This window comes from Arthrobacter celericrescens (assembly GCF_003614925.1).
Lineage (GTDB): Bacteria > Actinomycetota > Actinomycetes > Actinomycetales > Micrococcaceae > Arthrobacter > Arthrobacter celericrescens.
Map to the genome: position 1 here is coordinate 1 of NZ_QYLP01000091.1, position 52,899 is coordinate 52,899.

General features: G+C 67.7%; 48 protein-coding genes. 34 read left to right on the top strand and 14 right to left on the bottom strand.

What is annotated here, in order from left to right; all coding sequences use genetic code 11:
- Nucleotides 1-303 precede the first annotated feature (303 nt).
- Nucleotides 304-975, bottom strand: a complete 672-nt coding sequence (locus D3654_RS16095; protein WP_120522477.1) for a nucleotide exchange factor GrpE — start codon at nucleotides 973-975, stop codon at nucleotides 304-306.
- Between the two features lie 2 nt (nucleotides 976-977).
- The gene (gene dnaK / locus D3654_RS16100; protein WP_120522478.1) at nucleotides 978-2,837 is read right to left on the bottom strand and encodes a molecular chaperone DnaK; all 1,860 of its coding nucleotides are present in this window, start codon (nucleotides 2,835-2,837) and stop codon (nucleotides 978-980) included.
- Nucleotides 2,838-3,264: 427 nt separating this feature from the next.
- On the opposite strand from dnaK, the gene D3654_RS16105 reads away from it, so the two are divergent.
- Nucleotides 3,265-3,837 carry a hypothetical protein gene (locus tag D3654_RS16105; RefSeq protein ID WP_120522479.1) on the top strand — a complete coding sequence of 191 codons (573 nt, stop codon included), beginning with the start codon at nucleotides 3,265-3,267 and terminating at the stop codon, nucleotides 3,835-3,837.
- A gap of 5 nt (nucleotides 3,838-3,842) precedes the next feature.
- Here D3654_RS16105 and D3654_RS16110 read toward each other — a convergent pair whose 3' ends face one another.
- The 3 genes from D3654_RS16110 to D3654_RS16120 are packed head-to-tail and all read right to left on the bottom strand — an operon-like array spanning nucleotide 3,843 to nucleotide 6,394.
- Entirely contained in the window at nucleotides 3,843-4,820 is a 978-nt protein-coding gene (locus D3654_RS16110) for a DUF817 domain-containing protein (RefSeq protein ID WP_120522480.1), read from the bottom strand.
- On the bottom strand, nucleotides 4,813-5,649 hold the full coding sequence (locus D3654_RS16115; protein WP_120522481.1) for an oxygenase MpaB family protein: 837 nt from the start codon (nucleotides 5,647-5,649) through the stop codon (nucleotides 4,813-4,815). Before D3654_RS16115 ends, D3654_RS16110 begins: the two co-directional genes overlap by 8 nt.
- Nucleotides 5,650-5,665: 16 nt before the next feature.
- Nucleotides 5,666-6,394, bottom strand: coding sequence for a TetR/AcrR family transcriptional regulator (locus tag D3654_RS16120; protein ID WP_120522482.1), 729 nt, complete (start codon nucleotides 6,392-6,394; stop codon nucleotides 5,666-5,668).
- A 146-nt stretch (nucleotides 6,395-6,540) separates the two neighbouring features.
- Between D3654_RS16120 and D3654_RS16125 the strand changes: the two genes are divergently transcribed.
- From D3654_RS16125 to D3654_RS16195, 14 genes are all read left to right on the top strand, one after another.
- Nucleotides 6,541-7,473 carry an NAD-dependent epimerase/dehydratase family protein gene (locus D3654_RS16125; protein WP_120522483.1) on the top strand — a complete coding sequence of 311 codons (933 nt, stop codon included), beginning with the start codon at nucleotides 6,541-6,543 and terminating at the stop codon, nucleotides 7,471-7,473.
- 139 nt (nucleotides 7,474-7,612) lie between these two features.
- Complete coding sequence (locus D3654_RS16130) at nucleotides 7,613-8,302, top strand: hypothetical protein (protein ID WP_120522484.1); 690 nt, start codon at nucleotides 7,613-7,615, stop codon at nucleotides 8,300-8,302.
- 12 nt (nucleotides 8,303-8,314) lie between these two features.
- Nucleotides 8,315-9,604, top strand: coding sequence for a phage tail sheath family protein (locus tag D3654_RS16135; protein ID WP_120522485.1), 1,290 nt, complete (start codon nucleotides 8,315-8,317; stop codon nucleotides 9,602-9,604).
- 1 nt (nucleotide 9,605) lies between these two features.
- Nucleotides 9,606-10,097 (top strand): phage tail protein, encoded by a 492-nt coding sequence (locus D3654_RS16140; RefSeq protein WP_115787060.1) that lies wholly within the window; start codon nucleotides 9,606-9,608, stop codon nucleotides 10,095-10,097.
- Between the two features lie 1,148 nt (nucleotides 10,098-11,245).
- Complete coding sequence (locus D3654_RS16150) at nucleotides 11,246-12,004, top strand: CIS tube protein (protein WP_120522487.1); 759 nt, start codon at nucleotides 11,246-11,248, stop codon at nucleotides 12,002-12,004.
- Between the two features lie 13 nt (nucleotides 12,005-12,017).
- Nucleotides 12,018-13,556 (top strand): phage baseplate assembly protein V, encoded by a 1,539-nt coding sequence (locus D3654_RS16155; RefSeq protein ID WP_120522488.1) that lies wholly within the window; start codon nucleotides 12,018-12,020, stop codon nucleotides 13,554-13,556.
- Between the two features lie 7 nt (nucleotides 13,557-13,563).
- Nucleotides 13,564-13,902 carry a hypothetical protein gene (locus D3654_RS16160; protein WP_120522518.1) on the top strand — a complete coding sequence of 113 codons (339 nt, stop codon included), beginning with the start codon at nucleotides 13,564-13,566 and terminating at the stop codon, nucleotides 13,900-13,902.
- A 43-nt stretch (nucleotides 13,903-13,945) separates the two neighbouring features.
- A complete protein-coding gene (locus D3654_RS16165; protein ID WP_120522489.1) occupies nucleotides 13,946-14,398 on the top strand; it encodes a GPW/gp25 family protein in 453 nt (150 codons plus the stop codon).
- Entirely contained in the window at nucleotides 14,395-17,037 is a 2,643-nt protein-coding gene (locus D3654_RS16170; RefSeq protein WP_120522490.1) for a baseplate J/gp47 family protein, read from the top strand. The genes D3654_RS16165 and D3654_RS16170 overlap by 4 nt, the downstream gene beginning before the upstream one ends.
- Complete coding sequence (locus D3654_RS16175; protein WP_120522491.1) at nucleotides 17,027-17,566, top strand: phage tail protein; 540 nt, start codon at nucleotides 17,027-17,029, stop codon at nucleotides 17,564-17,566. The genes D3654_RS16170 and D3654_RS16175 overlap by 11 nt, the downstream gene beginning before the upstream one ends.
- Nucleotides 17,563-18,033, top strand: coding sequence for a hypothetical protein (locus D3654_RS16180; RefSeq protein ID WP_120522492.1), 471 nt, complete (start codon nucleotides 17,563-17,565; stop codon nucleotides 18,031-18,033). The genes D3654_RS16175 and D3654_RS16180 overlap by 4 nt, the downstream gene beginning before the upstream one ends.
- A 1-nt stretch (nucleotide 18,034) precedes the next feature.
- On the top strand, nucleotides 18,035-18,952 hold the full coding sequence (locus D3654_RS16185) for a PASTA domain-containing protein (RefSeq protein ID WP_120522493.1): 918 nt from the start codon (nucleotides 18,035-18,037) through the stop codon (nucleotides 18,950-18,952).
- Nucleotides 18,953-18,967: 15 nt separating this feature from the next.
- On the top strand, nucleotides 18,968-19,891 hold the full coding sequence (locus D3654_RS16190) for a PASTA domain-containing protein (protein ID WP_120522494.1): 924 nt from the start codon (nucleotides 18,968-18,970) through the stop codon (nucleotides 19,889-19,891).
- A 57-nt stretch (nucleotides 19,892-19,948) separates the two neighbouring features.
- Nucleotides 19,949-21,169 (top strand): pyridoxal phosphate-dependent aminotransferase, encoded by a 1,221-nt coding sequence (locus D3654_RS16195; protein WP_120522495.1) that lies wholly within the window; start codon nucleotides 19,949-19,951, stop codon nucleotides 21,167-21,169.
- A gap of 89 nt (nucleotides 21,170-21,258) precedes the next feature.
- Here the strand turns inward: D3654_RS16195 and D3654_RS16200 are convergent, their stop codons facing one another.
- From D3654_RS16200 to D3654_RS16210, 3 genes are all read right to left on the bottom strand, one after another.
- Nucleotides 21,259-22,764, bottom strand: a complete 1,506-nt coding sequence (locus D3654_RS16200) for an amino acid permease (RefSeq protein WP_245413280.1) — start codon at nucleotides 22,762-22,764, stop codon at nucleotides 21,259-21,261.
- Nucleotides 22,765-22,865: 101 nt separating this feature from the next.
- Entirely contained in the window at nucleotides 22,866-24,164 is a 1,299-nt protein-coding gene (locus tag D3654_RS16205) for an aminotransferase family protein (RefSeq protein WP_205571835.1), read from the bottom strand.
- Nucleotides 24,165-24,335: 171 nt separating this feature from the next.
- Nucleotides 24,336-25,175 carry a hypothetical protein gene (locus D3654_RS16210; protein ID WP_120522497.1) on the bottom strand — a complete coding sequence of 280 codons (840 nt, stop codon included), beginning with the start codon at nucleotides 25,173-25,175 and terminating at the stop codon, nucleotides 24,336-24,338.
- A 495-nt stretch (nucleotides 25,176-25,670) separates the two neighbouring features.
- On the opposite strand from D3654_RS16210, the gene D3654_RS16215 reads away from it, so the two are divergent.
- Nucleotides 25,671-27,083, top strand: coding sequence for an MFS transporter (locus D3654_RS16215; protein WP_120522498.1), 1,413 nt, complete (start codon nucleotides 25,671-25,673; stop codon nucleotides 27,081-27,083).
- 235 nt (nucleotides 27,084-27,318) lie between these two features.
- On the opposite strand, the gene D3654_RS16220 is transcribed toward D3654_RS16215, so the two are convergent.
- The 3 genes from D3654_RS16220 to D3654_RS16230 form a co-directional block, all read right to left on the bottom strand.
- A complete protein-coding gene (locus D3654_RS16220) occupies nucleotides 27,319-28,539 on the bottom strand; it encodes a hypothetical protein (protein ID WP_162943765.1) in 1,221 nt (406 codons plus the stop codon).
- A gap of 195 nt (nucleotides 28,540-28,734) precedes the next feature.
- Nucleotides 28,735-30,105 carry an APC family permease gene (locus D3654_RS16225; RefSeq protein WP_245413281.1) on the bottom strand — a complete coding sequence of 457 codons (1,371 nt, stop codon included), beginning with the start codon at nucleotides 30,103-30,105 and terminating at the stop codon, nucleotides 28,735-28,737.
- A 65-nt stretch (nucleotides 30,106-30,170) separates the two neighbouring features.
- Nucleotides 30,171-31,841, bottom strand: a complete 1,671-nt coding sequence (locus tag D3654_RS16230) for an amidohydrolase (protein WP_120522501.1) — start codon at nucleotides 31,839-31,841, stop codon at nucleotides 30,171-30,173.
- A gap of 86 nt (nucleotides 31,842-31,927) precedes the next feature.
- On the opposite strand from D3654_RS16230, the gene D3654_RS16235 reads away from it, so the two are divergent.
- Nucleotides 31,928-32,578 carry a TetR/AcrR family transcriptional regulator gene (locus D3654_RS16235; protein WP_120522502.1) on the top strand — a complete coding sequence of 217 codons (651 nt, stop codon included), beginning with the start codon at nucleotides 31,928-31,930 and terminating at the stop codon, nucleotides 32,576-32,578.
- A 16-nt stretch (nucleotides 32,579-32,594) separates the two neighbouring features.
- On the opposite strand, the gene D3654_RS16240 is transcribed toward D3654_RS16235, so the two are convergent.
- Nucleotides 32,595-34,751: an MMPL family transporter gene (locus D3654_RS16240; protein WP_245413282.1), complete on the bottom strand. Its 2,157-nt coding sequence runs from the start codon at nucleotides 34,749-34,751 to the stop codon at nucleotides 32,595-32,597.
- A gap of 223 nt (nucleotides 34,752-34,974) precedes the next feature.
- Here D3654_RS16240 and D3654_RS16245 point away from each other — a divergent pair, with 223 nt between their 5' ends.
- The 13 genes from D3654_RS16245 (at nucleotide 34,975) to D3654_RS16305 (ending at nucleotide 47,037) form a co-directional block, all read left to right on the top strand.
- Entirely contained in the window at nucleotides 34,975-35,532 is a 558-nt protein-coding gene (locus tag D3654_RS16245; RefSeq protein WP_120522504.1) for a MarR family winged helix-turn-helix transcriptional regulator, read from the top strand.
- A gap of 41 nt (nucleotides 35,533-35,573) precedes the next feature.
- A complete protein-coding gene (locus tag D3654_RS16250; RefSeq protein ID WP_120522505.1) occupies nucleotides 35,574-36,389 on the top strand; it encodes a methyltransferase domain-containing protein in 816 nt (271 codons plus the stop codon).
- A 126-nt stretch (nucleotides 36,390-36,515) separates the two neighbouring features.
- Complete coding sequence (locus tag D3654_RS16255; protein ID WP_120522506.1) at nucleotides 36,516-36,875, top strand: YciI family protein; 360 nt, start codon at nucleotides 36,516-36,518, stop codon at nucleotides 36,873-36,875.
- A gap of 3 nt (nucleotides 36,876-36,878) precedes the next feature.
- Nucleotides 36,879-38,135 (top strand): RNA polymerase sigma factor, encoded by a 1,257-nt coding sequence (locus D3654_RS16260; protein WP_245413283.1) that lies wholly within the window; start codon nucleotides 36,879-36,881, stop codon nucleotides 38,133-38,135.
- A gap of 276 nt (nucleotides 38,136-38,411) precedes the next feature.
- Nucleotides 38,412-38,750, top strand: coding sequence for a type II toxin-antitoxin system Phd/YefM family antitoxin (locus D3654_RS16265; protein ID WP_245413284.1), 339 nt, complete (start codon nucleotides 38,412-38,414; stop codon nucleotides 38,748-38,750).
- Entirely contained in the window at nucleotides 38,711-39,109 is a 399-nt protein-coding gene (locus tag D3654_RS16270) for a type II toxin-antitoxin system VapC family toxin (RefSeq protein ID WP_120522507.1), read from the top strand. The genes D3654_RS16265 and D3654_RS16270 overlap by 40 nt, the downstream gene beginning before the upstream one ends.
- An 87-nt stretch (nucleotides 39,110-39,196) precedes the next feature.
- Complete coding sequence (locus D3654_RS16275; protein ID WP_120522508.1) at nucleotides 39,197-39,820, top strand: LysE family transporter; 624 nt, start codon at nucleotides 39,197-39,199, stop codon at nucleotides 39,818-39,820.
- 45 nt (nucleotides 39,821-39,865) lie between these two features.
- A complete protein-coding gene (locus D3654_RS16280; RefSeq protein WP_245413285.1) occupies nucleotides 39,866-41,089 on the top strand; it encodes an MFS transporter in 1,224 nt (407 codons plus the stop codon).
- Between the two features lie 76 nt (nucleotides 41,090-41,165).
- The gene (locus D3654_RS16285; RefSeq protein ID WP_120522510.1) at nucleotides 41,166-42,089 is read left to right on the top strand and encodes an ABC transporter ATP-binding protein; all 924 of its coding nucleotides are present in this window, start codon (nucleotides 41,166-41,168) and stop codon (nucleotides 42,087-42,089) included.
- Entirely contained in the window at nucleotides 42,086-43,753 is a 1,668-nt protein-coding gene (locus tag D3654_RS16290; RefSeq protein WP_120522511.1) for an ABC transporter permease, read from the top strand. The genes D3654_RS16285 and D3654_RS16290 overlap by 4 nt, the downstream gene beginning before the upstream one ends.
- A 116-nt stretch (nucleotides 43,754-43,869) precedes the next feature.
- Nucleotides 43,870-44,418: a low molecular weight protein-tyrosine-phosphatase gene (locus D3654_RS16295; protein WP_120522522.1), complete on the top strand. Its 549-nt coding sequence runs from the start codon at nucleotides 43,870-43,872 to the stop codon at nucleotides 44,416-44,418.
- Complete coding sequence (gene pabB / locus D3654_RS16300) at nucleotides 44,415-46,502, top strand: aminodeoxychorismate synthase component I (protein WP_120522512.1); 2,088 nt, start codon at nucleotides 44,415-44,417, stop codon at nucleotides 46,500-46,502. Before D3654_RS16295 ends, pabB begins: the two co-directional genes overlap by 4 nt.
- Before the next feature lie 85 nt (nucleotides 46,503-46,587).
- A complete protein-coding gene (locus tag D3654_RS16305) occupies nucleotides 46,588-47,037 on the top strand; it encodes a hypothetical protein (protein WP_120522513.1) in 450 nt (149 codons plus the stop codon).
- A gap of 27 nt (nucleotides 47,038-47,064) precedes the next feature.
- Here D3654_RS16305 and cls read toward each other — a convergent pair whose 3' ends face one another.
- Entirely contained in the window at nucleotides 47,065-48,537 is a 1,473-nt protein-coding gene (cls, locus tag D3654_RS16310) for a cardiolipin synthase (protein ID WP_120522514.1), read from the bottom strand.
- A 125-nt stretch (nucleotides 48,538-48,662) separates the two neighbouring features.
- Between cls and D3654_RS16315 the strand changes: the two genes are divergently transcribed.
- The 4 genes from D3654_RS16315 (at nucleotide 48,663) to D3654_RS16330 (ending at nucleotide 52,616) form a co-directional block, all read left to right on the top strand.
- Nucleotides 48,663-49,619, top strand: a complete 957-nt coding sequence (locus D3654_RS16315) for an aminodeoxychorismate lyase (protein WP_120522515.1) — start codon at nucleotides 48,663-48,665, stop codon at nucleotides 49,617-49,619.
- A 354-nt stretch (nucleotides 49,620-49,973) separates the two neighbouring features.
- Nucleotides 49,974-51,641, top strand: coding sequence for a GMC oxidoreductase (locus tag D3654_RS16320; protein ID WP_205571836.1), 1,668 nt, complete (start codon nucleotides 49,974-49,976; stop codon nucleotides 51,639-51,641).
- Nucleotides 51,638-52,045 carry a PAS domain-containing protein gene (locus D3654_RS16325; RefSeq protein WP_115787006.1) on the top strand — a complete coding sequence of 136 codons (408 nt, stop codon included), beginning with the start codon at nucleotides 51,638-51,640 and terminating at the stop codon, nucleotides 52,043-52,045. Before D3654_RS16320 ends, D3654_RS16325 begins: the two co-directional genes overlap by 4 nt.
- Nucleotides 52,038-52,616 carry a cupin domain-containing protein gene (locus tag D3654_RS16330; protein WP_120522517.1) on the top strand — a complete coding sequence of 193 codons (579 nt, stop codon included), beginning with the start codon at nucleotides 52,038-52,040 and terminating at the stop codon, nucleotides 52,614-52,616. The genes D3654_RS16325 and D3654_RS16330 overlap by 8 nt, the downstream gene beginning before the upstream one ends.
- 126 nt (nucleotides 52,617-52,742) lie before the next feature.
- Here D3654_RS16330 and D3654_RS20855 read toward each other — a convergent pair whose 3' ends face one another.
- Nucleotides 52,743-52,898, bottom strand: coding sequence for an FG-GAP repeat domain-containing protein (locus tag D3654_RS20855; RefSeq protein ID WP_280960126.1), 156 nt, complete (start codon nucleotides 52,896-52,898; stop codon nucleotides 52,743-52,745).
- Between the last annotated feature and the right edge of the window lies 1 nt (nucleotide 52,899).

The following is a 52,899-nucleotide window of genomic DNA, read 5'->3' on the forward strand; positions in this document are numbered from 1 at the left end:
TGGGCGGCTCGGTCCTTGCGGACCCGAGCCGCCCACGCTTCGGCAGGCCCGATGCCACTCCCGGGGCCTATGCTCTGCTTCGCGCTTGCTGTCGGCTCACCTTAGGCGGATCCCGCTTGGCGAGCCAAACGCTTGAACCGTAGCGGATGAGGGGGGCCCATACGCTGCTTCGCGCTTGCGGTCGGCTCACCCTAGGTGGGCTGCCCTGAGCGCGAAGCCGGATATAGGGCGGCGGTGTGGAGGGCACCGCGAAGCGGGCACCGCCCTATATCCGGCGAAGCGCTTGGTGAGGCAGGCCGAACCTTACGCCGGCACCGACACAATCACCTGGGCTGCACGCAGGACCCGCTCCTTGGAGCGGTAGCCCGAGCGCAGCACCTGGCTGACAGTGTCCACTTCGATGTCCTGGCCCGGCTGCTGGATGAGGGCCTCGTGGATGGTGGGGTCGAACTCCACGCCGGTGGCGTCGATCCGTTCCAGTCCGTAGGTCTTCAGCGAGTTCTCCAGCTTGGCGGCGATCGCGGCGAAGGGGCCGTCCTCGAGGTCGCCGTGCTGGCGGGCGGCGTCGATGTCGTCCAACACCGGGAGCAGGGAGTTCAGGACGCCGATGACGGCCATTTCTCCTGCGACGGCACGGTCGCGCTCGACGCGCTTGCGGTAGTTGACGTACTCGGCCTGGAGGCGGAGGAGGTCGTTGCGCAGTTCCGTGGCTTCGGCCGCGGCCGAGGCACCGGAGGCTACCGACTCTTCAGCCGGAACCTCGACGCCGTTGAGGATCTCCTCAGCCTGGGACAGCGCATCACCCTCGGCACCGGCGGTGCCTTCGGCACCCGCCGGGGTGCGGGCGTCGGGGGCTGCTTCCTGGTGCGGGTGCCGGGCGGCACCGGTCTCCGGGTCAACCTTGCGGTTGTCCCGGATGACCGGCTTGCCCTGCTCCGAATCCGAGTGCTCTGATTCGTTGCCGTGGTGGGGCATGGTTACTTCTTCTCGTCTTCGTCGATGATCTCGGCGTCGACGATGTCCTCGTCGTCGGCCTTCTTGTCACCGGCCGGAGCTGCACCCTCGGCGCCTTCGGCACCGGCGGCGGAGGCCTGCGAGTAGATGGCCTCGCCCAGCTTGGTCTGGGACTGCTGCAGCTTCTCGAACGCCGTCTTGACGGCGGCGTCGTCGGTGCCTTCGAGCGCCTTCTTGAGGGCATCGACGTCGGCCTTGACCTCGGTCTTGACCTCTTCCGGCAGCTTGTCGTCGTTTTCCGACAGCAGCTTCTCGATCGAGTAGGCGAGCTGCTCGGCGGAGTTGCGGGTGTCCGTGGCTTCGCGGCGGGCCTTGTCCTCGGCAGCGTGTGCCTCGGCATCGGCGACCATGCGCTCGATGTCTTCCTTGGACAGTGCGGTGCCACCGGTGATGGTCATGGACTGTTCCTTGCCGGTGCCCTTGTCCTTGGCGGAGACGTGCACGATGCCGTTGGCGTCGATGTCGAAGGTGACCTCGATCTGCGGGACGCCGCGGGGAGCCGGGGCGATGCCGGTCAGTTCGAAGGTGCCCAGCGGCTTGTTGTCGCGGGTGAACTCGCGCTCACCCTGGAAGACCTGGATGGCCACGGACGGCTGGTTGTCGTCAGCGGTGGTGAAGGTTTCCGAACGCTTCGTGGGGATGGCCGTGTTGCGCTCGATCAGGTGCGTCATGACGCCGCCCTTGGTTTCGATGCCGAGGGAAAGCGGTGTGACGTCGATCAGGAGCACGTCCTTGCGCTCGCCCTTCAGGACACCGGCCTGCAGCGCTGCGCCAACGGCAACAACTTCGTCCGGGTTGACGCCCTTGTTGGGCTCCTTGCCGCCGGCCAGTTCCTTGACGAGCTCGGAGACGGCGGGCATACGGGTGGAGCCACCGACCAGCACGATGTGGTCGATGTCCGAAACCTTGATGCCGGCTTCGGCGATGACGTCGTGGAACGGCTTCTTGGTGCGGTCAAGCAGGTCCTTGGTGAGGTCCTGGAACTTGGCGCGGGTCAGCTGCTCGTCCAGGTGGACCGGGCCGTCGGGGGTGACGGAGAGGTACTGGAGCGAGATGTTGGTGCTGGTGGAGGAAGAGAGTTCCTTCTTGGCCTGCTCTGCGGCTTCGCGGAGGCGCTGGAGGGCGATCTTGTCCTTGGAGAGGTCGATGCCCTTGATCTTGAGCTGGCTGAGCAGCCATTCGACAACGCGGTTGTCCCAGTCGTCGCCGCCGAGGCGGTTGTCGCCGGCGGTGGCGCGGACCTGGATGGTGGAGAAGCCGTCTTCGTCCTTGCCGACTTCCAGCAGGGAGACGTCGAAGGTGCCGCCGCCGAGGTCGAAGACGAGGATGAGCTCGTCTTCCTTGCCCTTGTCCAGGCCGTAGGCGAGGGCGGCCGCGGTGGGCTCGTTGACGATGCGGAGCACGTTCATGCCGGCGATCTCGCCGGCTTCCTTGGTGGCCTGGCGCTCGGCGTCGTTGAAGTAGGCCGGAACGGTGATCACGGCGTCGGTGACCTTCTCACCGAGGTAGCTCTCGGCGTCGTTCTTCAGCTTCATGAGGATACGCGCGGAGATTTCCTGCGGCGTGTACTTCTTGTCGTCGATGTTGACCGACCAGTCGGTGCCCATGTGGCGCTTGACCGAGGCAATGGTGCGATCGATGTTGTTGACGGCCTGGCGCTTGGCGATTTCGCCCACCAGGACTTCGCCGGACTTGGAGAAGGCAACGACGGACGGCGTGGTGCGGCCGCCTTCGGCGTTGGCGATAACGGTGGGCTCGCCACCTTCGAGAACAGAGACAACGGAGTTAGTGGTTCCGAGGTCAATACCTACTGCACGCGACATGTATTGCTTCCTTTCACTGCTTTCGATGCCGATGTTCGAGATTCCACCCGGGCGTGCATCCTTGCGGATCAGAGCCAGGGACCACTCAACATTCGGCGAGTTGAGCGTTCTGCACTCAACTGTACTCCTGAGCCGATTTAAGTCAATCCAAAGTTGAGCCTAGTTCGCTCAACTTCGGGTTCGGGTGTGGATTTGGTCCGGATTTGGCCCCGGAATGGCGCGGTTCCAGGGGCGTTTCGGGGCGGTTTCGCCGTGGGAGAACGGGAACGACGGCGGCGGGCGGCTTGGGCGTTTGGGCGCCGGCGTCGGCTTCCCCGGGCGGCCGCCTAAGCTCGGAGTCGCGGGAGCGCTGCGGGCTCGCTGGAACGTTCCGGCGAGCCGGCAGGGTTGCAGCGACTTCGGGCCCCTACGGTGGCACACTGGCGCCATGGAGTTCACGGGTTTCCTGCCGCCGGACGAATTCTGGGCGACATATGAAAACCACGAGCAGCAGATTCGCGGCAGCTTTGGCGGCCTGCCGCTGTTCCGTCTTGCCAATCGGCCCGGCGCGGCAATGATGGGCTTCTGGCAGTTTGATGGGAGTGAAGGCAGTGTGGCCTACGAAGCCGTATTTCCGGAGAATTCGGAAGGCTCCGGTTCCCAGCTGGAAGTCATCACGACAACCAGGAATCCGCTCGAACTTGCGGAGCTCCGCTGGATCACGGCGTCGGGCGCGCCTCGATCGCGGGAAGAACTTCTTGAGCGACAGGACGCCTTTGCATCCCAACCGTACACGGCCATCAGCGTCGCAATCGACGGCCTCGCCAGGACGTTCAGGCTTTGGCGCAGTGCGGATTCCTGGCTTGCCGCCGCGGACCACGGCGGTTTCGGCATCGCCATGGTGGCGCAGGGACCGGGCAGGCCGACGCCGGAGAGCCTGGCACTGGAAACCGTGGCCGACATCGAACCGTTGCTGGCCGCCCGCCGGGCTTGGCTCCGAAAAGCCCGCGGCGAAGACTAGGGCCGTCAGGGGCGCCGGCGCGACGTCCCGCCCTCCAGCGACGCCCCGCCCTCCGATGAGTCCCCGCCCTCCAGCGAAGCACCGTCCTCGACGGAGGCCCCACGCATTGGGTCCGGCGACGGCGCCTCCTCCGCAGCCTCCGGCGGAACGGGCTTGTAGACCCAGGCCACGAGCACTACGGAGATGATCATCAGCAGGAACCAGGAGAGCAGCTTGTCCGGGGAGACCAGGTGCCAGCCGTTCACTTGGCTCGGGTAGAGCCACGCGTGGGACCACGTGGCGATGTTCTCGGCGATCCAGATGAACAGCGCCACCAGCAGGAACGCCACCAGCAGCGGCATCCGGAAGCTGCGCCGGAACACCCGGAAGTGCATTACGCAGCGCCCGAACACCACCGCGACGGCGGCAAGCAGGACCCAGCGGAAGTCGAAAAAGTAGTGGTGCGAGAAGAAGTTCACGTAGATGCCCAGGGCCACGATCGCGGTGATCCAGCGCCGGGGATAGCGGGCGAAACGGAGGTCGAAGAGCCGGTAGACCCGCACCATATACGACCCCACCGACGCGTACATGAACCCGCTGAACAACGGCACCGCGCCGACCCGCAGGACGCCCTCGGCCTCGTAACTCCAGGACCCGACGTCGGTCTTGAACAGTTCCATGACCGTGCCCACCAAGTGAAACAGCACGATCACCCTGAGCTCGCGCAGCGTCTCCAGCCTGGTGGCGACCATGAGGATCTGGATCACGACGGCGGCGATGGTCAGGAAGTCGTTCCTGGCGAGGGCGGCGTCAGCCGGGTACCAGAGCCTCGCCCCGAAAATCACCGCCAGCAGCAGCGCGCCGAAGATACAAGCCCACGCCTGTTTCAAGCCGAAGACGAGGAACTCCGCGAACTTCCAGCGCAGGCCGCCGGCGGGCGCGCGCTCCAGGAAGCGGTGCGCCCGCTCGTCCAGGAACTGTTCGACGGCGGTCAGGTTACGCATCCGCGGCCTTCCGCACCGGCGGACGGGCAGAGCCGCGCCCGGCATGCGGCCGCACCCCGGACACATCGATCCGGCCGAGGTAGTAGTCCCTCGGCAAGTGCCGGATCCGCCGCGGAAGCCTCGGATACACCACGACGAGCACCCGCATCACGCCGTCAAAGCTCCGCTGCTGTCGCCGCCCCCAGGGCAGTCCGTATGCGGCGCGGATTGACTCAGTCAGCAGCCCGGCGGTGAGCAGCCGCACCAGGGGCATGACCACGCGCAGCCACGCCGGTCCCACGGCGGGGTTCAGCAACTCCCGCGCCACCCGAACCGCTTCGGGTGCGGGGGCCAGCCCCGCGAGGCGCTCATTCCAGTAGCCGGCGAAGGCCGCCCGGTCCGCAGGCCAGAGGTCCGCCGGGAGCTGCAGGGCCGTCCCGATCCGCGCATACTCGCGGTAAACGCGGTCCGCCGCTTCGCCGTCGAGCGTTCCGTACACCCGCTCGTAAACGCTCACGGCGGTGTTGTAGAGGGTGGCGACCACCCAGAGCTGGGATGCGGGGTCGAAGGCGTTGTAGCCGGGAGAGGCACCTTCGGACGTTCCGCGGACCGGCGCGTGGGCACGGTTGACGGCGCGGCGCACCGCCGTCAACTGCTCCTCGGAACCGTAGATGACGGCGTAGACGTAGCCCATGGTGGCCGCGAGCCGGTCAAGGGGACGCTCGGCGAAGTTGCTGTGTTCGGCGACGCCCCGCCCTACCGCCGGATCGGCGACCTGCAGGAGGATGGCCGAACCGGCTCCGGCGAGCAGCACGGCTTCCGCCCCGATGTCTGCCAAGCCGCGAACCATGCAGACACCCTACTCCTCACACCAAGCCGATGATCCCCGCGAGCAAGCCGAGCTGGTGGGCGAACAGTTCATCCCGGGCCGCGAAGGTGTCCGCGCCGTACTGGCCGAACACCTCGAAGCTGACGGCTCCGAACAAGGACGTCCAGATCAGCACGCCGCGCGTCACCAGGTCCTCCGGCACCTCGAGGCCGAGTCCGGTGCGGATGGCGGCGAGGTCGCGGGCAAGCTTTTCAGGAACGACGACGGCGGGTCCGGCCGGGGCGGCCAGCGCACCGGCCCGGTGGGCGGCGTCGAAATTGCGGACCAGGCGGTACACCACCCGGGTGCCGGGCACGATCGTCTGCTCCCCCGGCGCCTTGTATCCGGGGACCGGGCTGCCGAACAGCAGCGCGTAGCAGGCGGGTTCGCGCAGCGCCCAGCCTCGGACAGCGTGCCCCAGGGCGTGGAAGCGGCCAGCGAAATCATCCTCAGGGAGGGCATCGACGGCGGCATCCACGGCGTCGCCGAGCTCGTTGTAGGCGTCCACCAGCAGCAGGGTGAGGAGTTCGTCGCGGTTCTCGACGTAGCGGTACACCGCGGAGGACACGACGCCGAGATCCCGCGCCACAGCGCGCAGCGACAGCGCCGCGGCACCGTGGAGGGCGAGGTGCTGCCGGCCGATCCGGACGATGTCGGCGATGGTTTGCGCCCGGGCGCGCTCCCGCGGCGTGGGGGCCTTGGCCTGGGGTCTCGTGGCGGACGGCATGCCCCCAGCATGCCACAAAAGAGAGCGGCGTCAACAAAAGAGAGCATTGCTCTTGACTTAAAGGTGGCCGAGGTTCATTCTGGATCAGAGAGAGCAGTGCTCTCAGAAATCACGAGCCAGCCAGATCAGCACCAGGGAGCCCCGCCATGACCACCACCTATGCAGTCACCGGAGCCGGCCCCGTCGGCTCGACAATTGCGGCCATGCTCGCGGAGCAGGGCCACCAGGTCCGGTTGCTCACCCGCTCCGGCTCGGGCCCGGAGCATCCGCTGATCGAGCGGCGGAGGGCCGACGTTTCGGACCCTGCCCAACTGGCGGATGCTTTCGACGGCGCCGCAGCCGTCTTCCATTGCATCCACGGCTCCTCCTACACGGCGAAAGCCTGGGAGGACGAGCTCCCCCGCGCCGAGCGGACGGTGCTGGACGCCGCCGCGGGGGCTGGCGCCGTCGTCGTCTTCCCGGAGAGCCTGTACTCGTACAGCGAGCCGGACAAAACCATGCGGGAGGAAAGCCCGCGCGAGGCGACCGGTGGGAAACGCGGCGTGCGCACCGCGCTGCTCAAGGCCCGGCGGGCCCACGCGGCGGACACCGTGAGCGTGGTGGCCGGGGATTTCTTCGGCCCGCGTGTCCGCATCTCGCACGCCGGAGACCGCATGGTTCCGGTGCTGCTGAAGGGGAAGTCGCTGCAGGTGATCGGGCGCGCGGACCAGCCGCATTCCTTTACGTACGTGCCGGACCTGGCGGCGGCGATGGTCAAGGCCGCGCAGACGCCGGAGCTGTGGAACACTGTGCTGCACGCACCGACCGGCCCGGCGGTAACCCAGCAGGAACTCGCGACGGCGTTCAACACTGCAGCGGGCCTGCCCGCGGTGAAGCTCGGCACGATCCCGGGGTGGCTGCTGAAGATCCTGGGCCTGGCGTCCACACCCATGCGCGAGCTCGCCGAAACGCTGTACCAGTTCGAGCGGCCGTTCGTGATGGACTCGTCGGCCAGCCAGGCGCGGCTGGGCCTGGCGCCGACGCCGCTGCCGGAAGCCGCCGCGGCCACGGTGGCGTGGTGGCGGCAGCAGGAGGCGTGAGGTGTCGCCCGATAACCCGCTCCTCGACTATTTTCAAACGAATGGATTTACCGGCAAAACCTCGTGACTGAGGGGCCGTTGCGGGAGTAACCTAAGCTCAACCGCTGTACTGGACCACCTTGTCGACTGGGGTGTCACCGTGGGTGTTGTGCAAGCTTCGTTGACCGAACTGCTGGGGCTGCTGTCGAATGCCGCTTCGCCTGTGCCGGTTCACCTCGAGGACGACGGCGAACCATCCTCTCCCGGCGCCCCTCCGGATGCGCCTCCCGATGCCCCAGCCGACGCGGCGGTGACCGTCCGTCCCGTCGCCCTGAACCGCGTGGGCCGCTCCCGCAGGAACGGCCCGTTGCTGGACCTGGAACTCAAGGTGGCCATCGAGGCACGGGGCCCGGACTGCCTCACCACGATGGAAAAACTGCTGCTCGCGGTGGAACGCCACAGCCAGTACTCCGTGGTTTCCACCGGGGAGTTCGAACCCGGCGAATACAGTGCCAGCATCCGTGAAGGACTGGGGTTTCTGGTCCGCGTCCCGGTATCACTGGCCTTCGAGGAACCAGCCGGCCCGCCCGTCCTGGAACCGCTCATCGCCGAAACCACGGTGGCGCGGCGGATCCACGGCCGGCTCGTGGACATCCACAACAAAGGCATCCCCAACGCCTACATCCGCGCGCATTCGTCCGCCACCGCCGTCGTCAGCGACGCCACCGGCCACTTCGAGGTCCTGGCCTCGGCCGACGAACTCCAGCACTTTGCCGTGGCGGTCCGCGGCACGGAACGTGAAATGTCAGCCAGCACAAGCAGCCTGCCGGTGACCATCCGGTGGGAGTAAAGGAAGCGCGCCATGGTGAATTATCAGGCACCTGGAGTGTATGTGCAGGAAGTGCCCAGCGGTGCCCGCTCCATCGGGCAGGTCAGCACCAGCATCGCCGGATTCGTGGGGGTCGCCCCGGATCCGCTGGCGCACCTGGATGAGGCACGCGTCCTGGACAACTGGACCCAGTTCGTGGACCAGTATGTCGGGAAGGCCACGCAGGGAACGCCGTTGTCCAACGCGGTTTTCGGGTTCTTCGCCAATGGCGGTGGCCGCTGCTATGTGGTCAACATCGGCACCGGCGGAAGCCTCACCGGCACGGCCAGGAAACCCACGGGCCTGACCCTCTTCGAAGCGATCGACGACATTTCCATGGTGGCCGCCCCCGGCTACGCCAACGCCGACGCCTATGCGGCCCTGCAGGCCCACGTGGAGCATCCGCTGCGGCAGGACCGCATGGCGATCCTGGACACCGTGGAGAAAGTGGACGACGTCGGAGCGCTCACCCGGGCGGCGACCTCCGGTGTGCCGGACGCCCCGGAGCCCGACAAGCCCGAGCCTGAGCCGGACAAGCCCGACAAGCCTGAGGACGCGAAACCGGAACCCGCAAAGCCCGGGCCCGGCGCGGGAGCCACAGGCGAGGAAGCGATCGGCGCACCCCAGTCCCCCGGCGGGTACACCGCCTTGTACTTCCCGTGGATCGTGATGACGGACCCGGTGTCCGGCAAGAAGGTGACCCAGCCGCCGTCGGGCCATATGGCAGGGATCTGGGCGCGGGTGGACGGCAGCCGCGGGGTCCACAAGGCGCCGGCCAACGAACCCATCCAGGGCGCGCTGGATCTGGTGCGGCGCGTCAGCCGCGGCGAGCAGGAAGTCCTCAACCCGGCCGGCGTGAACTGCATCCGCTACTTCCCGGGCGAAGGCATCCGGGTGTGGGGCGCGCGGACAAAGGCGCCCGAGGCCAGCGAGTACCGCTACATCAACGTGCGTCGGCTGACCAACATGATCAAGGAATCGGTGGCGGACGGCACCCGGTGGGTGGTCTTTGAACCCAATGACCACACCCTGTGGAAGTCGATCCGGCGGGACATCGGCGCGTTCCTGACCAACGTGTGGCGTGACGGCGCTCTGTTGGGCACCACCCCGCAGCAGGCGTTCTTCGTCAAGTGCGACGAGGAAACCAACCCACCGGAAGTCCGCGATGCCGGCCAGGTGGTCACCCTGATCGGGATCGCGCCCGTGAAACCGGCGGAGTTCGTGATCTTCAAACTCATGCAGTCGGCCGAAGCCACCAGCGAGACAGAAAGCGCAGGAGCCTGAGATGAGCGTGCAGCCAAGTACCCCGGCCCCGGCCGCGCAGCCCGGCAACGTGGTGGACCCGTACCGCGCGTACAACTTCAAACTGGTCATCCAAGGGGTGGTGCAGGGGCATTTCACCAAGGTGGAGGGCCTGGGCATGAAGATCGACCGCATCCTGTACCGATCCGGCGGCGAAAACAGCACGGTGCGGGTCATTCCGGGGCAGGTCGAATACACGCCGGTGACCCTCAAGTATGGGCTCACGGATTCCACGGAAATGCTGCAGTGGCTCTTCAAGGCGGCCAACGGCCAGGTGGAGCGTCGGAACGTGTCCATCGCCATGCTCAATGATTCCGGCTCGGCCGAGGTGCGGCGCTGGAACCTGCTGGGCGCCTGGCTGTGCGAGTGGTTCGGTGCGCCGCTGGACGCCCTGGGCAAGGACCTGGCCATCGAATCCGTGACCATCGCCTACGACCGCCTGGAACTCGACGATGCCCGCGCGCCCGTGGCCTGACGGCATGCTTGCCTGGCGGCGGGGGCTGGCCTCACGGCTGCGCGGAATGGCGGAGCGGCTCGAGCCCGGGGGCCCTGCAACGCGGGGCCCCTCGCCGGCTGCCCCTTCCGGAACAGGGGGGCCGACGGCGAGGTCGACGCCGTCCCGCGGCTTCGACCTCTCCGGCGCGCCCGAGCATTGGGTCCGCTTGCTGCGCGACGCCGGGCTTGCGCCTGCGGGGGATGGCTCGGCTGCGGATGCGCCAATTGTCGATGTGCCCGCCGTCGATGCACCAACAGTCGATGCACCAACCGTCCGGGGGCACTTTGGACTGTCCCGGCTACGGAAATTCAGGCTGCGGCCAGCAACGGCGCGGATGCCCTTTGCCTCGTCTGAGCCAAAGGGCCCCACGACGGCCGGGCTCCGCCTAGACGCCGCAACCCAGGCCACAGAACCGCCGTCCGCGGCCTTCGACTCCTCCGATCCCGTGACACCCCCACAACGCGGCGACAACGCGGTGCCCACGCTGCGCCTCCGGCCGGAGCGTGTGGGCTCAACGCAATCCGCCCCCGTCCGAACAACTCCTCCGCAGCCCACCCCGGCGCTGATGACCCACGCCCAGCCGACCCATGCCGAGCCGACCCACATCCAACAGCCCACCCCGGGGACTCCCGCCCCCACAGACCAAACCACCGAACCACGCGATGCCCCTCACGTTGTGAGGCCTGCTCTACGTCTTTTGGCGCGCTCAAAGAACGTAGAGCAGGCCTCACAGAGCGGTAACCGGGGAATCGCCCCAGGACCGCAACTAACAGCCCCGCAAGAAGCAACCCCTCAACAGGCAGCCCCGGCCGCGCCGATGCCCCCGGGCCCGGTGAATCCCCAGGCACCGAACCAAGTCCCAGCCAAGCCGGACCATGGACGCCCAACCCCGCCCGCCGCCGTCGTGCTCCCGCACACCCCGGAATCCCACGCCCCGAAACCGGAACCAAGCCCCCCGCACGCCAGCACCCCCCAACACCCCGCACCCAAGGCCCCGCTCACCGGGACCTGGCCCAAACTCGCCCCGAAACCAAGCCCGCAAACCACCACCCAAAGCAGCAGCGAACACCTCGAGCACGCCCTGGCCCGGGCGGCGCGGCTGAACCACGAACGGTCGGCGGTGTGACATGGAAAGGGTCGCATTCCTCATTGAAGACACCGGCGAGCACCTGGGCTGCCTGCTCAACCCGGAAACCGTGGTGATGCAGCGCAGCGCCGGCGTGGAGCCGCGGAGGAGCGCGGGCGGGAAACTCACCGGCAGCGGCCTCGCGGACGATCCCCTGCTCTTCACCGGCGGCGGGCACACGGAGCTTCGCCTGGATTTGCTGTTCGACGTCGATCTCGCACCGGCGTCGCTCAATGTCCAGGACGTCCGGCAGATGACCCGGCCCATCTGGGCGCTCGCGGAGAACTCGGCGGAGGTGGAGCGGCAGCGCCGGCCGCCGTCGGTCCGTTTCGTCTGGGGCCGGGCGTGGAATGTACCGGGGATCGTCACGGAGGTCGCGGAGCGCTTCGACCGCTTCGCCCCGGACGGCTCGCCCCTTCGTTCCTGGATGCGCCTGGTGTTCGTGCGGGTGGGCCAGAGTGCGGACGAGGAAGGCGGCGAGAACTACGAACTCGCCCAGCGCCTGCCTCCGGTGGACCTGACGGCACCGCCCGTGGACACCCTGGCGGTGACCGGCGACGGCAGCACGGACCGGGACGCGTTAGCCCCCGACGGCGAAGAGCCCCTCCCCGAGGTGCCGCCCGGTGAGCTGGGACGCCTGAGCCTTCAGGCCTTCGGGACGCCGCTGCTGTGGAAACTGCTGCTGGAGTACAACAACGTGGACGACCCCGCGCACTTCACGGGTCCGCTGGCCGTGCCGCCCATGGGAGAGACGCCATGAAACAGGCAACGCCATGAGGCAGCTGCAGGGACTGCCCGAACTGATCGTCACCCTCGGGCGGCGACGGCTTTCCGCGGCCGACACCGCCGCGATCGTGTCCGTGCAGGTCCTGAGCTCCCTGGCCAGGCCCGCACAGTGCCTCATCACGTGGCGGCCCGCAGTTGGCCAACGTAGCCCTGGCCAAGGCGGCAGGGGCGTGGACCCGGCCCCCGGGGATGCGCTCCGGGTGGAGCTGGGCGGACGGCGCACTCCCCTGTTCGTGGGCGAGGTGACCGTGGTGGAGCGCAGCTACGGGGCCGACCTCTCCCAGGAAATCCGGGTCCGCGCCTACGACGCCCTGCACCGCCTCCGCAAGCGCCAGTTCACCCGCCTGCACGGAGGCGAACAGGGGGACGTGGACCTGGCCGGCCTGGCCCGCACGCTCTGCGAAGGCACGGGGCTTCAGGTCACCGGGGGTACGGCAAGACTGGGGCAGGTGTACCAATGCGCACGTTCGGACCTGGCCCTGCTGGTGGAGCAAAGCGCCCGGGTGGGCGTCTATCCGGTGGTTGACGGCGATGCCCTGCGCCTCACCACACTGGCCGGCGAAGGCGACCCAGTGGAACTGGAACTGGGCAGCAGCCTGCACTCGGCCGAGGTGGAGCTCAGCCAGGAACCGGCGTACCTGGGCGCCCGGACGGCGGGCTGGAACACCGGCGACGCGCAGGCCTTGGAGGGGTCGGCGTCGGGCAGTGACGCGAAGGCCGGGGTATCGGCGGACCCAGCGCTGGCCAGCGTCGGCGCAGGCGGGAACCTGCTGCGCGGCAACGAGGCCTTCGCCTCGGACGCCGCGGCCCACGAGCTGGCGCAGGCGGAGCTGGACGTGCGGATGGCCGGCCAGGTTAGCGCCGTGTTCGTGGCCGACGGCGACCCGCTCCTGCGCGCCGGCGCCCGGGTCCGCGTCAAAGGCCTGGCCTCGTCGCTGGAGGGCACCTACACCGTTGCCTCGGCCGTGCACCGGCTGGACGGCAGCGGCTACGAAACCACCATCACCACCCGGCCGCCCGAAACCCCGCCGCCCCGGCAGCCGGACGTGTTCACCCTGGGCGTGGTGGCCGACGTCGACGATCCCGAGGAACGCGGCCGGGTCCGCGTCCGCCTCCCGGCGTATCCGCCGCTGGAGAGCGGCTGGGCGCCGGTGCTGACCGGGGCCGCCGGTCCCGGCAAGGGGCTGGTGCTGCCGCCCGCGCCGGAGGACACCGTGCTGGTGCTGCTGCCGGCCACGGACCCGGCCCAGGCAATCGTGCTCGGTGGGCTGTACGGCCGCGAACGCACCCCCGACGCGGGCGGGAACACCGCCCGGGAGAGCCGCTACACGTTCCGTTCCGCGGACGGCCAGCAGATCGTGCTCGACGGCGGCGCCCGCACCGTCAGCTTCACGGACGGCCACGGCTCCACCGTGGAACTCGGGCCGGAGAAGCTGCGCATCACGGCGGCCACGGACCTGCTGCTCGAGGCGCCGGGCAAGGCCATGCGGATCCGCGCCAAGACCGTCGATTTCGAGGAGGCCTGAGGTGTCGATGAAAATCCTGGTTAAGGAGGCCATCCTGCGCTGCGGGCACGACGGCAAGGTGGAAAACGTCCCCTCGCAGGAATGGGTGCGGGTGGCGGGCTCGCCCGTGCTGGTCGAAGCCGATCCCGTGGGCCGGGACATCTCCATGTGCCCCAACATCGGCCTGAACATCAAGCCGTGCAACAAGACCCTGCCGGTGATCAAGGGATACTCAACGTTCATCCGGATCGGCGGGAAGCGGATGTGCCTGGACACCGTGGAGGGCTTCACGGACGGCACCCCGCCCGGCGCCGTGAAATACACCGTCCGGCGGCCGGGCCAGGAATTCGTGGCGGCCGGATCATGAGCGGCGCAGGCATGAGGAGCGCAGGCATGAAAGGCAGCCGGCCATGAGCGCTCCCCGGTACAAATCGGTGGCTTTCGTCCATCCGGACTTCGACGCCGCCGTCGGGCTTTCCGGCCTCACCCTCACCCCGGACGGCAGGCTGGCCACCGTCACGGACGCCGCCTCCGTGCGGCAGGCCCTGCTGCTGCTCCTGAGCACCCGGCCCGGCGAGCGCATCAACCGCCCCACCTACGGCTGCCACCTCTTCCGGCTCGCTTTCGCCCCCGCGGACGACACCACCGCGGGCCTGGCCATCCACTACGTGGCCCGGGCCGTGGAGCAGTGGGAGCCGCGGATCACGGTGCTGTCCCTGGACGCCTCGCGCTCGCAGGAAAGCCCGGAACTGCTGGAGGTGCGGCTCCGGTACCGGGTCCGTGCCACCCAGCACCAGGACGAACTGGCCATCACCCTGCCCGTCGACTCCGCTATGTCCCCTGAGTCAGGAGGTGCAGCATGAGCATTCCCGTGCCGAACCTGGATGACCGCAGCTTCGCGGAGCTGGTGGCCGGGGCCCGCGAGCGCATCCGGCAAGTCGCCCCGGACTGGACGGACCTGTCCGTGCACGACCCCGGCATCACCATCATGGAGGCCTTCGCGTACCTCACGGACACCCTGATGTACCGGCTCAACCGGGTCCCGGACAAGCTGTACGCCGTATACCTGAACCTGCTCGGCACCAGCCTCCACCCGCCCGGCAGCGCCGAAACCATGCTGGAATTCAGCCGCCTGGCCGCAGGCGGTTCCGACGGGGAGGCCCCTGAGATCCGGATCCCGCGCGGCACCCAGGTCAGCTGCCCGCCCGGCGTGCCCGGGGCGCCTCAGCCGGTGTTCACGACGACGGCGGCCGCCGTGCTGCCGGCCGGGCAGGCCAGCGTGCTGGTCCCTGCAGCCGATGTCACCTTGTACGACGCCGTCCCGATCGGTACCGGGACCGGGCGGCCGGGCCAGAGCTTCGTGGTGCCGAACGCGCCGATCGTGTCGGGAGCCGGGCTGTCCGTGGCCATCGAGGTGCCCGCGGGGACGCGGCTCAGCAGTGGCGAGGCGGTGCTGGTGGACGGCAAGCCGTTCCGGTACTGCCGCGAGGTGGAGGCGTTCGCCGACGCCCGGCCCGGGGAGGTGCCGGTGCGGATCGACCGGAGTGCCGGCGTCGTGATGTTCGCCTGGTGGGACGAAGCGTTCAGCGGACAGGCCTCCGGCAGCCAGCAGGAGCTGCCGCCGGTCCCGGGCCCTGGCGCCGAAGTGCGCGCCTGGTACCGCGGCGGCGGCGGGCAGCGCGGGAATGTCGGGGCCGGTCAGCTCACGGTGCTGCGCACGCCCGTGCCGGGGCTGCGGGTCGGCAACCCGGAACCTGCCACGGGCGGCCGCGACGGCGAGGCCTTGGAGAACGCGCTCCGCCGCGCCCCGCAGGATTTCCAGGCCCGGGACCGGGCCGTCACCGTGCGTGACTACGAGGTGCTGGCCATGCGGCACGGCGGCGTGGACCGGGCCCGGGCATTCACGCGCAAGGAGCTGTGGGCCTTCGCGAAGCCCGGCGAGGTGGAGGTGGTGCTGGTGCCGTTCGTGCCGCGCACCGGCGGCGCCCAAGGCACACCCGTCACCGCCGACGAACTGGCCGCGCAGGCCCGCGCCGAGGTGCGGGACGACGTCGAACAGTACCTGCGCCGCCGCTCCACCGTTGGCGCCGAGCCGGTGGTGCGCTGGGGCCTGTACAAGCAAGTGCTGGTGGACGCGCGGATCGTAGTGCGCCCGGATGAGGACGCCGACGCCGTCAGGTCCCGCATCGCCGCCCGGCTCGCCGAGGGCATCAGCCCGCTCAGCCAAGGCCCGTCCCACGCGGATACGGGCGGCTACGGTTCGGGCTTCGGCAAACCGTTGCGGGTCTCCAACCTGTACCGGGCCATGGAGGAGGCCGAACCCGGGGTGCAGTACGTGGACCGGGTGCGGCTGGAGGTGGACAAGGTCCCGGACAGCGACGCCATGGGGCTGGTGCAGGCCGAGGGGCAGGACAACACCTGGTTCGTGGCCCAGGACGGGCTGCTGTTCCGCACCACCAACGCCGGCGATGGCTGGGAGGCCTGCGCCGAGTTCAACACCTCGGGAAGCACAGAGACGGTGCGGTCCATCGCACCGTTCCGTTCGCCCGCCCCGGGACGGTCCGCCGTCGGGCAGCACCCGGGGATGGTCGCGGTCAGCACGGTGACCGGGACGTCCTCGCGCATCTACATCAGCGAGGACCTCGGCGAATCCTGGCGCCGCGCCGCCGAACTCGGGTTCGTGGTGGCGGACCTGTGCTGGGTGGACCGGCAGGGCGCGCCCGTGCTGCTGCTCGCCGGCGAGCGCGGGCTCTACGAACTCCCCATGGGCGAAGGGGCCATCCCGGTCCAGAACGTGGTGGACGCCGGGCAGCCGGACCGCGGCTTCTACGCCGTGGACGCCCTGGTGGACGTCCGCGGCCGCACCGGGGTGGCCGTGGCGGCTGAAGCCTCGGCCGGGGTGTGGCTCTCCCCCGACGCCGGCATGGCCGGCAGCTTCAAACGGGTCAAGGCGGCCGGGGAGGACATCCGCTGCATGACGGTGCAGTACGACGGCGGCGCGAGCTACCTGTGGCTGGGCCGTTCCGTGCCGGAGGGCAGCGGCACGGGCTGTCTGCGCCTGAAGATCGACGAACTCGCCCGCACCGACCTCGACACCCTGCAGGCGGCCTGGGAGCAGTTCGGCGCGGGCTGGACGGGAGGCAGCTGCTGGGCCGTGCACGTCATGGGCAACGCCGCCTACGCCGCCACCCAGAGCGGCGGGGTGCTGCGCCTGCAGCTGGGCCAGGCCTCCCCGCAATGGAGCACCCCGGACGTGAACTGCGGGCTGCCGCTGCGCGACCGCACCCGCTTCGAACCCGTCCGCGGCGTCTCCGGCGCCGTGCGCGACGACGGCACGCAGCTGCTGCTCGCCGCCGGGCCCAAGGGGATCTACCGCAGCACGGACAACACCGCGTCCTGGGCGAGCTGCACGCGCCGGGTGGTGGACGACGTCGTGACGTTGCCGGAAACCTGGCTCTTCTGCTCGGGCGGGCACCGGATCGAGGTAGTCCATGGCCACTGACGGCGACTTCAGGCTGCAGGACTCCCGGCTGCTGCGCGTGCTGCCGGAGGTGTACCAGGTGGCGGCCGAGAGCAGCCTGCCGCTGCAGGCCCTGCTGGCCGTGGCCGAGGACCTGCACCGGCCCGTCCGGGACGTCCTGGACCGGGTCCACACCGTCCCGGATCCGGGGCGCTCGCCGTCGTCGCTCATTCCTTTCCTGTCCCGCTGGGTGGACCTGGACTGGCTCACCCTGCCTGGTCCCGAATCCACCGGGACCGGCTCCGCGGGTATCCCGGTGGCCCGGCAGCGGGACTTGATCGCCTGCGCCGCCGGGCTGTCCGCGCGCCGCGGTACCGTGGACGGGCTCACCCGTTTCCTGCTCCTGGCCACGGGCGTTCCCGGCTTTGAGGTCGTGTCCGAACCCGGCGCCTTCCACATCACGGTCCGGGTGCCGGCCGCCGCCGCTGGGCAGATCGAGCTCATCCGCCGGATCGTCAAGGGCATCAAACCGGCGCACGTCACCGACCGCGTCGAGGTGATGGACGCATGAACAGCGAGAACCGGAACCCAATCATCGTGGTGGCGATCTGCGCGGTCATCGCGGTGCTGGTGCTGGTGCTCGGGGTCAGCTGCAGCGGCAGCAACAACGCCGGGGCGAGGGACTGGCAGTCCGGATTCGCGAAGGCCGCCGGCGGCGGGAAGCTCACGACGGCGGACCTGGCCCCGGCGGGCGGCTCCTGTTCGGCGTCGGGCGGCCAGCTCGCGGTCGCCGGAAGCTGCATCTTTACTGTTCGGGAGTTCGGCGGGCTGTTCTCCTTCGGCCCGCCCACCAAGCGGGCGCGGCTGCTGCCGCAGCAGGCCGTCACGGTGACACTCTCGGTGGAGGGCACGCGTACCGAGCAATCGGCCGGCGCCGGGGATACCGTGGACCTGACGTTCGGAACCTCGGGCGGGAGCCTCGGCATCCGCTGCCCGGGACCGGGAAACTGTGTGCTCCAACTAGCGGAGGCAGGCTGACATGACCGGAATTACCCTGACCCTCAGTTCCCCCACGGTCGAGCTCAAGGACGGCAAGGGCTCCCTGACCGCTTCCGTGACAAACAGTTCCGTGGAGACCGAACGCGTGGTGCTTGGGGCCTTCCCCGGCCAGCCCGGCGGGCCGACGTACACCACCGTGGCCAACCCGCTGCGCACGCTTGCGGCGGGCGCCACCGAGCAGTACCTCGTGGCTTTCGACACCACCGGCGCGGCACCCGGCAGCTACCCGGTGAAGCTCATCGCCTACTCCGCGGACGACGCCCCGGAAGACTACGCGGACCAGGCCCACGTGGTGACGCTGACGGTCAGCCAGGCGCCCGCGCCCGCCAAGCCGCCGTCGACGTTTCCCTGGCTCTGGGTGATCATCGGCGGGGTGGTGCTGCTCCTGGCGATCGGCGGGGTGCTGTGGTACCTGATGCGCGGCGGCGGCAACGTCCCGGACGTGCGCGGCAAGCAGCAGGGCGAAGCGGCGCAGATCCTCATCGGCGCCGGCTTCTCGATGGGCTCCACCGAGGTGGTGAGCACCCAGCCGGCCGGCACCGTCATCAGCCAGAACCCGGAAGCAGGCGGCACCGCGGAGAAGGGGACCACCGTGAGCGTGCAGATCGCCCGGGCGGCGGACAAATGCCAGCCCGGCTATGTCTACCGGCGGGTGACCCCGGACGACAAGGTGTGCGTGACGCCTGAATCCGCCGCCCAGGTGGTCCAGGACAATGCCCCGGCCACGCAGCTGGCGCGGAAGCCCAACCCGCCCGGCGGCCCGTATGGCGTCAACACCTGCCTCCAGGGTTTCGTGTGGCGGGATGCGTACGACGGCGACCAGGTTTGCGTGACGGGCGAGACCCGAACACGGACACGCGAGGAAAACGACGAAGCGGCGCTGCACAGCGCCCCCTAGCAGCCGGAGAATCCCATGGGCACCATCACCATGACCCTGAGTTCCCCCACCGTGGTCCTGAAGGACGGCAAGGGTTCGTTGACTGCGTCGGTCACCAACGGCGGCGGGGCCCCGGCCCGGGTGGTGCTCGGCGCGTTCCCCGGCGGAGCCGCCCCGGAAACCTACACGGACATCCCGGATCCGCTCCGCACCCTCGCCGCCGGTGCCACGGAGCAGTACCTGGCCAAGTTCGACACCACCGGCGCGGCGCCCGGCAGCTACCCGGTGAAGCTCATCGCCTATTCGGCCGACGACGCCCCGGAGGACTACGCGGACCAGGCCCGGGTGGTGACGCTCGAGGTGCCGGCACCCTCGACGCCGGCCCCGGCTCCCGGGTTCCCGTGGCTCTGGGTGATCATCGGCGGGGTGGTGCTGCTCGCCGTCGTCGGGGGCGTGCTGTGGTTCCTGTTCAAGGACGCCAGCGTGCCGCCGGTGGTGGGCAAGCCGCAGGCGGAAGCGGTGCAGATCCTCAAGGATGCGGGCTTCGGCACCTCGGTCACGGAGAAGGAGAGCACGGAGGCCGCCGGAACGGTGCTCGGGCAGGAGCCAAACGGCGGGCGGACGGTGGGCCGCGGCTCCACCGTGGTCCTGGAGGTGGCGGTGCCGGTCAAGACCACGGTGCCGGTCCTGGTCGGCGCCACGATCGAGACGGCGAAATCGCGGGCCGCGGCTGCGAAGATCCAGCTGGACGTCACCCAAGGCTCCGGATGCACCGCGTCGCAGGGTCTCCTCAACAGGTGCGTGGTGCTCGGCGCCACCAGGGACGCCGGCGAAAAGGTCCCGCCGAACACCCTGGTGCTGGTCAAAACGGAGCTGCGGGACATCAGCTCCCCACTCGATCCCAAGGTCAACCTCTGCAAGACGCAGCCCGACCTGTGCAAGATCAAGCTGGGCGGATAGGCCTGGCTCCGCCCCGTAACGCTCGGCAGAGCGGGCACCGCCGTGAAAAGATCAACCATGCGTCCGATGCAGCACTCCAGCAAACTCCAGAACGTCCGCTATGAACTGCGTGGCCCGCTCCTCCAGGCGGCCAAGGCCATGGAGGCCGAGGGGCACCGCATCCTGAAGATGAACCTCGGAGACACGGCACCGTTCGGGCTGGAGGCGCCGGAGTCGGTGGTGGTGGACATGATCCACCACCTGCGCGGCGCACAGGGCTACAGCGATTCCAAGGGCATCTTCTCGGCCCGGACCGCGATCTCGCAGTACTACCAGACGCAGAACCTGATGACGATCGGCGTCGAGGACATCTTCATCGGCAACGGCGTCAGCGAGCTCATCTCCATGACCCTGCAGGCGTTCATGGAGAACGGCGACGAGGTGCTGGTGCCCGCCCCGGACTACCCGCTCTGGACCGCCGCGGTGACACTAACCGGCGGCAAACCCGTGCACTACCTGTGCGACGAGCAGCAGAACTGGTGGCCGGACATGGCCGACGTCGAAGCCAAGATCACCTCGCGCACCCGCGCCATCGTGATCATCAACCCGAACAACCCCACCGGCGCCGTGTACCCGCGCCACATCCTGGAGCAGTTCGCGGACCTGGCCCGCAAGCACGACCTGGTGCTGTTCTCCGACGAGATCTACGAGAAGATCCGCTACGAAAAGGCCCAGCACATCCACACCGCCTCGGTGGCGGACGACGTCTGCGTACTGACCTTCAGCGGGCTCTCCAAGGCGTACCGGATGCCCGGCTACCGGGCCGGCTGGGTGGCCGTCACCGGTCCGCACGCGGCCACCGCCGAATACCGCGAAGCCCTGGAGCTGCTGGCGTCGCTGCGGCTGTGCGCCAACGTCCCGGCGCAGCACGCCATCCAGACCTGCCTGGGCGGATACCAGAGCATCGAGGAGCTCATCAGGCCGGGCGGGCGGCTGCGCGAACAGCGTGACCTGGCATTGAAACTGCTGACGGCGATCCCCGGTGTTTCGTGCGTTCCCGCGGCCGGTGCCATGTACCTGTTCCCGCGCCTGGACCCCGAGATCTACCCGATCAAGAACGACGAGGAGTTCGTACTGGAGCTCCTGCGCGACCAGAAGATCCTCGTCTCGCACGGCACCGCGTTCAACTGGCCGACGCCGGACCACTTCCGTTTCGTGATCCTGCCGGCTGAGCGGGAGATCGAGGAAGCCGTTCGACGGATTTCGACGTTCCTCGCTGCGTACCGGGCAAGGGTTTAGCTTCGCGATTCCAGTGACGGCTTGGGCCTGCCGGTCACGGCGGCGGTCCACCAGTCATGAAGACCGGCGGACCGCGATCCGAGCCATTTCTACTGACGGACCTCCACGGTGGCCGGGGCCGGCGCTTCCTTTTCCGGCAGATCCTTTTGCCAGCCTTCTTGCTGTCCAAGCCGCTTACGGACCACCGGCCAGAACAGCACCAACGCACCGGCCGCGATCAGGCTCGTCCACACCTGTGTGCGGCCGTCCTCGCTGAACAGCATGATCGTGACAATGCCGATCGCACCCAGGATCAGGATGATGTTCAGCCACGGGAACAGCCACACCTTCAGCTTGAGGTCCGCCCGTTCATCCGAAGTCATCTTGGTCCTCATGCGCCACTGGGTGAGGGCGATGAACACGTAGACAAAGAGGGCAACCAGCCCGGTCGAATTCATGATGAAGTCATAGATGCCCGAGCTGGGGGCAATGAAGTTCACCAAGGTTGCGATGAGGCCGCCGACCGTCGATGCAACTACGGCGACAACCGGGACTCCCTTCCTGTTACGCCTGGCGACAACCGCCGGCGCAAGCCTCTGCTCGGCAAGGGCGGCGAACATCCGGGACGCGGAGTATGTTCCGGAGTTGAGGACGGAGATCACGGCCGTGAAGATGACCAGGCCCATGATGACCTCGGCGCCGGGCATGCCGAACAGCGAGAACACGTAAGTGAACGGGGCAATGTCGGACGGCTTGGGGAGTTCGCTCCACGGAACGATCGTGGCGATGACGAGGATGGCACCCACATAGAAAAGCATGACTCGCCAGATGACCGTGTTTGCTGCCTGGCGGATTCCCTTTGCGGGGTTCTCTGATTCCGCGGCGGCCATGACGGCAATCTCGGTGCCGAAGTACGAAAACAGCACCAGTGCGATGCTGGAGAGAACCACGCCGATCCCGTTGGGCATGAATCCGCCGTGGGCCCAGAGGTTGGATACAGAGAAGGAAGCGTTCGGCCAGAGCCCGAGCACGTACAGCACGCCCGCACCAAGGAACACCACAATCGCGATCACTTTGATGCTTGCGAGCCAGAACTCCGTTTCCCCGAAGGTCCGCAGGGAAATGAGGTTCGTGCCCACAAAGACCGCCAGCAATGCGAGCGAACCGGCCCACGCGGGAAGCACGGGGAACCAGTTGTGCAGCATTCCGCCACCCACGACGGCTTCGTAGGCGATCACGCCCACCCAGAAATACCAGTACAGCCAGCCGACGATATACGCCGCCCAGCTTCCAAGGCCCACCCTGGCATATTCCATGAAGGATCCGACGGCAGGCCTGGCCGCTGCCATTTCGCCGAGCATCCGCATTGCGAGGAATACCAAAAGCCCGCCCGCGGCGTAGGAGAGTACCGCTGCGGGACCGGTATTGCGGATGATGTTGGCCGAGCCGACGAACAGGCTCGCACCAATGATTCCACCCAGCGTGATCATGGTGACGTGCCGGGCGCGGAGCTTCTTGCCCTGTGAATGACCGGCGGATTCCGGCCCGGATGCCAGGGAAGCACCCTGCGCCGCTGTCAGGTGATGCTTCGAGTCGACGTCGTATTCGTTGGTCATGATGAACCTCTTCGCTTGTTGGGAAAAGCGCTGGTTTCTGACAGGAACCCGTCAGGTTTCTTGCATTCAGGCCGATGTAGGACGCTGCTGGAATTCGTTTGTCACCGGCGCTCGCGTTCATTGATGGCGTGCCCGATAGCCTGCACGTAGGACACCAGCTCGTCATCGCTGATGATGAACGGAGGGCTGATCTGCAAAGTGTTTCCGCGCAGCGGCCGGGAAATGAATCCGAGTTCGATAAGGTCGTCGGCGATCGCTTCGGCGCTGAGGTGATCGGCCAGGGTGACGCCGCCGAGCAGGCCCGCAGACCGGACCTCGATGACTCCGGAATGCCCGGCATCCAGCCCGGCAAGTTCCCGATGCAGCACCCTTTCGAGGTCCCCGACCCTGGGTATCAGCTGATCGCGTTCGAGAATCTCCAGGTGCGCGAGGGCCACCGCAGAAGCCGTCGCGTGGCCCGCGTAGGTCGCGCCATGGCGGAAAATCGGTGTTGCGGGAGAGTCGACGTAGAAGGGTTCCCAAATCGGGGGGCTTACGAGCACGCCGCCCAGTGGCGCGTAGCCGGAAGTGATGCCCTTGGCGAACGTCAACAGGTCCGGCTGAATCCCGTACCGTTCGGCGGCAAACATCTCGCCGGTCCGGCCGAAGCCGGTGATGACTTCATCCAGGATCAAGAGGATGTCATTCTCCCGGCAGATCTGTTGGATCGCTTCAAGGTATCCCGGCACTGGAGGATTGACGCCTCCGGTACCCTGGATCGGTTCGGTGACGATCGCGGCAATTTTTTCCGCCCCGATTTCGTCGACAACCCGGGCAACCTGCTCGGCGTCGTTGAACGAGACCCGGGCGGTTTCGGGGACCAGGGAATCGGTTCCGTAGCCTTCGCGGTTGAATTCGAGGCCGGCGATGCTCGTTCCGTAGGCGTGCAGGCCGTGGTAGGCGAATTCGCGGCTGAGGATGACCTTCTTGGATGAGCGGCCTTCCCGCTGCCAATGGCGGCGGGCGAGCTTGCAAGCCACATCGATGGCATCGGAGCCGCCTGAATTGAGAATCACCTTGGCCCGCTCAAACGGGGCCAGGCCAGCGAGCCGCTCCCCCAGCGCGTGTGCTTTGTCGTTCGTGAACCGGGCAAAGATGTGGTGCGTCTCGAGCCGCATCATCTGCTCGTAGGCGGCCCGGGCCAATTCCGGATGGGAGTGGCCTATGTTGGCGTGCCACAGACCGGCGGTTCCATCGAAAAGGCGGCGGCCGTCGGACGTGAAGACATAGGAGCCTTCTCCCCGTTCGATGATGAGTTGGCGCCCGATGACCGTGGGGACATGTGCTTGGGCGGGCCAAAGTGCGGGCCCGTCCACCAGCCGCGCCTTGGTCGGTGCCTGTACGGGATCGGTCATTGTCATGGGTTCGCTCCTTCCGGTAAACGTGAGTCCTGTCTGGGAATCCACCGGAGGAATTTGCGGTGGTGATGACAAAGTACGGACGCAGACACCTAAAGAAAAGCGATACTTTTTGACCGATACTTGTAAGAAAAACTTGCAGGGGCGCACAGGGCCGAGCGCCGTCGTCGTTTCCTAGTCCCCTACCGAGCCGCTGACCCGCAGGGCGTTGATGATCGCCGGGATCGAGAGGATCAGCATTATCAGGGCCCAGACCAGCGCCACGACCACGGTGACCAGCGCCCAGAACTGGTCGCCGATGGAGACCAGCGGGCCGGGCAGGAAACCGTGGATCAGGCCGAGCACCAGCTGCAGCAGCACGGACACCACGAGCAGAACCACCAGCCCGGTGACTTTGAGGAACTTCGGCTGGCTCAGGATCAGCAGCACGGCGAACACGGCCTTCAGCAGGAGCAGTAGCCCTAGGATCGCTGCCGCCTGCCCGGTGGGAAAACTGCCCCACAGCGCCAAGTAGGCCAGGGTCCCGAACGGTGCGGCCACGAACAATCCGAACATCAGGAACAGCTTCGCCATCGCCAGCATCGCCGCGAAGAACGCCGCCACCACCCACAGGAACGTGACAATCAGGGTCACGATCCCCTGGATCCGTCCGTAAAGCCGAAGCTCCATCATCAGGCTGAGCCCCAGCATCACCACGGTGAACAGCAGCAGACCGTCCAGGAACGCAAGGAAACCGATCCCCGCACCGGGAGGTTCGGCGTCGGCCTTCTGGGTCTTGAGGAAAACGTCGAGCGGGACGCCCAGCTTGGCGGCGTCGGCCGGGGAGACAGGTTCGACGGCGGTCCCGCCGAGCAGGAGCGACATGCCTATTTCCGCCAGCACGGCGATGGCGAAGACCACGACGGCGGCAATGAAGAAGGGTTTGCGGATCGCCTCGGGCGACGGCCCATCACGAAGCGCGCCGGTACCAGTGATACCCGCCAAATAGCCCGGACCCCGCCTCCCTGCGGCCATGGCTCAATTGTGGCAGAGGCGATGCCCGTATAGGCGTCAAATCGGGCGTCTGGCCCTAATTTGCGTGGAACTTCAACGGCGCAGGTGCAGGCCGACGAATAGAAGCCCGGCCCCGTGAGGCGACAGATAGCAACCAATTGATGTGAGTTGACGGATACAACCAATTAACACATCAAACTCTTGACCTGGTGAAGATTGCACCCATAGAGTTCTTTGATATATGAGTCATATATCACATTCCCGACCCGGCTCGAGGTCTCGACGGGTCGGCGCGAGGGCGCCTGAAACCAAGGCCTTTCCGCATCCAGCTCGAAGAGCAGTGATACATGACGACGCCGAAATCATCTCGCGAGTCCTGCGCGGCAATATCGGCTGGCATCGAGCCAGCCGGCCTCGTCCGCCGATTGCTAAGGGCTGCGGCTGTCCGTGCGTCTAGGAAACGGCGCTCGGGTGCCGTCAGCCGTTTGCGCTGAAGTCAGAAGGGAACAAATCTCAATGAGTTATCCGACCAGGACGACGGCCCCCGTCGACCCCTCCATATCAAGCGAGACCAGCTCCGAGTTCAAACGCCGCTTCATGGTGCGGCTTGTCGCTGTATTCATCGGCGGGATGTTCCTCGACGGTTACATCCTCGGAATCATCGGCCCCGTCACCGGACTCATGCGGTCCGATCTCCAGCTCGACGCGCTATCTCTGGGCATGATCGCCGCAGGCCCGCTGGCTGGCATTTTCGTCGGCTCCCCGCTGGCCGGCTGGGCTACTGACAAGTTCGGACGCAAGCCCATGTTCCTCGTGGACATGGGCCTATTCGTGCTCGCCTCAGCGGCCCAGCTCTTCGTCACCTCCGGAGACGGGGCCGTGGTCCAGCTGGTCATCATCCGCTTCTTCATGGGCGTCGCGATCGGCGGCGAATACTCGATCGGCGGGCCACTGCTGTCAGAGTTCTCCCCTCCGAAGCTCCGCGGGCGGTTGCTCGGACTGACCCTGATTGCCTGGTATGTCGGTTTCATGGTGGCGTTCATCGTTGGCACGCTCCTGCATGACGCGGGCACCCCTTGGCGCCTCGTGATCGGGACGAGCACCATTCTCGCGCTCATCCTGTTTTTCGCCCGCTTCGGCCTCCCTGAATCGCCAAGCTGGCTCATTACGAAGGGACGGCGCGAGGAAGCACTGTCTATCGCACGCAGGTACATCGAATCGCCCCAGATGCACGACAGCATCACCGAAGAGATCGACCTGAGGATGCTCCAGGAAGCCCAGGCCGCCGAGAACAAGACCAAGATCAAGGGTGCCTCCTTCGGAATGCTGTTCTCCAGCCAGTACTGGCGCACCACCCTCTTCACCTCAGGCTTCTGGTTCTGCGCGGTCACGCCGTACTTCGCGATCGCGACCTTCGCCGACGAGGTGCTCAAACAGTTCGGCTTCGGCGGTGGCTGGGCCGGCGGAGTCGGCCTGTCAGCACTCGCGGCCGCGGGCGTTGTCACCACGGTGCTGCTGATCGACAGGCTCGGCCGCCGGATCCTCACCGTGCCCGGGCAGTGGCTCTGCGCAGGCATCCTGCTGATCATCGGGGTCTGGGCGAACGCGCCGGCCATCCTGGTGCTGGTCCTGTTCCTCGCCTTCTCCTTCTTCAATGCCGGCTACACCACCATGACCCAGGTCTATCCGGCCGAGGTGTTCCCCGGCCATCTGCGCGGCGTCGGCATGGGCTTTGCCGCGGCCTTCAGCCGCATCGGCGCCGCACTCGGCACCTTCGCACTGCCCTGGGCTATCAGCAACATCGGCATGGGTCCGAGCATGGTCGTAGCCGCCGCCGTCGCATTACTCGGCGCAGTTCTCTCGCAGTGGCTCGCGCCTGAGACGAAGGGGCGCACCCTCGCCGAGATCTCAGCAGACTTTTCCCACTGACACCGGGACTGACCCACCTCGGAGCGGCAAGTGACGGGACTTGACGTCTTGGCACCGTCAGATGTCTCTTGCTGAGGGAAAACAGAAAGGCCGGCACCAGTTCAGATCTGGTGCCGGCCTTTCGCCCGTTACCTGCGTGACATTCTGCCGGATCGCCTTCCTCGGAGGGCCCCAAACCACGTGATCATGCGGATGTCCGGAGCCCGTAGGGCGCGTGATCCAGCAGAATGTGTTGCTACGGCTCGTCGGTGCGGAGCCAGGCCCGGCCGTGGCGGTAGCGGACCGCGGTTCCGCTCAGGCCGGCCGGGGCGAGATCGATGGTGTCCAGGATGCCTTGTTCTGAAGGAGGGATAGCCTTGGCCCGATTAGGAATGTCCGCGTCGCCCTTGTTTATTTCGTAAGCTTCCGTTGCGCCGGAAGCGGGCATTTCAATGCCGGAAGAGCTTCGCACCACCAGAAGCCCACAGAACAAGTAACCCGCGCATCCCAGCAAAGCCTTTGAAGCTACGGTCAACTCATCGCTCGTGTTTGGCGTCCTTGAGTTTTCGTCCCACAGCCAAGCTGAGTTGGCGCTGGCCCGGAAGGAAGCATGATCCATGGAGTTGACTGCATCAAAACCGTGGAGTGCACAATAGTCATCCGCGGCCACATCGTCGTCGGGAAAGTCTTCGTATTCCGGATCGCGCCGGGCTTCTCCCTCACGGCAGATGCAACCGTTGGCCCGGTTGTCTTCGGGCTCGACTCTGCCCCCATAAGACGGTTCCAGCCCGTTCGTCCAGACAGGCCCGCCGGCCCCAGGCACAATCCACACGAACCGCCCAGCCCACCTATAGGCGAGGCCCTTTCGGATGTTCCTGCTGCATGACCAGATCAGCAGCATCATTGCCGGAGGAGCGAAGACTGCCTCGAACGGCCTGAAAGTTGATCCGTCAGACGGCACCGCCTTGTTTTGGGCATCCACCCAGTCGAAAACGAACCAAGTGCACAATGCTAGGGAGATGCAGAGGAACGCAAGCGTGATCCACCATCCACCACGCAACGCATTGCGTTCGGCGGTTAGCACATCGCTTCCGAGCTCAACCGTCTCCCCGTTCCTCAGCCGCGCCGCAAGCGTTCGGATGGCCCTCAGCTGACGCGACGAAGACACGAAGTCTGTTGCTGCCATGACAGCTGCGATCCCAGTACCGACAGTCCAGACAGGCGCAGATTGCGCTCCGACAATCATTTGAGCGATCGCACATGCCGCCAATAGTCCAGACAGCGCAAGGGCCAGATAGCGACCCATTGCCCAACCGACGATGCCCAGCAAGAGCGCCGTGTTAGTAATTACCCCGGCGAACACGTTGATCGGTAGCAGGGACTCTTCCCATGACAGCGAAACCTCCTCCCACCCTCGATCAGCCACGAAAGCCCCGCCGACGGTGAGCAGCCCCAGCAACCAGGCCATCAGGGTCACACGCCCACCGGACCGGCGCCGGGGCAGGCCTGCCCACTCCTCTTTGCTGGGCCGGAGCAGCTCGCGAACGTTGTGCATTGCACCATCCTGCGGGATCGACGCAATCCGTCCAAAAACCCGAAACTGACTCGCAATTGTTGTCGTTATGAGCCTTCATAACGACAACAACTGCGAGTCAGTTGGGTGAGATAACCGCTACCCGAACGTCAGCTTCGGCGGTGCCTGCCGGAAGCCCTTGGTGCGGAAGGCCAGGAAGACAATGCCGGCCGCCATCCAGCACAGGCCCACAATGAACGAGTTCGGGGCCAGCGAGGTCCACAGCCAGATGGTCAGCGCAAACCCGATAAAAGGCAGCATAAGGTACTTCACCACGCTGGCGGCGCCACGAAGCTTGCCATCCCAGAAGAAGTGCTTGATAACCGAGAGGTTCACCATCGAGAAGGCGAACAGGGCGCCGAAGCTGATCATGGTGGCGGCCATTTCCAGGCTAAGCACGAGCGCCAGCAATGACACGGCCGAGACCGTGACGGCGGCCAGCACCGGGGTGCCGAAGCGCGGGTGGAGCTTGCCGAACGGACGGGGCAGCAGGCCGTCGCGGCCCATGGCATAGATGATTCGGCTGACGCTGACCTGGCTGGTCATGGCCGAGCCGATGCAGCCGGCAACGAACATCGCGATGAAGAAGGCACTCAACAGCGGCCCGCCCACCTTTTCCACCAGCTCGATGCCGGCGGTGTCGAGGGCGGTGAATTCGTGCCAGTCCGGGATCACCAGGCCACCCACCCAGGCGACCACGATGAAGATCAGGCCGCCCAGCAGGGTGGTGATGACGATGGCCCGCGGAATGTCCCGCTGCGCATTCCGGGCATCCTCAGACAGCGTGGAAACGGCGTCGAAGCCCAGGAAGGACAGGGCCAGCACCGCCGCGCCGGCGAAGATCGGGCTCGCGCCGCCCGAACCGAAAGCGAACGGCGCCGTGACGGAAGGGGCCGGGTTGCCGGACAGGTACGAGATGGAGAGCGCCACGAACACGATGATGATCACCACTGACACGGCCACGATCACGCCGCTGAACTTGCCCACGAACTTCACGCCCAGGGCAATGAACGCCAGCACCAGCAGAATGCTCACCAGCGCGAAAGCCCAGGCCGGGATCGCGGGGAACGCCGCGTTCATGTACAGGCCGATCAGCAGGAAGTTGATCATCGGCAGGAACAGGTAGTCCAGCATCAGGGTCCAGCCGGTCACGAAGCCCAGGTGCCCACCGAACGTCTGCTGCGTGTAGGAATAGGCGCTGCCCGCCGCCGGGATGGCGCGCGACAGCTTGGCGTAGCTCAGGGCGGTGAAGAGCATGGTCGCCAGGGCCACCACGTAGGCGGCGGCCAGGTGCCCGTCGGTGATCTGGGTGACCGTGCCGAAGGTGGTGAACACAGTGGGCGGGGCCATGTAGCTCAGGCCGAACATGACCAGAGCGGCCAGGCCCAGGACCCGGCGCAGATGGGGCTGATTGGGGGCCGGTGCGCCGGTGGAGGGGGCGACCGGGGCGGCGTGGCTTTCAGTGTTCACGGACATCATTGTCTTTCGGGTGGGGAGGGCTGGCGCCCCTGTTGGGGAGGGGGAAGGATGTGCGGCTAGCGCACTGACTCTGGCTGCTTCTGGAAAGTCGGGCGCCCGGCAAGCCAGGTGCCCAGGACCTCGACGCCGGCAATCCGCTCGGCGGGCAGGGCGGCCGGGTCAGCGGCCAGCAGCACCAGATCGGCGCTCATGCCGGGCTGCAGGCGCCCCCACGCCTGCTCGGCGAAGGCCTGGTGGGCCACACCGGCGGTGTACGCCTCAAGTGCGGTCTCGACGTCGACCCTTTCGTTGGGCAGCCAGCCGCCCTCGGGGAGGTGGTCGGTTGTCTGGCGGGTGACCGCCGTCGCGAGTCCCGGCACGGGGTGGTGTCCGGTGACGGGCCAGTCGCTGCCGAAGGAGATGGTGACGCCGGCGGCGGCGAGCGAGTGGATGGGGTACTGCAGCGCGGCGCGGGGTTCGCCGAGCCGCGGGATGGTGAGCAGCCGCATGACGTCGTCGGAGCAGGCCCACAGGGGCTCGAAGTTCGCCACGACGCCGAGCCCGGCGAAGCGCGGAATGTCGGCCGGGTCGATCACCTGGAGGTGGGCGATCACCGGGCGGCGGTCCCGCGGGCCGTTGCGGCGCTGGACTTCTTCGAGCCCGTCGAGGGCCATGCGCACGGCGCCGTCGCCGATCGCGTGCAGGTGCAGTTGGAAGCCGAGCGCGTCGAAGGCGGCCAGGGCGTTGTGCAGGTCCTCGCGTTCCCAGTTAGGCAGGCCGCTCTCCCCCGGGGCGTCGGCGTAGGGGGCCAGCATGCAGGCCGTGTGGCTTTCGATGATGCCGTCGATGAAGAACTTAACGGTGTTGGCGCTCAGCAGCGGGTTGTCCAGCACCCGGACGCGGCCGCGGGCGGCGTCGAAGGCCTCGGGCTGGTGCTGCCAGCCGGCGGGGTCGGCACGGAAGGCGAGGTTGAGCCGGGTGGCCAGGCGCCCTCCGGCGGCCGCGGCCTCGTAGGCGGGCAGGTCGGCGAGCTCCACCCAGGCGTCCTGCACCCAAGTGACGCCGGCGGCGGCGTAGCGTTCGGTGGCCGAGGCCAGGGCGTCCACCCGCTGCTGCAGTGAGAAGGCGGGGGCAACGCGCGCCACGAGGTCGATCGCGCCCGTTTCCAGGAGCGTGCCGAGCGGGCTGCCGTCCGGGCGGCGGGCGATCCGGCCGAGCGCCGGTTCGGGGGTGTCGCGGTCGATGCCGGCTGCCTTGAGGGCCGCACTGTTGACCCACACGGTGTGGTAGTCCCAGGCGCGCAGCAGCACCGGGCGGTCGGGGACGGCGGCATCCAGCCACGCGGCGTCGAACATCCCGCCGGGGGCGAGGGTGGCGTCGTAGCTGGCCCCAATGATCCATTCGGCCTCCGGGTGGGCATCCGCCCATTCCCGCACGGATGCGGCGATTTCCTCGACGGAACCGCAGCTTCGGATCTGCGGGCCGAGGCCTTCCAGCCCGCCGTAGAGCGGGTGCGCGTGGCCGTCAGCGAACGACGGCGACAGGTAGCCGCCTGCCAGGTCCACCGTTTCGTCGGCCTCGCCGAGCAGCGCCAGGGCGTCCGCACCGACAGCGGCGATGACGCCGCTGCGCACGGCGAGCGCGGTGGCGCGGCCGGCGCGAGTTCCGCCGTCGGGATTTCCGACGTCACTGCCTCCCTCCGGTGAGGGGGCTGCGACGGTGCCGCCGTGGAAGATGGTCAAGCTCATTGCCGCTCCAATAAATTTAACGGGATTAAATTTCCTGAATTGAGGATAGAGTGTGATTGAGGCAACAAGCAAGGGCGAAGGGAAAAATGGCTGACACGCTGGAACGTCGTGCGGGCAGGCCTGCCAAGAACGTCCTGAACCGGGACCTCATCCTCGCCACGGCCATCACCGTCCTCAACCGGACCGGACCGGAGGACTTCACCATGGCGGCGCTGGCCAAGGAACTCGGCGTCAAGACCCCGGCGCTCTACCACCACGTGGGCGGCAAGAACGACATCCTGGCCGGCATGCGCCAGTTCGTCACGGCGGGCATCGACTACGGGGTGTTCAAGACCCTCCCTTGGGACGAGGCCACCGTCATCTGGGCGCGTTCCTATCGGGCCGCTTTCGCCGCGCACCCCTACGCGATCTCGCTCCTGGCCACGGTCCCCGTCACCGGCGCGCACCCCACCCTGCTGATGTACGAGGAAGTGTCCAAGGGTTTCCGGGCCGCGGGCTGGCCCGAAGCAAAGATCGTCAGCGCCATCGTGGCCCTGGAGAACTTCATCCTCGGCTCGGCCCTGGATGCCGTGGCACCGCCGGACATGATGGAACCCGGGGATTTCGCCGGCGACGTCCCCGTCTACACCCACGTGCTGCGGGCAGGGGAAAGCGCGGAGCCGCGCCTGTCCCGCGCCGACCAGGCCTTCGAGCTGGGCCTCGCCGCGCTCGTGGCGGGCCTGGCCGGCCTCAAGTAACGTCGTTCAAATAACGTCAGCGGACCGGCTGCCCTTCGACCAACTCGTCGTCACGGACCGCATGCCTGGCGCGCTTCGTCGAGAGCTTCCCGGGCCACCAAATGCGCGCGCCGAGCTCGTAGGCGAGTGCGGGAACCAGGAGCGAGCGCACCAGCACGGTGTCCAGCAGCACCCCGAAGGCTACGATGAACGCCAGCTGCACCAGGAACATGATCGGGATGACTCCGAGTGCGGCAAAGGTCGCGGCCAGCACCACGCCCGCCGATGTGATGACGCCACCGGTCACGCCGAGCCCCCGCAGGATTCCGGGCCGCGTGCCGTGCTTCAGCGATTCCTCGCGGACCCGGCTCATGAGGAAGATGTTGTAGTCCACACCCAGCGCCACAAGGAACACGAAGCCGAACAGCGGCACCGTGGCATCCGCGCCCGGGAAAGCGAAGATCCCGTTGAACACCCAGGCCGAGACGCCCATCGCCGCGCCGTAGGACAGCACCACGGACAGTACCAGCAGCACCGGCGCCACCACGGAGCGCAGCAGCAGCATGAGGATGGCGAGAATTACCACCAGCACGATCGGGATGATGACCGCCAGGTCGCGCTGCGCCGTGGTGTTGGTGTCCAGCGCGATGGCCGTGACCCCGCCCACCAGGGCGCCGGCGTCGGCCTCCTTGACGGAAGCGCGCAGCTCCTTGACCGTCTCCTCAGCCTGGATCGAATCGGCCGCGGAATTCAGCGTCGCGTTGATCAGCACCTTGCCGTCGCGGACGGCCGGCTCGGCGGGGGCACCCGGTGCTCCGGTGATGGGGACGCTGCCCTCGGCCAGCAGGTAGGCGTCACCCACGCCGTCGGCGGCCTTAACCTTGTCCAGCACCTGCCGCGCGGCACCCTGGGAGGCGACCACGACGACGGGGCTGCCGCTGCCGGCGTCGAAATGCCTCGCCAGCGCGTCCTGGCCGTCCACGGCGTCGGAGGCGGAGAGGATGACGTCGGTCTGCGGGACGCCATTGGCCTTGAGCTGGAGGACCCCTGCGGACGCGGCCAGCAGCAGCACCACCGAGACCACCCACACGAGGCGCGGCCGCCGCGACACCAGGGAACCCACCCGGCGCCACAGACCCTTTTGCCCCTCAAGGCCGGTGACCAGCTCCGGTTCGCGTTCGTCGTCGGGCAGCCGCTTGGGACGGAAGGGCCAGAACGCGGCCCGGCCCAGCATTGCCATGAACGCCGGCAGGAGCGTGAGCGCCGCGAACAGGGAGCAGACGATGCCCGCCGCAGCCACGGGGCCCAGGGCCTTGTTGGAGTTCAGGTCAGAGAAGAGCAGGCAGAGCAGCGCGATGATTACCGTGGCGCCGGAGGCGAGGATCGGCTCGAAGGACGCCTTCCACGCGGTGAGTACGGCCCGCGTGCGGTTGCTGGTGTGGGTCAGGGCCTCGCGGAATCGCGCCACGTAGAGCAGTGCGTAGTCCGTGGCGGCGCCGATCACCAGGATGGACAGGATGCCCTGGCTCTGGCCGTTCAGCTGGATCCAGCCGAGCTTGGCCATGCCGAAGACCAGCAGGATGGCGGCGCAGAGGGCGAACACGGAGGTCAGGAGCACCGCGACGGGCAGCACCAGCGAGCGGTACACCAGCAGCAGGATCACGAACACGGCGCCGAGGGCCACAAGCAGCAGGATGCCGTCGATGCCGCCGAAGGCGTTGACCAGGTCGGCCGTCAGCCCCGCGGGACCGGTGACGAACGCGCGCATGCCGTCCGGGGCGCCGGGCTGGACCACGTCGCGCAGGTCCTTCACCGTGTCCCGCAGCCCGTCGGGGGACGCGATCGGGACGATGAACTGGACGGCCTTGCCGTCCTCCGACGGGATGGGCCCGACGACGGCGCTGCCCAGCCTGAGTGCCTCGATGTCGGTTTTCAGCCGGGCGGCTTCGCCCAATTGGGCTGGGGTGAAAGGCTCGCCGCTTTCGACGACGACCACGGCCGGCACTTCGTCGGACTCGCGGAACTTGGCCTGCCAATCGCCGGCTTCGGTGGCCTCCGCTGAGCGGGGCAGGAAGGACGCCTGGTCAATGGAGGAGACCTCGTCCAAGCGCCCGAACGTCGGACCGCCCACGCCCGCGATCCCGAGCCACGTCATCACCAGTACTGCGGGAACCAGCCACCGCAGCCAACGCATGGTCCTCCCTGCCTTCATCGGATCCCCTCTTTCCGCCCCGCGTCTCCGCGCCTGTGCGCCATCCCGCCCTACGCAATGTAGTTCCAAGATAGACTATCTCCATCATGGAAACAATTGATTCGGTGCCGGTGCGCAGCCGGTGCCGATTCGGCGGCTTCGGTTCCTTTCCCCGCGCGGGTAGTATCCGGAAGGCAGCAGAGCGAGGAGAACAAAGGAGGGGCGCATGCCGCGAAACCATGACGGCACAGCCGGCCCTCCGCCGTCGGCTGCTCCTGCCGCGCAAACTTCCGCCGGGCAGTCCTCACCCGCGCAGGAGCTGGTCAAGCTCCTCCAGGAGTTCACGCTGGAGGCCAACCGCTACGCGAATACCGCCGGCGGAAAGCAGGGCATGCACCGGACGGACCTCAACGCCCTAGCGGTGATCATGCGGCATTCGGCCGCGGACCGCGTGGTCACTCCCGGAATCCTGCGCAGCGAACTGCATCTCAGCTCGCCGGCCACCACCGCACTGGTGGACCGCCTGTGCGCCTCCGGTCACGTGGTCCGCGAAAGGCTGGGCACGGACCGTCGTCAGGTCCAGCTTCGGATGACGCCGAAGGCCTACAAGGACGGCAGCGCCATGTTCATGCCGCTGGCCGCGGCGATGGGCAAGGCGATGGCTCCCTACAGCGCAGGGGAGCTCGAGCTGGTGCACCGCTTCATGTCCGACATGCTTGCTGCCACAGCCGCGGCCGGCCAGGACCCTGCTGGCCCGCGCACGCCACCCGGCCAGGCCGGCTGACACTGCCGCGAAATCCGGGCTGCTGGGAGTAGCGTTTCCCTATGAGTGAGCAGAAGCCGGACGACGTCTACACACACGGCCACCACGAGTCCGTTGTACGGGCCCATGCCTCGCGCACGGCGGAGAATTCAGCGGCCTTCGTCATACCCCATCTCACCGCCGGAGTGTCGGTGCTCGACGTCGGCTGCGGGCCGGGCAGCATCACCTGCGATTTCGCGGACCTGGTGGCCCCGGCGCAGGTGGTCGGGCTGGACCGTTCGGCCGACGTGGTGGCGCACGCGGCGTCCCTGGCGGCCGACCGCGGTGTGGAGAACGTCGAGTTCCGCACCGGCAACATCTACGACCTCGAGTTCGGGGACGAGACCTTCGACTTCGTGCATGCCCACCAGGTGCTGCAGCACCTGACCGATCCCGTGGCCGCCTTGCGCGAGATGCGCCGGGTGGCCAAGCCGGGCGCCATCGTGGCGGTGCGCGACGCCGATTTCCACGGTATGAGCTGGTACCCCGAGGTCCCCGAACTGGACGACTGGATGGAGCTGTACCAGAAGATCGCGCGCCGCAACGGGGCGGAGCCCGACGCCGGCCGCCGCCTGGTCTCGTGGGCCCAGCAGGCGGGATTCACCGAAGTGGCGCCCAGCAGCAGCAACTGGCTTTACGCCACGGCGCAGCAGCGCCGCTGGCAGGCGCGGGTGTGGAGCGAGCGCGTGCTGCACTCGGCCTTCGCGGAGCAGGCCCTTGAGTACGGCTTCGCACAGGAGGCGGAACTGGCCCGGATCGCGGCGGGCTGGCACCGCTGGGGTTCCACCGACGACGGCTGGTTCCTGATCCCGAACGGCGAGGTAATCGCGCGGGCGTAGCTCCGCCGTCGGGCTGCTCTCGGAAGTTTTCGGAAATTGTCCCGCGGGTATGTAGAAATCCGGCAGGCAGTTCCGACCCAATAGTGAGAGCACCCAAACCGGGGGCTCCTTCCCAAGGAGTTCGAGATGAAGTACATGATCATGATGTTCGGTTCCGCCGAAGGAATGATGGCCACCGCGGATCCGGAATGGGTCAAAGAGATGATCGGCTACATGGTCCAGATCGACAAGGACCTGAGCGATTCCGGCGAACTCGTGTTCAACGCCGGCCTGGCTGACGGTTCCACGGCAAAGCTGGTCAAGCAGACGCCAGACGGCGTGATCACCACGGACGGCCCCTTCGCCGAAGCCAAGGAGTCCCTGGTCGGTTACTGGGTGGTGGACGTGGCCAGCGAGGAGCGCGCCATCGAGATCTGCTCCGGGATCGTGAAGTATTCGCAGGTGGTGGAGTTGCGCGCCATTCCGGACGGCCCTCCGGAGGTCTAGCTTTTGGCCGCTGTCCCCCGGGATCCCGCGCTTGAGGACCTGCTGCGCACGCTGGCGCCGCAGGTCCTCGGCATGCTGGTGCGCCGGCACGGGCAGTTCGCCGAGTGCGAGGACGCTGTGCAGGAGGCCCTGCTGGAGGCCAGCCTGGCATGGCGGTCAGGGACCGTCCCGGACAATCCCCGGGCGTGGCTGCTGACAGTCGCCGGCCGGCGGCTGGTGGACCAATGGCGCAGCGAAGCCGCCCGCCGCTCCCGCGAAGAGCGTGCCGCTGCCTTGGAAGCCGCCCTGCCGGGAGAGCGAGGCGACAACCCGCCGCGCGACGCCGACGACACTCTGGCCCTGCTGTTCCTCTGCTGCCACCCCGCACTCTCCGCACCGTCCCAGCTGGCCTTGACGCTGAGGGCGGTCGGCGGGCTCACGACGGCAGAGATTGCCAGCGCATTCCTCGTTCCGGAGGCCACCATGGGGCAGCGGATCAGCCGGGCCAAGCAGAGCATCAAGAAGGCGGGTGCCCGGTTCGAGCTGCCGGATCCCGGCGAGCGCAAGGCGAGGCTCGCCGTCGTGCTCCATGTCCTGTACCTGATCTTCAACGAAGGCTATGCGGCGAGCTCCGGGCCGTCCATGCAGCGCGAAGAACTCACGGCGGAGGCGATCCGCCTGGCACGGCTGCTGCGTTCAGCGCTGCCGGAGGAACCGGAAACCGGCGGGCTCCTTGCGCTGATGCTGCTGACGGATTCCCGACGCCGGGCCCGGACCCTGCCGGACGGCATGCCTGTGCCACTGGCCGACCAGGACCGCGGGCTGTGGGACCGGGAGCAGATCGAGGAAGGACTGGCGCTGCTTGAGTCGGTCCTCGCCACGGGCGGTCCGGGACCGTACCGGCTGCAGGCCGCCATCGCTGCGGTTCATGCCGAGGCAACTGTTGCGGAAGCCACCGATTGGCCGCAGATCCTCGCCCTTTACACGGTGCTTGAGTCCGTGGCACCCGGTCCTGTGGTGACGCTCAACCGGGCGGTCGCCGTCGCCATGGTGCACGGGCCGGAGGCGGGACTGGCGCTGCTGGCCGGCTTGGACGGCGAACTTGCCCAGACGCACAGGCTGGAGGCCGTCCGCGGGCACCTGCACGAAATGGCTGGCGACCCCGCCGCGGCGAAGGCCTGCTTCGTCGCCGCCGCGAAGAAAACCGGGAGCCTCCAGGAACGCAACTATCTGTTGTGGAAGGCCGCCGGTTGCGCGTCGAACGGCACAACGGCGAACTGAACGCTTTGCCAATTCCGGCCGGAATTCGCCGGGCCAAACCGACCACAACTGTCCACACAGCGCGAGCAAGAGGTGGCAGGGCCTGCGCTTTCCACCCCCTGAGAAGTTGAGAACCCCGAGAAATTTCACGGTGTCGCCAACGTTTGACGGGGGTAGTTTCAGCCTAGGTTTCTCAAGGGGTCGCGCGGTGCAGGGTTTCGGGACTTCCGACGGCGGTTTTCCACATAGCCGGGCGGCCCGGTTCCCCGCGCAACAGTGCCGAATTAGCCTCGATTCATGAGCTACTACTACGGCGATGAACCGCCACCGTATTTCTCTCCGGAGCCTTACTGCGCCGAGGTTGACCAACTAGACTTGGTCAACATGGGACAGTACAACGTCCAGGACGCCAAGACGCGTTTTTCCGAACTGCTGAACCTCGTGGAACGCGGCGAGGAAGTGGTCATCGCCAAAGCCGGCAAGCCCGTGGCGCGGCTGGTGCGCATCGTTCCACCCACCAAGCGGCGCCTGGGCTTCGTCAAGGGGCAACTGCCGGATGATTTCCTCGAGCCGATGGGTGAGGAGGAGCAGGAACGTTGGGAAGCACCGATTATCTCCTCGACACCCACGCCCTGATCTGGGCTCTCACCGAACCCCGGAAGCTCTCCGCCAAGGCACGCCGGATCATCCAGTCCCTCGACCACCGTCTTGTGGCGTCGGCGGCCACCGCTTACGAGCTCGCCTACAAGCACAGGCTCGGCAGGCTTCCGGGACTGGACGGCCTGCTCCTCGGGTATCCGCGGCACATCGCGGAGCTCTGCGATGAAGAACTGTCCGTCCGCAGCAACCACGCCCTCACGGCCGGGCAGCTGGAGTGGGAACACCGGGATCCCTTCGATCGCTTGATCGCGGCCCAGGCAATCGTCGAATCCTTGGTCATCATCACGGCAGACCAGGCCCTCCACGACTTCGGACTGGTGGAAACCCTCTGGTAGCCCGGCGCCCCGCACGTTTACCAGCGCCCAGACAGCACCTCCCTCCCGCCGTCCGGCGCACCGCCACCGCGGGCCTAAGCTGGATCAGTGCAGTTTTCCCTTTGGCTGGCCCTTGTCGGCGCCGGCACCCTGATCAGTTTCACTCCCGGCGCCGGTGCCATTTCCACCATGAGCAACTCGCTCAACTCCGGCTTCCGCCGTTCCATTTGGGGCGTCCTCGGCCAGCAACTGGCGCTCATCATCCACATCGTGATCGTCGCGCTCGGGGTCGGCGTGCTGGTCTCCAGTTCCCCGGTGGTCTTCAATGTCATCCGCTACGCCGGTGCCGCCTACCTGGTGTACCTGGGTATCCGGCAGTTCCTGCATAAACCGGACCTGGACAAGGAGAAGGTCGAAAACCGCCGGAACGAGCCCGCGCTCTCGATGTTCCAGCGCGGCGTCTGGGTGAACCTGCTCAACCCCAAGGCCATCGTTTTCTTCCTGGCCTTCATGCCGCAGTTCATCCGCCCGGACGAGCCCCTGCTGCAGCAATACCTCGTCCTCACGGCCACGGTGGTGACGATCGACATCCTGGTGATGTGGCTCTTCTTCGCCCTCGCCGCCCGCACCTTCCAGCGTTTCACGCACAATGAGCACGGCCAGAAGATCCTCAACCGGATCTTCGGCTGCCTCTTCGTCGCGGTGGGCATCCTGTTGGCCGTCATCCACTAACACCCAAAAACCACCCAGCACCCGAACACCGGCAAGGAGCCCAGCGTGACCCCGCCGCCCCGAGTGAACCCCGCCCCGCCCACCACGCGGGGAACGTCCGCTCCCCTGTACGCTGCCGGTTTCGTCACGGCGTTCGGCGCCCACAGCATCGCCGCCGGGATGGGTGCCCAGAGCGAAAACATCGGCCTCACCCTACTGGGCCTGGGCGTTCTCCTCGCCGCGTACGACATCTCCGAGGTCTTCCTCAAGCCAGTCTTCGGCGTGCTGAGTGACAGGATCGGCACCAAGCCCGTGATCGTCGCCGGCCTACTGGCCTTCGCGGTGCTCTCGCTCCCGGGGCTCGGGGGCGGCGATCCGGTCATGCTCGGCATCGCGCGGCTGGGCCAGGGAGCGGCGGCGTCGGCGTTCTCCCCCGCCGCCTCGGCGATGGTCGCCCGGCTTGCCGCCGGCAAGAACGCCGGCAGCTACTTCGGGAAGTACGGTTCCTGGAAGAGCCTGGGCTACGTCATTGGTCCGCTGCTGGGCGCCGGACTGATCTTCCTCGGCGGTTTCGCCCTGCTCTTCGCGGTCCTCTCCGGGCTGGCCATCGCCGCAGCCCTCTGGGTACTGTTCCGGGTCCCGCACCTCCCGCCGCTCCCCCGCCAGCGCTACACCGTCGTCGACCTCTTCCGCCAGGTCACCGAACGCCGCTTCCTGGTCCCCACGCTCGTCCTCGCGGCGTCGATGGCGGCCATGGGCGCGGCGATCGGCTTCCTTCCCGCGCTGGCCACCCGGCACGGCCTCGGCCCGGTGGCGGGCACGGCAACAGTCAGCGTGCTGGCCATCGCCTCGCTCCTCACGCAGCCGCGCGTCGGCCGCATGCGGGACGAGGGACGGATCAGCGATGCCAAAGGCATGGCAATCGGCCTCCTCCTCACCGCTGCCGGGGTGGCGGTCGTCGCCGTCGCGCCCGGCCCGGTGACACTGTTCATCTCGGCGGCGGCCATCGGCACCGGCGTCGGGATGGCGACCCCGCTGGGCTTCGCCCACCTGGCGGACACCACCCCGCCGGAACGCATGGGCCGCACCATGGGATCGGCAGAGCTGGGCAGGGAACTCGGCGACGCCGGCGGGCCGCTCCTGGTGGGCGGCATCGCCGCCGTCAGTGCCCTGCCGTTCGGGCTCGGCGCCCTCGCGATGCTCGTCGCCGCAGCCAGCATCCCGCGCCTCGGCGCACACACTTCCGCGGACGAAAAGCCCGGCGCCGCGCAGGACGCTGCCCAGGGCTGAGCCAGGTTGAGCCGTGGCTACGCCGGCAGCCGACGCCCCGTTACGGGGCCGGGGTTCCAGGAGTAGTCTCGGGTCCATGGCTGCGGTAGTCAGCATCACGGGCCTGACGAAAAGCTTCGGGCACTCAATGGCCTTGGACGGGCTGGACCTCGAGGTCAGCGAAGGCGAAGTCCACGGTTTCCTGGGCCCCAACGGCGCGGGGAAGTCCACAACGCTCCGCATCCTCCTGGGGCTGCTCCGGGCCGACGCGGGCACCGTCCGCGTGCTCGACGGCGATCCGTGGCGCGACGTCGTCACCCTCCACCGGCGCATCGTCTACGTTCCCGGGGACGTCAGCCTGTGGCCCGGGCTGAGCGGCGGCGAGGCGATCGACCTGCTCGGCAGGCTGCGCGGCGGCCTGGACGAAAGACGCCGGGCCGAGCTGCTGGACACCTTCGAACTGGACCCCACCGTCCGCGGCCACGCCTATTCCAAGGGGAACCGGCAGAAGGTGGCAATCGTCGCCGCACTGTCCTCCAACGCCGAGCTGCTCATCCTCGACGAACCCACCTCGGGCCTCGACCCGCTCATGGAAGCCACATTCCGCCAGGAAATCCGCCGCGAAAAGGCCCAGGGCCGCAGCGTGCTGCTCTCCAGCCACATCCTTGCCGAGGTGGAATCCCTGGCCGACCGGATCAGCATCATCCGCCGGGGCAAAGTGGTGGAAAGCGGCAGCCTGGAACAGATGCGCACCCACGCCCGAACCAACGTGGCCGCAACCCTCAGCGACGGCGCCACCCGGCTCTCCGCGACACCCCAGCTGACCGCGGTGCCCGGCGTGGAGGGCCTGCGGATCGACGGCAGCAGGGTGCAGTTCAACGTCGACGCCGGCGGGCTGGCGGCGGCGATGAACGTCCTGACCGGCCTGGGCGTGAGCGCCCTGACGGTCACCCCGCCGAGCCTTGAGGACCTCTTCCTCCGGCACTACGGCGAGCGCGCCGGGCAGGGACTTCCCCAATGACCGGCCGTCACGCCGCGGTCCGCCCCGCCGGGACCCAACCGGCCGGGAGACCGCTCACGGGGATTGCACTCACCGGGACTCCCCTGACCGGAACCCTGGCCCTGCTGCGCCACGCGCTGCGGCTGGACCGGTGGAAGCTGCTGCCGTGGCTGCTGGTGATCGGGATCTTTCCCACCGTGAGTTATTCGGTGTATGGGTCCTTGTTCTCTTCGCCGCTGGAAGCCAAGGCGCTGCAGCTCAGCCTGGGCACCAATCCGGCCTTCTCGCTGCTTTTCGGCCCGGCCACCGACCTCGGGACGGCGGCGGGTTTCACCGCGTGGCGCGTCCAGATGTTCGGGATGTTCTTCGCCGCCCTGATGGCGGTCTTCACCGTCACCCGGCACACCCGGGCGGCCGAAGAGTCCGGCAGGGCCGAACTCCTGGATTCCGGGGTGGTGGGCCGGCACGCCCGGCTGGCGTCCGCCGTCGTGCTGGCCTGGCTGGCGTCCGCCGCGGTGACGGTTTTGGTGGGGCTGGCACTGATGATGGCCGGTTCGGAGCCTGCGCCGGCCTTTGCGCTCGGGAGTGCGTTCGGCGGGATGGGGCTTGCGTTCGCCGGAGTCGCCGCCGTCACCGCGCAGCTGGGGTCGACCGGCCGCACGGCGAACACCCTCGCCGCCACCGTCCTAGGCGTCAGCTATCTGCTCCGCGGCCTCGGCGACACCCTGGACGATTCGGAATGGCTGCTGTGGACCAACCCGATGGGCTGGGCGGAAAAGATCCTGCCGGCCTCGGAGAACGACTTCCGGCCGTTGCTCCTCCTGCTGGCGGCCTCCTTGGCGCTGGCCCTCCTGGCGGCCTGGCTGGAATCGCGGCGGGACTTCGGGATGGGCCTGATCGCGCCGCGTGGCGGACCAGCCCGGGGACGGCTCGGCACCTGGGGGCTGACTGCCCGGCTGAACCGGGGAGCCTTCCTGACCTGGGCCGTCGTGTTCGTGGCGCTTGGCTCCGTGTACGGGCTGGTGGCCACCACGATGTCCGGGATTTTCAGCGACAACCCCTTCGTCAAGCAGATGATCACGTTCCGGCTGGCCACCGAGGAGCAGCTGCTGTTCGCCTTCGTGGAAGTGCTGCTGCTGGTGCTGGCCTTCATAGGCGGCGTCTTCGGCATCCAGGTTGTCCTGCGCTTCCACACCGAGGAGGACGAGGGCCGGGCCGAGTGGATGCTCTCGGCGCCGTTGTCCCGCCTGTCCTACGTTGTTCCGACCGTCGTGCTCGCCGCAGTGGGCCCCGCCGTCGGCATGGCCGCCGGCTCGGCAGCACTGGCCACCTCCGCACGGCTGGCGGGGTCCGAACTGGACACGGCGAAGGTGGTGTTCCAAGGCCTGGCGGAGGTTCCGTCGCTGTGGCTCGCGGCCGCCGTCGCGCTCTTCCTGGTGGGCCTGGCACCGCGCGCACGGGCTGGGGCGTGGCTGGTGCTGGTGTACTGGCTGCTGCTCACGATGTTCGGACCGGTGCTGAAGGCTCCGGAATGGCTGCTTGGCACGAGTCCGTTCCACGTGGTGCCCAACGTGATGGAGTCCAGCCCGGACTGGCTGCCGGTGGCCTGGACACTGCTGCTGGCGGTGGGCCTGCTGCTCGCCGGGCTGGCCGGTTACCGGCGCCGGGACCTGCTCAGCCGGTGAGCGGGCGGCGGCGCAGGCCAGGCCGATACCACCCCAAAGCACCCGCCCTGAAACGTGACGAGCCCCGGAGAGCCACAACTAGCCAAACGCCCGCGGCACCGGCAATGCTTGACGACATGTATTCAGCGTCCCGCCCGTATCGCATCATCGCCGTCTGCACCGGCAATATCTGCCGCTCACCGATGGCGGAACTCATGCTGGCGGAAGCGTTCGACGCCGCGGGACTGGCCGACGTCGTGGCGGTGGATTCCGCGGGAATCACCTCTTATGAGGTGGGTCGCCCGATTGATCCCCGCGCCGCCCGCAAACTGTCGGCGCACCGGATCCTCTCGACTTCACATGTCGCCCGTGTCTGGCGGCAGGAATGGTTCCGGGACCGTGACCTCATCCTCGCACTCGACGTCGACCACTACGGCTGGCTGCAGCAGGCGGCCACCGGGCAGGGCGACCTGGCGAAGATCCGGATGCTTCGCAGCTTCGACCCCGCCGTGGCAGGACGCAACACCCTGGAGCTTGGCATCGACGACCCCTGGTACGGCGGCCACCGCGACTTCGACGCCACCTGGGACCTCATCAACGCGGCCGTTCCCGGCATCGTCGGATTCGCCCGGAACGCCATCGCCGGAAAACAGGACGACACCCAGCAGGTACGCTCTACTTCATGACTCCAGCACCCGTGATCATCGCCGTCGATGGCCGCTCAGGAGCAGGAAAGACCACGCTGGCCGTGGAACTTGCCGCGCGGCTGCGACAGCACCACAAGGTGTCGCTCTTCCACCTTGAGGACATCTATCCCGGCTGGAACGGGCTCGCCGCCGGCGTCGAACGGTACGTCACCACGGTCCTGGCACCGCTGCGCCGCGGCGTGGCTGCCGAATGGGTCAGCTGGGACTGGGACAAGCACTACGACGGCGGCACCCACACCACGCTCCCGGCGGAGATCGTCGTGGTCGAGGGCGTCGGCGCGGCAGCCGAGGCAGCCCGGCCACTGATGGACGCGGTGGTCTGGGTGGAGGCGCCCGAGGAGGACCGTCGCCGGCGCGCCCTGGACCGCGACGGCAGCAGCTACGAACCCTACTGGGACACCTGGGCGGCGCAGGAACAGGAATGGCTGGACGCCGACGACGTCCCCGCCCACGCGGACATCCACGTTCTCAACCGCGCCGACGGCGGCGCCCCGGATGACCTGATGCAGGCCCTGAACTACCTTCCGGCGCTCTCCGCCGTCCTCGCCCCGGAGCTTTCCGCGCGCCGGGGACTGCGGCTGCTGTCGGAACGGATCGACGCCGCTCCCCGCGCCGAAACCCTGTTCCAGGCCCTGTACGGGAGCTCGGAGAACGCGGTCTGGCTGGATTCCTCGAACGCCTCGGAGGCCCCGGCCGGCGGGCAGGCGCCGTCCGAGGCGGCGGCGCGGAGCCGCTTCAGCATCCTGGCCGACGACGGCGGCACCTTCGGTCAGTCGGTGCTGCACCGCTCCGGCACCACCCGGGTGACCGCAGGATGCGCCACCGCCCGGGTCGCCTCCCCGTTCTTCCGCTGGCTGGACACGGTGTGGGGCCGCCGCGCGGTGCGCGCCCCCGAAGGCTACGACTGCGAATTCACGCTCGGCTGGCTCGGATACCTCGGCTATGAGCTCAAACGCGAAACCGGCGGCAATGACGTGCCCTCGGACACCCCGGACTCCGCGCTCCTGTTCGCAGGCCGGGCCGTGGTGCTCGACCATCTGGAGGGTACCGCGTGGCTGCTCGCCCTGGATGCCCCCGACGCCGGAGACTGGCTGACGCGCGCCCGCGCGGCGGTGCAGGCGGCAGCGGAGCCGCAGGAGGCTGCCGAGCCGGGCACCTCCAAGGCGGGACCCGCCGTCGAGCCTTCCGGTCAAAAGGTGCCCGAGCCGCCGTCGTTCGCCAGCCGCGACAGCCGCACGGACTACCTCCGCAAGGTCAAGGAAGCCCAGCAGGAGATCGCCGAAGGCAACACCTACGAGGTCTGCCTCACCACCACGGTCAGCGCCCCGGACCCAGGGCTCGATCCGTGGGCGAGCTACCTCGCCCTGCGCCGCCGCAACCCGGCGCCGTTCGCAAGCTACCTGCGCTTCGGCGGGCTGACAGTGGCCAGCACCTCCCCCGAGCGTTTCCTGCGGATCGCCTCCGACGGCGCCATGCGGGCCGAGCCGATCAAGGGCACCCGGGCCCGCGCGAACGATCCCGTGATCGACGAGCACCTCCGCAACGACCTGGCCCGCTCACTCAAGGACCGGGCCGAGAACATCATGATCGTGGACCTGCTCCGCAACGACCTGAGCCACTTCGCGATGCCGGGCTCGGTGACGGTGAGCCGGCTCTGCGCGATCGAAAGCTACGCCACCGTGCACCAGATGGTCAGCACCATCGACGCGCAGCTGCGACCCGGCGCGCCCCGGGCCGAGGCGGTGGCCGCGGCCTTCCCGGCAGGGTCCATGACCGGCGCCCCGAAGATCAGCACCATGGACATCCTGGACAGGCTCGAGGACGGCCCGCGCGGCGTGTATTCGGGGGCCATCGGATACTTTTCGCTCAACGCGGCAAGCGACCTCGCCGTGGTGATCCGCACCCTGGTGATGGACTACGACGGCGGCGGCGGACGCACGCTCTCGCTCGGCGTCGGAGGGGCGATCACCGCCGATTCGGAACCGGCGGATGAGTACGAGGAGATCCGCACCAAGGCCTTCGGCGTGCTCTCGGCCCTGGGCACGGACTTCCCCGAGGACTAGGGAAGCTGCCGCACGGCCCCGGAGGGGAGAACTCCCCATACCCGTCCGCTGCACCTGCCCTGCGATCCACGTAGGGTGGAGGACCATGAAGAGACTCCTCGCAATGATCGCCCTCGTTGGCGCCGCGTGCCTGACCGCCTGCACGCCGGGTGGCGCCAGCCCGGCACCCGGCAGCGCGCCGGCCAGCCCCTCGGACAGCATCGAGACGCCGGGCAGCACCGAAGGGACGCCGTCGTCGTCCGCCGGGGCAGGCGACGTGAAGGACGCCTGCGAGCTCTTCAACTCCCTCTACGCCGAGTTTGCGGCCACGGCCAAGGACGACGCCGACGCTTTCGACGACATTTACCTGCGCGCTGACGAGGCCCAGACCACGGCCCCTGAGGAAGTGTCCGGGCTCTTCTACGCACTGAGTCTGCTGGCGCTGGACCGTTCGCTCGGCGACGCCCCGTCCCAGGAATCCAAGGACGCCATCCAGGACGCCTTCCTCGCCAGTTCCGTGCCCTGCACGGCCGAAGGCGTCACGCTCAAAATCTGAAGTTCCGCAACGGACATCTCCGCAGTTCTACTGCAGCGTCGCGGTCAGCCTCGCCACGTTGTCCACGTACTTCGCGAGCATCGGCCGGTGCAGCCAGTCCGCCAGCGTCAGTTCGAAGCTTGCCTCCCGGTAGCCCTGCTCCACCGAGCGCATCAGGTCCACGGTTTCCGCGCCCAGGAGCATCACCGAGACTTCCATGTTGAGGGAGAAGGAGCGCATGTCCATGTTGCTGGAGCCCACCACGGAGACCTCGTCGTCGATGGTGAAGTGCTTCCCGTGCAGCACCAGGGGTGCCCGGTAGAGGTAGATGCGCACGCCCGCTTCCAGCAGCGCCTCGTAGTAGGAGCGCTGGGCGTGGTGCACCAGGAACTGGTCGCCCTTCTCCGAGACGAAGAGTTCCACGTCCACGCCCCGCTGTGCCGCGGTGGTGATGGCATAAAGCAGTGAATCGTCCGGGACGAAATACGGGCTGCAGATGGAAATGCGGTGCTGGGCCGAGTAGATCAGGGTATTGAACAGGCGCAGGTTGTTCTCCGTGACGAACCCGGGGCCGCTGGGCACCACCTGGGCCGTGACCCGTCCCCGGCGGGGGTTCTCCGGCAGCCGTAGCTGGGATTCGAGGGATTCGTCAGTCTCGCTGAGCCAGTCCGTGGCGAACACGACGTTGAGGGTCGCCACGATCGGGCCGTCCAGCCGGGCCATGAGTTCCACCCATTTGCGGCCGGCGCGGCGGTGGCGCGGGTTGTTGTAGGAGGGCTCGATCAGGTTCTGCGATCCCGTAAAGGCGGTGACGCCGTCGATCACCAGGATCTTGCGGTGGTTCCGCAGGTCCGGGCGCCGCCACTGGCCGTGGATCGGCAGCAGCGGCAGCATCCGCTTCCACTGGATCCGGCTGGCCTTGAGCCGGCGGATCAAGCGGCGGTAGCCGGGCACCCGCAGCGTTCCGATGTGGTCGAACAGGAGCCGCACGCTGACGCCGCGTTCCGCCGCCTTCTCTAGCTCGCTGAGCAGACCGTCCGTGACGGCGTCGCTGCCCATGATGTAGAACTCGGCGTTGACGTAGTCCCGCGCACCGCGGATGGCCTCGGTCATGGCGTCGATCGATTCCTGGTAGCCGGGGATCAGCTGCACCGAGTTCCCGTCCACCATGGGCAGGGAGCCGAGCCGGCGGTTCAGTTCCGCGGCCGAGCTCACCCATTCCGGCCCGGAATATTTGCTTACGACGTCGGCCATCGCCGAGGCGCCTGCCCGTACCCGCTCGTTGACTTCCGCCTGTTGTTCGCGGCGCCGCCGGGACAGCCGGAAGTTGCCGAAGAGCAGGAACAGAACGAAGCCCACGGACGGCACCAGGAAGACGACCAGCAGCCAGGCCATGGCGGTGGTGGGGCGGCGGTTGCCGGGAATGATCCCCAGCAGAACGATGCGCAGGATGATTTCCGCGAGCGCCCACGCGGCCAGGGGCCATGTCCAATCGGTCCCCACCTCGAATGGAAATAGCACTCAAACCCCCACGGTCCCTAAGCCAGTCCGCGGAAACCCGCCGGCCGCCGCTGTAGCCCAAGCCTAACCGCCGGGGTGACGGTCTCGCGGGAACCGTGCGCGGCCACCCGCACTAAGCTGGTGGCATGACTCTCCCCGCCCCCACGGTCCTCGTGTTCCTTGACCCTGCGTTCGAGAACGGCCGCATCGCCGACGCCACCCAGCCCCAGCTGATGGCAACGGACCTGGGGGCTACGCGCGGTGACGGAGTCTTCGAGTCCCTGCTCGCCGTCGGCGGCCACGCCCGGAAGGTGCACGCACACCTGAACCGACTGCAGGCCTCGGCCCGCGCGCTGGACCTCGTGATCCCGGAGCAGGAAACCTGGCGGCGCGCCATCGAAACGGCCATCACCGAATACCGCGGCATCTTCCCCGCCCCGGAACCGGAGTCCGACGAAGTGGTGGTCAAGCTCCTGGTGACCCGCGGCGTCGAGGGCGCCTCGGCCCCCACCTGCTGGATCCAGGCTTCGCCGTCGCCCGCGGGCAGCCGCCGGCAGCGGGAGACGGGGATCGACGTCGTCCTGCTGGACCGCGGTTTCGACGCCGAGGCGGGCGAGCGCGCCCCCTGGCTGCTGCTCGGCGCCAAAACGCTGTCCTACGCGGTGAACATGGCGGCGCTGCGCTACGCGCACAAGCAAGGCGCCGATGACGCGATCTTCATCTCCAGCGACGGCCGGGTCCTGGAGGGTCCGACGTCGACCGTGCTGCTGGCGCACGTGGAAACGGTCGACGACGGCAGCGGCTCCCCTTCTGCTGGTTCACCCCGCACCGTCAAGCGGCTCATCACGCCGCAGCTGGACAGCGGCATCCTGCCCGGCACCTCCCAGGGCGCGCTGTTCGCGAAGGCCAGGGCGGCGGGCTGGGAGCTTGGCTACGGCCCGCTGGTCACCCAGGACCTGTACGACGCCGACGCCGTGTGGCTGATTTCGAGCATCCGGCTGATCGCGCCGGTCAACCACGTGGACGGCAGGGAGATCGGCACCCCGGCCCTGCGCAAGCAACTTACGGACGAACTGAACGAGCTGTTCGCCGGAATCGAATAAGGGCCGGGCGCGGGTCCGGATATTTCCGCCTTGTCACGCCTTATCGACTTTATTTGACACTCAATTCTCGGATATTAATCGATACCTGGCTTGCAATTACGCCCACAATACAGGCCGCCGAAAGTCGGCGCCAAAACCCTATTGTGAACGCATTCCATCAGTGATTCACTAATGCCAGCGATCCGCGCTGGGGCGGATGAAACTCCTCTCTGCCCGGCAGGACGCTTGTTTTCACGGTGTCGTGAGACAAACCAGACTGATGGGGGCTTCATTGTGAGTGCAGTTTCTTCGTCCCAGAATTTCAACCACGGATTTCCCACGCCCGGGCCCCAGGACCCTTCACCGCAAAAAGTGATGGACCACGTGTTCTTCCTGAGCGAAGGCGAATGGAAAACGGTCCGCGAGGAAGAACAATTCGACCACATCGTGATCGGCAGCGGGTTCTGCGGCTACGCCTTCGCGGAGCGGACACTGACCGTCAACCCGCACGCCCGGATCCTGATCATCGAGCGCGGCCCGTTCTTCCTCCCCCAGCATTTCCAGAACCTGCCCCTGCCGTATCGGGAGACGCTCGGCGGACTTTCCGAGACGTTCCCCTGGACCCTGGCGGCAGCCACCGCCTGCCAGCCGCCCGGCAAGATCTCCTGGCAGCACGGCATGGTCCCCTTCTACGGCGGCCGTTCCATCATGTGGAGCGCCTGGTGTCCCCGCCCGGAGGAGGACGAGATGCGCGGCTGGCCGCGGGCCGTCATGGACGCCGCGAAGGCCCACTTCACCACGGCGGAGGACCTGCTCAATGTGGTTCCGGCGGACCAAATCGACGCCGGTGTATCGGCCGACGTCGTCGACCTGATCAACAACACCCGCCCGGTGTACGGGATCATGCAGAAGGCCCTGCAGGATCGGCTGGCCGCCGGCCTGCACGAGATCGACTCCGCCACCCGGTCCATGCCGGCGCCGCTTGCTGCGGCCTCCGGCGCCAACTCGGGCATCGACTTCGCGAAATTCTCGACGCCGGCCGTGCTGCTTGAGCTTTCGGACAGGCAGCAGGCCCTCGCCTCGCAGGGCAAGGGCTCGCCGCTGCGCGTTGTCACCGACTGCACCGTGAAATCCGTAATCCAGCAGGACGGCCGGGCCACGGCCCTGGACACGAGCCGCGGCGTGGTGAACGTCGGTGACGCCAACCTGGTCCTGGCCATGGGCACGCTTCCCCCGGCCACGCTGGTGCTGAATTCCTTCCCGCAGGTCCAGCGCGCCGGCGAAAGCTTCAGCGCGCACTTCATCACCTCGGTGGTAGCCAGGGTCCCGCGGCAGGACTACGACTTCAGCGAAGCCCTCGGCGAGCTGGAACTGGCGGCCATCTACATGGCGGGCAAGAGCCCGGCCGGCATGCAGTACCACGTGCAGCTGTCCGTCCTCTCGGACCGGAAGCCGGCGGAGAACGCGCAGAAGTCCGAGCGCTACGCCCCGGACGTCGTGGCCACCGCGTCCATGGCGCAGCTGCTGTCCTCGGAGGATTACCTGGTCTTCGTGTGTGCCGTGCTCGGCGAGCTGGACGAATCGAATCCGGAGAACCACCTGCGCTTCACCGGCGGCGCGGATCCCACCACCAACGTGACGCTGCAGGTGCTGGCCAACGCCACCGATGACGTCACGTGGGACTCCATGGACGAAGGCACGTTCCAGATGCTTGAGCGCGTGCTGTCCCCGGGCGGGGCCAGCCGTGTGGAGTACTGGCACGGCGATCCGAACACCGGAAGCTGGGCCGCCGACCGTCCGGGAATCCCCGAACGCCGCGTCCCGGGCCTGGTCCACGAAAGCTCCAGCCTGCCCATCGGCGACACGGAAGACGCCGTCGTCGGGGTCGACTACCGGCTGAACGGTGTCGGGAACGTCTATGTCTCCGGCGGTTCGCTGTGGCCCACCGGCGGTTCCTGGAACCCGACCATGACCATGGTGGCCCTGGCCCAGGATCTTGCCGAAAGACTGGAGGCCGACGGCGGCAAGGGAGTTTCGCGGTGACCGCGGCGGTCCCGGCGGTGGAAGGGGTTGTCCTGCCCACCGTTCCGCCGATGACCATCGCCGATGTGCTGGACAAGCAGGACGGCGTCTACTGGGTGGTGAAGGACGCGAACTCGGTGTTCCTGTGGGTCAACCAGAACTTCGCCGACCTGGTGGGCATGACCAAGGACGAACTGATCGGCCACCAGGACTCGCGCGCCGAGCACGTGGCCCACGACAAGGAGGTCATGGCAAGCGGCAAGCCCCTGCTGAACTTCCACGAAACCATCGAAGTGCCCCTCAAAGACGGCGGCTGGGTGAACGTGGACATCGTGACGCAGAAGGGCCTCCTGCGCTCCCTGGACACCGGCGCGATCATCGGGATCACGGTGTGCTTCTCCCTGGCGGATCCGCCCAGTGAGTGACATCGGCATCGGAGGGCCCGACGCAGCGGGCTGGATCAAGCGGCTGGGCATGACGCCGTCGGGGGTCGGCGGCTGGTTCGCACCGGCGATGGTGAGCAACGAGGCCATTCCCGGCGCGGCGCTGCCGTCCCGCTTCGGCGGCGCCGACCATCCGCTCTACAGCTCCAACTGGTACCTGCTGGAGGCCGGCGAGGTCCTGGAGATGCATATGCTCAGGCAGGATGAGCTGTGGTTCTTCCATTTGGGCACGCCGGTGCGGCTGCACGTGTTCTCCGGGGAGGACGCGTATGCGGAGACGGTGTTCGGCCCGGATCCGGACGCCGGCCAGATCCTGCACGGAGCCGCGCCGCATTCCACCTGGTTCGGTGCGGAGCTGGCCGGACCGGGGTTCGCGCTGGTCAGCTGCAGCCTGTCACCCGGATACGAGCCGGCGGATTCGGCGAAACCCACGGAGGATGAGGTCGCGGCGCTCGTGGCCGAGTTCCCCGGGCAGGCGGGGCTGATCCGGCGGCTGGCGGGCGGGCAGCCTGCGGAGGAGCAGTTCGCGGGAGGGCGGTTCACCGTTCAATAGGAGGGACGGTCAATAGGAGCACGGTTCAATAGGGCTGTTTCATTGGTGGGACGCGTCGGCATGGCCGGCGCGTCCCACTTGTCTGTCCACTGTCGAACAGAGGCTCCTGTCGAAGGGGCCCCGGGGCTAAACCAAAGCGGTCATCACGTTCCAACCCCCACCAACACGCACCCGCGCCAACCACCCACCGCGCCCGTTCCCCGGATACAACCACAACGACCCCGACGAATCCCGCGCCAACACATCCACCCGGCCATCACCATTGAAATCACCCGGCCCCACC

Coding starts and splice junctions, on each gene's coding strand:
- D3654_RS16095 (WP_120522477.1), bottom strand. CDS start 975: ATGCCCCACCACGGCAACGAATCAGAGCACTCGGATTCGGAGCAGGGC.
- dnaK (WP_120522478.1), bottom strand. CDS start 2,837: ATGTCGCGTGCAGTAGGTATTGACCTCGGAACCACTAACTCCGTTGTC.
- D3654_RS16105 (WP_120522479.1), top strand. CDS start 3,265: ATGGAGTTCACGGGTTTCCTGCCGCCGGACGAATTCTGGGCGACATAT.
- D3654_RS16110 (WP_120522480.1), bottom strand. CDS start 4,820: ATGCGTAACCTGACCGCCGTCGAACAGTTCCTGGACGAGCGGGCGCAC.
- D3654_RS16115 (WP_120522481.1), bottom strand. CDS start 5,649: ATGGTTCGCGGCTTGGCAGACATCGGGGCGGAAGCCGTGCTGCTCGCC.
- D3654_RS16120 (WP_120522482.1), bottom strand. CDS start 6,394: ATGCCGTCCGCCACGAGACCCCAGGCCAAGGCCCCCACGCCGCGGGAG.
- D3654_RS16125 (WP_120522483.1), top strand. CDS start 6,541: ATGACCACCACCTATGCAGTCACCGGAGCCGGCCCCGTCGGCTCGACA.
- D3654_RS16135 (WP_120522485.1), top strand. CDS start 8,315: ATGGTGAATTATCAGGCACCTGGAGTGTATGTGCAGGAAGTGCCCAGC.
- D3654_RS16140 (WP_115787060.1), top strand. CDS start 9,606: ATGAGCGTGCAGCCAAGTACCCCGGCCCCGGCCGCGCAGCCCGGCAAC.
- D3654_RS16150 (WP_120522487.1), top strand. CDS start 11,246: ATGGAAAGGGTCGCATTCCTCATTGAAGACACCGGCGAGCACCTGGGC.
- D3654_RS16155 (WP_120522488.1), top strand. CDS start 12,018: ATGAGGCAGCTGCAGGGACTGCCCGAACTGATCGTCACCCTCGGGCGG.
- D3654_RS16160 (WP_120522518.1), top strand. CDS start 13,564: ATGAAAATCCTGGTTAAGGAGGCCATCCTGCGCTGCGGGCACGACGGC.
- D3654_RS16165 (WP_120522489.1), top strand. CDS start 13,946: ATGAGCGCTCCCCGGTACAAATCGGTGGCTTTCGTCCATCCGGACTTC.
- D3654_RS16170 (WP_120522490.1), top strand. CDS start 14,395: ATGAGCATTCCCGTGCCGAACCTGGATGACCGCAGCTTCGCGGAGCTG.
- D3654_RS16175 (WP_120522491.1), top strand. CDS start 17,027: ATGGCCACTGACGGCGACTTCAGGCTGCAGGACTCCCGGCTGCTGCGC.
- D3654_RS16180 (WP_120522492.1), top strand. CDS start 17,563: ATGAACAGCGAGAACCGGAACCCAATCATCGTGGTGGCGATCTGCGCG.
- D3654_RS16185 (WP_120522493.1), top strand. CDS start 18,035: ATGACCGGAATTACCCTGACCCTCAGTTCCCCCACGGTCGAGCTCAAG.
- D3654_RS16190 (WP_120522494.1), top strand. CDS start 18,968: ATGGGCACCATCACCATGACCCTGAGTTCCCCCACCGTGGTCCTGAAG.
- D3654_RS16195 (WP_120522495.1), top strand. CDS start 19,949: ATGCGTCCGATGCAGCACTCCAGCAAACTCCAGAACGTCCGCTATGAA.
- D3654_RS16200 (WP_245413280.1), bottom strand. CDS start 22,764: ATGACCAACGAATACGACGTCGACTCGAAGCATCACCTGACAGCGGCG.
- D3654_RS16205 (WP_205571835.1), bottom strand. CDS start 24,164: ATGACAATGACCGATCCCGTACAGGCACCGACCAAGGCGCGGCTGGTG.
- D3654_RS16210 (WP_120522497.1), bottom strand. CDS start 25,175: ATGGCCGCAGGGAGGCGGGGTCCGGGCTATTTGGCGGGTATCACTGGT.
- D3654_RS16215 (WP_120522498.1), top strand. CDS start 25,671: ATGAGTTATCCGACCAGGACGACGGCCCCCGTCGACCCCTCCATATCA.
- D3654_RS16230 (WP_120522501.1), bottom strand. CDS start 31,841: ATGAGCTTGACCATCTTCCACGGCGGCACCGTCGCAGCCCCCTCACCG.
- D3654_RS16235 (WP_120522502.1), top strand. CDS start 31,928: ATGGCTGACACGCTGGAACGTCGTGCGGGCAGGCCTGCCAAGAACGTC.
- D3654_RS16240 (WP_245413282.1), bottom strand. CDS start 34,751: ATGCGTTGGCTGCGGTGGCTGGTTCCCGCAGTACTGGTGATGACGTGG.
- D3654_RS16245 (WP_120522504.1), top strand. CDS start 34,975: ATGCCGCGAAACCATGACGGCACAGCCGGCCCTCCGCCGTCGGCTGCT.
- D3654_RS16250 (WP_120522505.1), top strand. CDS start 35,574: ATGAGTGAGCAGAAGCCGGACGACGTCTACACACACGGCCACCACGAG.
- D3654_RS16255 (WP_120522506.1), top strand. CDS start 36,516: ATGAAGTACATGATCATGATGTTCGGTTCCGCCGAAGGAATGATGGCC.
- D3654_RS16265 (WP_245413284.1), top strand. CDS start 38,412: ATGAGCTACTACTACGGCGATGAACCGCCACCGTATTTCTCTCCGGAG.
- D3654_RS16285 (WP_120522510.1), top strand. CDS start 41,166: ATGGCTGCGGTAGTCAGCATCACGGGCCTGACGAAAAGCTTCGGGCAC.
- D3654_RS16290 (WP_120522511.1), top strand. CDS start 42,086: ATGACCGGCCGTCACGCCGCGGTCCGCCCCGCCGGGACCCAACCGGCC.
- D3654_RS16295 (WP_120522522.1), top strand. CDS start 43,870: ATGTATTCAGCGTCCCGCCCGTATCGCATCATCGCCGTCTGCACCGGC.
- pabB (WP_120522512.1), top strand. CDS start 44,415: ATGACTCCAGCACCCGTGATCATCGCCGTCGATGGCCGCTCAGGAGCA.
- D3654_RS16305 (WP_120522513.1), top strand. CDS start 46,588: ATGAAGAGACTCCTCGCAATGATCGCCCTCGTTGGCGCCGCGTGCCTG.
- D3654_RS16315 (WP_120522515.1), top strand. CDS start 48,663: ATGACTCTCCCCGCCCCCACGGTCCTCGTGTTCCTTGACCCTGCGTTC.
- D3654_RS16320 (WP_205571836.1), top strand. CDS start 49,974: ATGGACCACGTGTTCTTCCTGAGCGAAGGCGAATGGAAAACGGTCCGC.